This is a genomic window from Vibrio sp. QJM3NY_15, assembly GCF_057785995.1.
Map to the genome: position 1 here is coordinate 2306861 of NZ_CM173517.1, position 57671 is coordinate 2364531.

General features: G+C 43.4%; 52 protein-coding genes (2 of these 52 running past the window's edge). 20 read left to right on the forward strand and 32 right to left on the reverse strand.

Annotated elements, in window-relative coordinates; all coding sequences use genetic code 11:
- On the forward strand, positions 1-97 hold the end of the coding sequence (trpB, locus tag AC3CKG_RS10290) for a tryptophan synthase subunit beta (RefSeq protein WP_009848758.1). It extends 1094 nt beyond the left edge of the window; the window shows 97 of its 1191 coding nt (coding positions 1095-1191); the start codon falls outside the window, past its left edge; the stop codon is at positions 95-97.
- The gene (trpA, locus tag AC3CKG_RS10295) at positions 97-903 is read left to right on the forward strand and encodes a tryptophan synthase subunit alpha (RefSeq protein ID WP_017080965.1); all 807 of its coding nucleotides are present in this window, start codon (positions 97-99) and stop codon (positions 901-903) included. Before trpB ends, trpA begins: the two co-directional genes overlap by 1 nt.
- An 88-nt stretch (positions 904-991) precedes the next feature.
- Here trpA and AC3CKG_RS10300 read toward each other — a convergent pair whose 3' ends face one another.
- A complete protein-coding gene (locus AC3CKG_RS10300; RefSeq protein ID WP_102295746.1) occupies positions 992-1789 on the reverse strand; it encodes a slipin family protein in 798 nt (265 codons plus the stop codon).
- An 82-nt stretch (positions 1790-1871) separates the two neighbouring features.
- Entirely contained in the window at positions 1872-3278 is a 1407-nt protein-coding gene (locus AC3CKG_RS10305) for an NfeD family protein (RefSeq protein WP_488528306.1), read from the reverse strand.
- Between the two features lie 410 nt (positions 3279-3688).
- Between AC3CKG_RS10305 and AC3CKG_RS10310 the strand changes: the two genes are divergently transcribed.
- Positions 3689-5008, forward strand: coding sequence for a dicarboxylate/amino acid:cation symporter (locus AC3CKG_RS10310; RefSeq protein ID WP_318532804.1), 1320 nt, complete (start codon positions 3689-3691; stop codon positions 5006-5008).
- A 103-nt stretch (positions 5009-5111) separates the two neighbouring features.
- Here the strand turns inward: AC3CKG_RS10310 and AC3CKG_RS10315 are convergent, their stop codons facing one another.
- The 5 genes from AC3CKG_RS10315 to hisC form a co-directional block, all read right to left on the reverse strand.
- Positions 5112-6419, reverse strand: coding sequence for a TRAP transporter large permease (locus tag AC3CKG_RS10315; RefSeq protein WP_488528307.1), 1308 nt, complete (start codon positions 6417-6419; stop codon positions 5112-5114).
- Positions 6420-6441: 22 nt separating this feature from the next.
- Positions 6442-6921 (reverse strand): TRAP transporter small permease, encoded by a 480-nt coding sequence (locus tag AC3CKG_RS10320; protein WP_048613908.1) that lies wholly within the window; start codon positions 6919-6921, stop codon positions 6442-6444.
- A 67-nt stretch (positions 6922-6988) separates the two neighbouring features.
- Positions 6989-7948 carry a TRAP transporter substrate-binding protein gene (locus AC3CKG_RS10325; RefSeq protein ID WP_065103306.1) on the reverse strand — a complete coding sequence of 320 codons (960 nt, stop codon included), beginning with the start codon at positions 7946-7948 and terminating at the stop codon, positions 6989-6991.
- A 590-nt stretch (positions 7949-8538) separates the two neighbouring features.
- Positions 8539-9312 (reverse strand): ABC transporter substrate-binding protein, encoded by a 774-nt coding sequence (locus AC3CKG_RS10330; RefSeq protein WP_102326610.1) that lies wholly within the window; start codon positions 9310-9312, stop codon positions 8539-8541.
- A 10-nt stretch (positions 9313-9322) separates the two neighbouring features.
- A complete protein-coding gene (hisC, locus tag AC3CKG_RS10335) occupies positions 9323-10465 on the reverse strand; it encodes a histidinol-phosphate transaminase (RefSeq protein ID WP_488528308.1) in 1143 nt (380 codons plus the stop codon).
- A gap of 180 nt (positions 10466-10645) precedes the next feature.
- Here hisC and AC3CKG_RS10340 point away from each other — a divergent pair, with 180 nt between their 5' ends.
- The 6 genes from AC3CKG_RS10340 to AC3CKG_RS10365 all read left to right on the forward strand — a co-directional run bounded on the left by AC3CKG_RS10340 (position 10646) and on the right by AC3CKG_RS10365 (position 14228).
- A complete protein-coding gene (locus AC3CKG_RS10340) occupies positions 10646-11533 on the forward strand; it encodes a LysR substrate-binding domain-containing protein (RefSeq protein WP_488528309.1) in 888 nt (295 codons plus the stop codon).
- A gap of 289 nt (positions 11534-11822) precedes the next feature.
- Positions 11823-12071, forward strand: a complete 249-nt coding sequence (locus tag AC3CKG_RS10345) for a hypothetical protein (RefSeq protein WP_017105193.1) — start codon at positions 11823-11825, stop codon at positions 12069-12071.
- A 110-nt stretch (positions 12072-12181) separates the two neighbouring features.
- Positions 12182-12748, forward strand: coding sequence for a septation protein A (locus AC3CKG_RS10350; RefSeq protein ID WP_488528310.1), 567 nt, complete (start codon positions 12182-12184; stop codon positions 12746-12748).
- 194 nt (positions 12749-12942) lie between these two features.
- Positions 12943-13341 carry an acyl-CoA thioester hydrolase YciA gene (gene yciA / locus AC3CKG_RS10355; RefSeq protein WP_017061510.1) on the forward strand — a complete coding sequence of 133 codons (399 nt, stop codon included), beginning with the start codon at positions 12943-12945 and terminating at the stop codon, positions 13339-13341.
- A 193-nt stretch (positions 13342-13534) separates the two neighbouring features.
- Complete coding sequence (locus tag AC3CKG_RS10360) at positions 13535-13831, forward strand: YciI family protein (RefSeq protein WP_004741234.1); 297 nt, start codon at positions 13535-13537, stop codon at positions 13829-13831.
- A 1-nt stretch (position 13832) separates the two neighbouring features.
- Positions 13833-14228 (forward strand): GspS/AspS pilotin family protein, encoded by a 396-nt coding sequence (locus tag AC3CKG_RS10365; protein WP_017105190.1) that lies wholly within the window; start codon positions 13833-13835, stop codon positions 14226-14228.
- 106 nt (positions 14229-14334) lie between these two features.
- Here AC3CKG_RS10365 and metE read toward each other — a convergent pair whose 3' ends face one another.
- Positions 14335-16683 carry a 5-methyltetrahydropteroyltriglutamate--homocysteine S-methyltransferase gene (gene metE, locus AC3CKG_RS10370; RefSeq protein WP_488528311.1) on the reverse strand — a complete coding sequence of 783 codons (2349 nt, stop codon included), beginning with the start codon at positions 16681-16683 and terminating at the stop codon, positions 14335-14337.
- Positions 16684-16962: 279 nt separating this feature from the next.
- On the opposite strand from metE, the gene AC3CKG_RS10375 reads away from it, so the two are divergent.
- A complete protein-coding gene (locus tag AC3CKG_RS10375; RefSeq protein WP_488528312.1) occupies positions 16963-17874 on the forward strand; it encodes a LysR substrate-binding domain-containing protein in 912 nt (303 codons plus the stop codon).
- Positions 17875-18030: 156 nt separating this feature from the next.
- Here the strand turns inward: AC3CKG_RS10375 and AC3CKG_RS10380 are convergent, their stop codons facing one another.
- Positions 18031-18231 carry a DUF4250 domain-containing protein gene (locus AC3CKG_RS10380; RefSeq protein WP_017105187.1) on the reverse strand — a complete coding sequence of 67 codons (201 nt, stop codon included), beginning with the start codon at positions 18229-18231 and terminating at the stop codon, positions 18031-18033.
- A 132-nt stretch (positions 18232-18363) separates the two neighbouring features.
- The gene (locus tag AC3CKG_RS10385) at positions 18364-19044 is read right to left on the reverse strand and encodes a hypothetical protein (protein WP_076648213.1); all 681 of its coding nucleotides are present in this window, start codon (positions 19042-19044) and stop codon (positions 18364-18366) included.
- A 331-nt stretch (positions 19045-19375) separates the two neighbouring features.
- On the opposite strand from AC3CKG_RS10385, the gene AC3CKG_RS10390 reads away from it, so the two are divergent.
- The gene (locus AC3CKG_RS10390; RefSeq protein WP_065111092.1) at positions 19376-21682 is read left to right on the forward strand and encodes a YgiQ family radical SAM protein; all 2307 of its coding nucleotides are present in this window, start codon (positions 19376-19378) and stop codon (positions 21680-21682) included.
- Between the two features lie 125 nt (positions 21683-21807).
- Here the strand turns inward: AC3CKG_RS10390 and AC3CKG_RS10395 are convergent, their stop codons facing one another.
- Genes AC3CKG_RS10395 through AC3CKG_RS10405 form a run of 3 tightly spaced genes read right to left on the reverse strand, consistent with a single transcriptional unit; the run spans position 21808 to position 24762 of the window.
- Entirely contained in the window at positions 21808-22272 is a 465-nt protein-coding gene (locus tag AC3CKG_RS10395; RefSeq protein WP_065111091.1) for a GtrA family protein, read from the reverse strand.
- Entirely contained in the window at positions 22259-23746 is a 1488-nt protein-coding gene (locus AC3CKG_RS10400) for an ArnT family glycosyltransferase (protein WP_488528313.1), read from the reverse strand. Before AC3CKG_RS10400 ends, AC3CKG_RS10395 begins: the two co-directional genes overlap by 14 nt.
- Complete coding sequence (locus AC3CKG_RS10405; RefSeq protein ID WP_488528314.1) at positions 23743-24762, reverse strand: glycosyltransferase family 2 protein; 1020 nt, start codon at positions 24760-24762, stop codon at positions 23743-23745. The genes AC3CKG_RS10400 and AC3CKG_RS10405 overlap by 4 nt, the downstream gene beginning before the upstream one ends.
- 125 nt (positions 24763-24887) lie before the next feature.
- Between AC3CKG_RS10405 and AC3CKG_RS10410 the strand changes: the two genes are divergently transcribed.
- From AC3CKG_RS10410 to AC3CKG_RS10425, 4 genes are all read left to right on the forward strand, one after another.
- Entirely contained in the window at positions 24888-25565 is a 678-nt protein-coding gene (locus tag AC3CKG_RS10410) for a response regulator transcription factor (RefSeq protein ID WP_102550760.1), read from the forward strand.
- The gene (locus tag AC3CKG_RS10415; RefSeq protein WP_122054030.1) at positions 25562-26860 is read left to right on the forward strand and encodes a sensor histidine kinase; all 1299 of its coding nucleotides are present in this window, start codon (positions 25562-25564) and stop codon (positions 26858-26860) included. Before AC3CKG_RS10410 ends, AC3CKG_RS10415 begins: the two co-directional genes overlap by 4 nt.
- Before the next feature lie 127 nt (positions 26861-26987).
- Positions 26988-27917 carry a 1-aminocyclopropane-1-carboxylate deaminase/D-cysteine desulfhydrase gene (locus tag AC3CKG_RS10420; RefSeq protein WP_488528315.1) on the forward strand — a complete coding sequence of 310 codons (930 nt, stop codon included), beginning with the start codon at positions 26988-26990 and terminating at the stop codon, positions 27915-27917.
- 219 nt (positions 27918-28136) lie between these two features.
- A complete protein-coding gene (locus tag AC3CKG_RS10425; RefSeq protein ID WP_065103294.1) occupies positions 28137-28874 on the forward strand; it encodes a dienelactone hydrolase family protein in 738 nt (245 codons plus the stop codon).
- A gap of 78 nt (positions 28875-28952) precedes the next feature.
- Here AC3CKG_RS10425 and AC3CKG_RS10430 read toward each other — a convergent pair whose 3' ends face one another.
- The 13 genes from AC3CKG_RS10430 to AC3CKG_RS10490 form a co-directional block, all read right to left on the reverse strand.
- Positions 28953-30206: a D-amino acid dehydrogenase gene (locus AC3CKG_RS10430; RefSeq protein WP_488528316.1), complete on the reverse strand. Its 1254-nt coding sequence runs from the start codon at positions 30204-30206 to the stop codon at positions 28953-28955.
- A gap of 129 nt (positions 30207-30335) precedes the next feature.
- The gene (locus AC3CKG_RS10435) at positions 30336-31268 is read right to left on the reverse strand and encodes a LysR substrate-binding domain-containing protein (protein WP_372161076.1); all 933 of its coding nucleotides are present in this window, start codon (positions 31266-31268) and stop codon (positions 30336-30338) included.
- A 244-nt stretch (positions 31269-31512) separates the two neighbouring features.
- Positions 31513-32490: a DHH family phosphoesterase gene (locus AC3CKG_RS10440; RefSeq protein WP_488528317.1), complete on the reverse strand. Its 978-nt coding sequence runs from the start codon at positions 32488-32490 to the stop codon at positions 31513-31515.
- A 58-nt stretch (positions 32491-32548) separates the two neighbouring features.
- Positions 32549-33355 (reverse strand): ETEC_3214 domain-containing protein, encoded by an 807-nt coding sequence (locus AC3CKG_RS10445; RefSeq protein WP_488528318.1) that lies wholly within the window; start codon positions 33353-33355, stop codon positions 32549-32551.
- Between the two features lie 2 nt (positions 33356-33357).
- Positions 33358-33528, reverse strand: a complete 171-nt coding sequence (locus AC3CKG_RS10450; RefSeq protein ID WP_196770068.1) for a hypothetical protein — start codon at positions 33526-33528, stop codon at positions 33358-33360.
- Between the two features lie 90 nt (positions 33529-33618).
- Positions 33619-35133 (reverse strand): transglycosylase SLT domain-containing protein, encoded by a 1515-nt coding sequence (locus tag AC3CKG_RS10455; RefSeq protein WP_488528319.1) that lies wholly within the window; start codon positions 35131-35133, stop codon positions 33619-33621.
- 80 nt (positions 35134-35213) lie between these two features.
- Positions 35214-35825: a hypothetical protein gene (locus tag AC3CKG_RS10460; RefSeq protein ID WP_488528320.1), complete on the reverse strand. Its 612-nt coding sequence runs from the start codon at positions 35823-35825 to the stop codon at positions 35214-35216.
- Between the two features lie 3 nt (positions 35826-35828).
- Positions 35829-36833 (reverse strand): hypothetical protein, encoded by a 1005-nt coding sequence (locus AC3CKG_RS10465; RefSeq protein WP_065111078.1) that lies wholly within the window; start codon positions 36831-36833, stop codon positions 35829-35831.
- A 54-nt stretch (positions 36834-36887) separates the two neighbouring features.
- Entirely contained in the window at positions 36888-37871 is a 984-nt protein-coding gene (locus tag AC3CKG_RS10470; RefSeq protein ID WP_280620137.1) for an LPP20 family lipoprotein, read from the reverse strand.
- A gap of 671 nt (positions 37872-38542) precedes the next feature.
- The gene (locus tag AC3CKG_RS10475; RefSeq protein WP_488528321.1) at positions 38543-39328 is read right to left on the reverse strand and encodes an HAD-IIB family hydrolase; all 786 of its coding nucleotides are present in this window, start codon (positions 39326-39328) and stop codon (positions 38543-38545) included.
- Positions 39329-39363: 35 nt separating this feature from the next.
- Positions 39364-40647, reverse strand: coding sequence for a TRAP transporter large permease (locus AC3CKG_RS10480; RefSeq protein WP_065103290.1), 1284 nt, complete (start codon positions 40645-40647; stop codon positions 39364-39366).
- Positions 40648-40656: 9 nt separating this feature from the next.
- Positions 40657-41121: a TRAP transporter small permease gene (locus tag AC3CKG_RS10485; RefSeq protein WP_065103289.1), complete on the reverse strand. Its 465-nt coding sequence runs from the start codon at positions 41119-41121 to the stop codon at positions 40657-40659.
- Between the two features lie 108 nt (positions 41122-41229).
- Positions 41230-42243 (reverse strand): C4-dicarboxylate TRAP transporter substrate-binding protein, encoded by a 1014-nt coding sequence (locus AC3CKG_RS10490; RefSeq protein WP_488528322.1) that lies wholly within the window; start codon positions 42241-42243, stop codon positions 41230-41232.
- Positions 42244-42516: 273 nt separating this feature from the next.
- On the opposite strand from AC3CKG_RS10490, the gene AC3CKG_RS10495 reads away from it, so the two are divergent.
- On the forward strand, positions 42517-43221 hold the full coding sequence (locus tag AC3CKG_RS10495) for a glycerophosphodiester phosphodiesterase family protein (RefSeq protein WP_488528323.1): 705 nt from the start codon (positions 42517-42519) through the stop codon (positions 43219-43221).
- Between the two features lie 9 nt (positions 43222-43230).
- Positions 43231-43974 carry a DeoR/GlpR family DNA-binding transcription regulator gene (locus AC3CKG_RS10500; RefSeq protein WP_102339428.1) on the forward strand — a complete coding sequence of 248 codons (744 nt, stop codon included), beginning with the start codon at positions 43231-43233 and terminating at the stop codon, positions 43972-43974.
- An 80-nt stretch (positions 43975-44054) separates the two neighbouring features.
- Here AC3CKG_RS10500 and AC3CKG_RS10505 read toward each other — a convergent pair whose 3' ends face one another.
- From AC3CKG_RS10505 to AC3CKG_RS10530, 6 genes are read right to left on the reverse strand one after another with little or no spacing between them, the layout of a single operon-like run.
- The gene (locus tag AC3CKG_RS10505; protein WP_488528324.1) at positions 44055-47828 is read right to left on the reverse strand and encodes a cellulose synthase subunit BcsC-related outer membrane protein; all 3774 of its coding nucleotides are present in this window, start codon (positions 47826-47828) and stop codon (positions 44055-44057) included.
- Positions 47819-48928, reverse strand: coding sequence for a cellulose synthase complex periplasmic endoglucanase BcsZ (bcsZ, locus tag AC3CKG_RS10510; RefSeq protein ID WP_488528325.1), 1110 nt, complete (start codon positions 48926-48928; stop codon positions 47819-47821). The genes AC3CKG_RS10505 and bcsZ overlap by 10 nt, the downstream gene beginning before the upstream one ends.
- Complete coding sequence (gene bcsB, locus AC3CKG_RS10515) at positions 48925-51219, reverse strand: cellulose biosynthesis cyclic di-GMP-binding regulatory protein BcsB (protein ID WP_102308637.1); 2295 nt, start codon at positions 51217-51219, stop codon at positions 48925-48927. The genes bcsZ and bcsB overlap by 4 nt, the downstream gene beginning before the upstream one ends.
- Entirely contained in the window at positions 51209-53842 is a 2634-nt protein-coding gene (bcsA, locus tag AC3CKG_RS10520) for a UDP-forming cellulose synthase catalytic subunit (protein WP_488528326.1), read from the reverse strand. The genes bcsB and bcsA overlap by 11 nt, the downstream gene beginning before the upstream one ends.
- Positions 53843-53845: 3 nt before the next feature.
- Complete coding sequence (bcsQ, locus tag AC3CKG_RS10525; RefSeq protein ID WP_081276267.1) at positions 53846-54628, reverse strand: cellulose biosynthesis protein BcsQ; 783 nt, start codon at positions 54626-54628, stop codon at positions 53846-53848.
- On the reverse strand, positions 54625-54822 hold the full coding sequence (locus AC3CKG_RS10530; RefSeq protein WP_065103283.1) for a hypothetical protein: 198 nt from the start codon (positions 54820-54822) through the stop codon (positions 54625-54627). Before AC3CKG_RS10530 ends, bcsQ begins: the two co-directional genes overlap by 4 nt.
- A gap of 477 nt (positions 54823-55299) precedes the next feature.
- On the opposite strand from AC3CKG_RS10530, the gene bcsE reads away from it, so the two are divergent.
- The 3 genes in view from bcsE to bcsG are tightly spaced (each overlapping or abutting the next) and all read left to right on the forward strand, a layout consistent with a single transcriptional unit that may run on beyond the window.
- The gene (gene bcsE, locus AC3CKG_RS10535; RefSeq protein WP_065111068.1) at positions 55300-56883 is read left to right on the forward strand and encodes a cellulose biosynthesis protein BcsE; all 1584 of its coding nucleotides are present in this window, start codon (positions 55300-55302) and stop codon (positions 56881-56883) included.
- Positions 56880-57056, forward strand: coding sequence for a hypothetical protein (locus AC3CKG_RS10540; RefSeq protein ID WP_196769585.1), 177 nt, complete (start codon positions 56880-56882; stop codon positions 57054-57056). The genes bcsE and AC3CKG_RS10540 overlap by 4 nt, the downstream gene beginning before the upstream one ends.
- A protein-coding gene (bcsG, locus tag AC3CKG_RS10545) for a cellulose biosynthesis protein BcsG (RefSeq protein ID WP_488528327.1) crosses the window boundary here: on the forward strand, positions 57056-57671 show its 5' end (the start). Its footprint extends 1013 nt past the window's final position; only the first 616 of its 1629 coding nucleotides appear in the window; it begins with the start codon at positions 57056-57058; the stop codon falls past the right edge of the window. The genes AC3CKG_RS10540 and bcsG overlap by 1 nt, the downstream gene beginning before the upstream one ends.

Genomic DNA, 57671 nt, shown 5'->3' on the forward strand with positions numbered 1-57671 from the left:
TGAGAAAGAACAGCTATTAGTCGTTAACTTATCTGGTCGCGGTGACAAAGACATTTTCTCTGTACACGACATTCTTAAAGAGAAAGGAGCATTATAATGGATCGCTATCAATCACTCTTCACTCGCTTAGCTGAAAAGAATCAGGGTGCATTTGTACCATTCGTAACGGTTGGCGATCCTAACCCTGAGCAATCACTTAAGATCATGGAAACCTTGGTTGAAGCGGGTGCAGATGCACTTGAGCTTGGTATTCCATTCTCTGATCCGCTTGCAGATGGCCCAACAATCCAAGGTGCGAACATTCGTGCTTTAGATTCTAAAGTAACGCCAGATGTGTGTTTTGATCTTATTGGTCAAATTCGCGCTAAATACCCAGAGCTACCAATCGGCCTACTGATGTACGCAAACTTGGTTTACGCACGTGGTATAGAAAACTTTTACGAACGCTGCGCAAAAGCAGGTATCGATTCAGTATTGATTGCTGATGTACCAACCAATGAAAGCGGCGAGTTTGTTGCTGCAGCTAAGAAGTTTGGAGTTCACCCAATCTTTATTGCTCCGCCAACAGCAAGCGATGAAACACTTCAATCAGTTTCTGAGCTAGGTGGCGGTTACACATACCTACTTTCTCGCTCAGGCGTAACGGGTGCAGAAACAAAAGCAAACATGCCTGTGACAGCCCTACTTGATCGTTTGAACAAATTTGATGCGCCACCAGCACTGCTTGGTTTCGGTATCTCTGCTCCTGAACAAGTGAAAGAAGCGATTGTAGCGGGCGCTGCAGGTGCTATCTCTGGCTCAGCGGTTGTGAAAATCATTGAAAACAACGTTGAACAACCAGAAGCAATGCTTAAAGCACTTGCGGAGTTTGTTACGCCAATGAAAGCGGCTACGCAGAAATAATCGACGGTCATTAAATAGAACCAGCGATTCAAATACTAAAAGGCTCCACAACTGTGGAGCCTTTTTTATTACTCGTCATTCACGCTAACTACTCTTCAGCTTTCATCGCTTTCTTAATCGCTGCCTCATTGAGCGTCGCTTTGATTGGGTCGGTTATCTTCTCCACTAGGTCGATGGGCATTGGAAAGATAATGGTGGAGGTTCTTTCGTTAGCCACCTCGGTTAACGTTTGCATATATCGCAATTGAATGGCGTTGGGCGCTTGATTCAGCACTTCGGCCGCTTCCCGTAACTTTGAAGATGCTTCAAGCTCACCGGTTGCATGTATTACCTTAGCTCGACGAGAACGCTCGGCTTCCGCTTGTTTAGCAAGGGCTCGCACCATACTGTCATCCAGATCAACATGCTTGATCTCGACATTGGCAATCTTGATCCCCCAGTTATCGGTGTGTTGATCCAGTATCGCTTGTAAGTCTCTATTGAGCTCTTCTCGCTCAGACAACAGCTCGTCCAACTCATGTTGCCCAAGCACCGAACGCAGCGTTGTTTGTGAAAGTTGGCTGGTCGCTTCAAGGTAATTCTCAACGTTGTTGATCGCCATCTTCGGATCCAGCACTCGGAAATAGACCACGGCATTCACCTTGACCGACACGTTATCGCGTGTGATCAAATCTTGTGTTGGAACATCCAAAACGATAGTTCGTAGATCCACTCGCACAATTTGTTGGATAAAAGGAATGATGATAATCAAGCCAGGCCCTTTCACACCGTAAAAGCGCCCGAGGAAAAACACCACTGCACGCTCGTACTCGCGCAGCACTCTGAACATGCTGGCTATCAACAAGATAACGAGCACGATGACAATACCTATAGTGTGTATAAACATAACCGCCCCCTAATGGTAACGATGGCTAAGCAATTAATAATTCAATAACGTTTGTACTAGCATTCCACGCTAACAGTCCGCGCTAACTAGATTTAAATGATGTCTCATCGGGCAACGCCTCAACATCCAACAACAACCCAGTCAGTTTGGTCACTCTAACAAGCTGCCCCGCTTGCAATTCACTCGCGCATTTGGCTTGCCAGATCTCACCTTCAACTAATACTCGACCCGCACCGGGGAAGCCGCTTACCACTTTGCCAGTGTCGCCGACAACCGCTTCCATCCCCGTAGTCACTGGTTTGTTTCTCACTCGGACTAGCATTGATATTGTTACGACGATAAAGGCAACAGAGAACAAACTGATCCCAATGATTAGTGGCAATGCAATTTGATAACCCGGCACTTCGGTATCCATCAGCATGATCGAGCCCAATGTAAATGCGGCGACGCCACCCAAACCGAAGATACCAAAGCTCGGGCTAAAGGCCTCTGCGACCATTAAGGCAATTCCCAATAGGATTAAAGCAAGGCCCGCGTAACTCACCGGCAGCATTTGTAAGGAGTACATAGCTAATAACAGACAGATACCGCCCAAAACACCCGGTAGCCCGACGCCAGGGTTATAGAACTCAAGCAACAAACCATAGATACCAATCAGCATCAGAATGTAAGCGACATTTGGATTAGTAATCACCGAAAGCAAACTAAAGCGCCAGTCTTGTTCTCGCTCGACAAAAGCAACATCACTAAGTTGGACTTCCTGACTGACACCGTTGATGGTGACGGTGCGCCCGTTACTCAGTTCAACCAATTGCTGAAGGTCGCTGGCAATAAAATCAATCACGTTAAGAGTCAGTGCATTCTCAGAATCCAAACTTGCTGCCTCTCGCACTGCTTTTTCTGCCCATTCTTCATTACGGTTGTGTAACTTGGCTAAACTGACTATGTAAGCCGCTGCATCATTGATAACTTTCTTTTCCATCGCTGTGGTGGCTTTTACTTGGTCTGAGTTCTCTTGTTTCGTTTCGTCTTGCTCACTCGCAGCCGTGTTGTCGTCTTTATTGGCATCGTCTTGAGGAGATAACGGATTAACAGGCGCTTTGCCACCGCCAAGAGACACAGGGGTTGCTGCACCTAGATTAGTTCCGGGCGCCATGGAAGCAACGTGGCTGGCAAGTAAAATATAGGTTCCGGCGCTCGCTGCTCGTGAACCCGCAGGCCCAACCCAAGTAGCGACTGGAATCGGTGAGTTGGTGATGGATCGAATAATGTCACGCATCGACGAATCTAACCCGCCAGGCGTGTTCATTTTCAAAATAATGAGCTTTGCTTGCTCATCGTGAGCTTGTTCTATTTCTCTAGTGAGGTAATCACTGGTCGCCGGACCTATCCCTCCGTTCACCTCAATCACCCAGACATCATCGGCCTGAGCAAACACTGAGCTGAACAACAGAAGAAACGCAAACAAGTACTTTAATATAAAAGTCATAGCCCCTCTCCTTACAACTGAGATGCTAGATAGACGTTTTATTTAAAGCGCAGAGGTAACATCTTGGTAATAAATAGATACCTTAAGCATAGTTCAGGCTAAATTTCACACAACACGTACCTGTGGATTCACCTCAACATAAACGTTCAAAAAACACTCACAAATGAAATCAAAATGTTAATGGAACGTTTTCAACACCAACGCTTGCAAACCATTCACAAAATCTCCAGTGAAAAAGCTTTTATAAATTCAACAAATAGCATCGCTATAAAAAACCAAAGCAAACGATTGCTTTGTTGTGCAAAATCAACAAATGACATTAGACCACCTGTTTTTCAGAGACTTTCACCTCTGCTCATATTGATAAATGTAAAGGATACGTGTAAAACTCGTCGCGAAATATTAATCCAATGGTACATCGTACATTGGTGAGTAGTTCTGGGATTTTTATATTTAGTAGCACAGAGGTTATGGAAGTGTTAAAAGAAAAGAGTTTACTAAGTAACATCGGCATTCAAGTCGTTATTGCAATGATCATCGGTACTGTAGTCGGTGCGATGATGGGTGACAGCGCAACTATGTTCGCTCCACTGGGTGCTATCTTCATCAATTTGATCAAGATGCTGGTTATTCCTCTAGTCGCGGTTGCCCTAATTTCAGGTGCAGCAGGTCTAGGTAATAGCTCATCGGCTGGTAAAGTCGGTGTAACAACACTGGGTTACTTTGCACTAACGTCTGCACTTGCTGTAGCACTAGCGCTTGTAATGGGTGAAGTGTTCGAACCCGGTCGTGGTATCGATGTTTCTGGCGTTGAAGGCATGTTCTCTTCAGAATACGCTGCGAAAGGCGAACTTCCAACGTTCTGGGCAACCATCACTGGCATGATCCCTACCAACGTTTTCCAATCACTGAATGAAGCAAACATTCTGCAAATTCTCGTTTTCTGCTTATTCTTTGGTATTGCGATTTCTAAACAAGCAAAAGAGAAACGTGACCCTATCATCAACGGTGTAAATGCTATCGTTGACGCTATGGTATGGATGATCAACAAAGTTATGATCATTGCACCACTTGGCGTATTCGGCCTAATGGCTGAAGCAGTAGGTACGTTTGGTTTTGGCGCGCTTATGGTCGTGTTCAAGCTGTTCATTGTTTACATCGCTGCGATTCTTATCTTCGGCTTTGTTGCTTACCCACTGATGATTCAAATCTTCACTAAGACTTCAGCTAAGAAGTTCCTAGTGGCAATGAAGAAGCCTCAAGCGGTTGCACTATCAACAGCATCGTCAATGGCGACACTACCAGTAACAATGGAAACGGTAGAGAAAGAACTTGGCGTTCGCAACTCTACGGCTTCATTCGTTCTGCCTCTAGGCGCGACGATCAACATGTCTGGTAACGCAATTTACTACGGCCTAGTTGCTATCTTCTTTGCACAGCTGTTCAACATCGACCTTTCTATGGGTGCTTACGTTGCTATCATCGTAACCTCTACGCTAGGCGCAGTTGGTCAAGCGGGTGTTCCAGGTCCTTCTTTCCTAGTGGTTGCGGTTCTTCTAGCAGCTGGTATCCCTATCGAAGGTCTACCTCTGTTGTTCGCTCTAGACCGTATCTTCGACATGATTCGTACTGCTCTTAACATCACTGGTGATGCAGCATGTGCAGTAATCGTTGATTCTCTAATCAAAGACGAAGAACAAGAAGCTGAGCTACAAAAACAGCAAGCGTAATATTAAGCTTCAGTTTTGATTGATAAATAAAAACCGCCTTCATGAGGCGGTTTTTTATTAGGCAATAGTCAATATTGATTCGGTAAATCTTACTCTTGTAAGACTAATTGATTAATCCGAACGCACGAGGCAGAGCCAAACTAATTTCAGGAATAAAAGTAATGGCCAACAATGTGACGATCAATACGGCACAAAACGGCATGATACTTCTTATAACACTCTCTATCTTGGAACCACTGACACTACAACCTACAAATAGCGCCGTGCCAACGGGTGGCGTTGCAATACCAATACATAAGTTGAAGATAATCATCATCGCAAAGTGAATTGGATGCATGCCTAAATGCTCAGCAATCGGCATAAAGATAGGGGTAAAGATCAATACGGCTGGCGTAAGATCCATAAACATACCCACAATCAGTAGAATCAGGTTCATCAGAATAAATATGATAATTGGATTATCTGAAATAGAGAGCATCCAATCGCTGATCATGGTTGGTAGACCGGTAAACGCCATTGCCCATGACATGATGGTTGAAGCACCAATCAAGAACAACATAATGCCAGTGACCTGAACCGTTTCTCTACAAATTATCGGGAAGTGTGCCCACTTGAGGGTTCGGTAACAGAGTGACAGTATAAAAGAGTATAGAACCGCTATACATGCCCCTTCGGTTGCAGTGAAAATACCACCAATAATACCGCCAATAACAACAACAATAAGCCCTAAGCTTGGCGTTGCTTGCCAAACAATATTCAGTACATCTTTTGCTGTGAAGCCGTCATTCGCACTTGTTTTGTAGCCTCTCTTTTTAGCGATGAAATAGGCGACGACCATACAACTTAAACCCATTAAAATACCTGGGACATAACCTGCGATAAACAAAGCCGCTACGGATGTTCCACCCGAAACAACTGAAAACACGATCAATGAATTACTTGGCGGTATTAGTAAGCCTGCAGGGCAAGATGCAACGTTTACTGCTGTTGCTAAGTTTTTATCATAGCCATCTTTTTCTAATTCAGGGCCTAAGGTTTTACCAACCGCAGCTGCTGCTGCAACAGCTGATCCTGAAACGGCGCCAAACATCATATTGGCGAAGATGTTCACGTGAAAAAGTGAGCCTGGGATCCAACCAACCAAGAGCTTTGCAAGGTTGATGAGTCGACTCGCGATACCACCCACATTCATTATGTTACCAGCGAGGATAAAGAAAGGGATGGCTAATAAACTGAAACTATCAATACCGGTAATGATTTTTTGACCCGCAGTAATACTGGCGACTTCAAAAGGTAAGATGAAATACATGATCGTTAAAGATGACATGGCAATTGCAATCGCAATGGGCATGCTAATCGCGATCATGAATAAGAATAGGCCTAGCAGCCAAACACCAATGGACAAATCCATAATATAGAGTCCTTTTTAAAACTTACTTTTTGTTGGGTTCACAAAAAAGATCAAACGTATTCATGACCAAATAGATGAGGATAATAACGGCTGAAATCGGCAATATTGAATAAACCGTCGACATCGGTAATTGCAGTGCGGGAGAGAGTTGTTGTGTGGTTCTTCCCATTAAGGCGATGCCACCTTGAAGCATTGCTAGAAATACAAATGCGCCAGAAATCACATTGATAAGTAGGTGTAATGCTATGTGTGCTTTACCCTTAAGATAACCATCCAATAACGTTATAGCTAAGTGTCCTTTGATACCGAATAAGTAGCTTGCTCCTAATAAGCCAAGCCATACCATTGCATAACGAGCAAGTTCATCAGTCCAGTTACTTGGGTCATTCAAAACATAGCGACTAAAAACCTGCCAAGTGACAGTAACGACAAGTAACATTAATGCAAAAGAAGATACAAAAAGAATCAACCTATCAAGTAGGTTTCTGAAAGTTGCTAACATGATGTGATACCTCAAAAAATTTTGCCTTAGCAAAGCCAAGGCAAAATTATATTTTCACTAAGACTGATTAAAGAACTTCAATTTTTTCAATGAATGAAGCTAATTTAGGGTCTTTTTTCGCTTCATCAATCATAGGTTTAACAGCGGCACGGAAAGGGGCTTTATCAACTTCAACAAACGTTACGCCTTCTTTCATTCCTTTCTCTTTGTTCATGTCGTCTGTTGCGTCCCAGATTTTGATCTGCTCTTCAAGAGACTCAGCTGCTGCTTCTTTTAAGATTTTTTGCTCGTTAGCCGTTAATGAAGCCCATTTGTATTCTGAAATAATGATCACGTCAGGTGTCATCATGTGCTGATCCATAGAGTAAAATTTGGCAACTTCACTGTGTTTCATTTCAACTAAGCTAGAAATATTATTTTCAGCTCCGTCAATTACGCCTTGTTGCAGTGCCGTGTATACCTCATTGAAAGGTACAGGTGTTGCTTTACCACCTAATAGGTTAACCATTTCCATCATGGTTGGAGAACCAGGGACTCGAACTTTCATGCCCGCTAGATCAGCTGGTGAGTTGATGGCTTTTTTAGCGTAGAAGCTGCGTGTGCCTGAATCATAGAATGTAAGACCAATGAAGCCTTTACCTTCGCTTGAAAGCAACATCTCTTGTGCAGCTTCACTTCGCATGAACGTTCTCATATGTTGAACATCACGGAATAAGAAAGGCAGTGCATTAACCTTAAACGTTGGTTCAAAAGATTCGGCTAGCCCACCATTGATTTTGGCCATATCAATCGCGCCAGTAACAACTTGTTCCGCTTGGTCACGTTCAGAGCCTAATTGACCGTTTGGAAAGATCTTAATCGTAAGGTCACCATTCGATTTTTCTTTAACTTTATCAGCCATGATCACCATGCCTTGGTGAGCTGCGCTTTCTAATGACATTGCATGCCCTAAGGTCAAAGTTTTTGCTTGAGCGCCAAATGCCATAAGAATTGAAGCCGCTGCAATCGTCAGTAGGTGTTTTTTCATGTTCTTCTCCAGAATCCATTTTGTAAGAGGTACAGTTTTTATATGCAACGCTATAGCTAAGTTTGAAATCTAACGTTCAATTGCATACCGCTCATAGCAGTAACGTTTCATTACAATATTCTTACCCTATGAATTTTGTATTACAATAATATGTGTATATTTTGTGAGCTAAGGTTTATCTATTGGCTTGTGAACCGAATTGATTGTGATACCAATCATATTTGGCATCAATTGGACCATTAAGTAGTCTAACTTCGGATTTTTGGGAATTTCGATCACTTCCAACTACTTTTAGAACAATCTGTTGGCAAAAAATACACTTGCATATTTGTGTTATTTTAAAACCTTGAAACCATTTGTAGAGCACGAGCAAAGAAGGTCTTATCGATTGAAAAGCGAGTCGTCAACTGTGATTTCTGAGGTGGTAGAGATAAGGTTTTAGGCTAAACGTATGGAACAAACATGGATAAGCAGGGATAAAGGCAATAGAGAGAAACTTGATAGGACGAATTGTTTGTAACAAAAATCCGAGAGCCTCACAGCCCTCGGATTTTTGTTTTTGGTATTCTAGTTTTTAGGCGTTAGACGAATTACAAATCAGCGCCATAGATATCAAACGTGAAGTACTTAGCGGCGATCTTGTCGTAGGTACCGTTGGCTCTGATCTCTTCAATCGCGGCATTGAATTGTTTAGCCAGTTTTGAATCCTGCTTTCTTAACGCTAGTGCCGTGCCCTCGCCAATGTAGGCTTTGTCGGTTACTGCTTTGCCTTTGAATTCAAAGCCCTCACCTTCTTTCTTGTCTAAGAAAGCCAATGACAGTTGATCTGAGTTACCGAAGGTTAGATCTAGACGACCGTTTTGCAGATCCAGATACACTTCATCTTGCCCGGTATAACGCTTAATGTTTGCCACATCGCCAAACTTGTCTGTTACGTAGCGATCATGAATCGTACCTTGCTGAACACCGATAGTTTTGCCCGCTAAGCCAGCCTCATCTACGCTGAACTCCGCGTTTTTAGCAGCAACAAATACGGCTGGTGTTTGGTAGTACTTATCGGTGAACAAAATCTTGCGCTTACGCTCTTCGGTAATACGCATCGACGCCATGATCACGTCTGACTTTCTTGCCAATAAGCTTGGAATTAACGAATCCCAACTTTGTGAAACCCAAGTACAATCGAGTTTGGCTTGCTCACACAAGGCATCAGCTATCTCAATATCAAACCCGACAGGCACACCGTCACTATTTTTGTAGTTGAATGGCGGATACGTAAAGTCTGACGCTAAACGGATTTCTTTCGCCTGTACTGTTGTACCAAGTAAAGCGGCCGCACAAGCGAGTCCTAGTATTATCTTTTTCATCATTGCCATCCTAGATATGATCTTTATCGAGTTGAGATTGAGTTTCTTTATGTTGAGATTGTTGAATTTGTTTGTCTTGCTGATTCTTTCTTATTTCGGTTTGGTAGCGTGAAAGTGACGCTATCACTTCCGCCATGCTCTCTGGGCTACCAATGCTGATTCGAACGCAGTTACGTAAAGCCGGTTCGTGGTTTTGGTTCCTTGTTACAATGCCATCCTTCGTCAATACGCTAAACAGTTCATGCTCCGATTTTTGACGTAACAAAATGAAGTTGGTCGATGACGGATAAACGTGTTCAATAAAGTCGAACTGCATTAACTCCGCAGCAAACTGATTACGAATCTCTACCAGTTTAGTGGTCGCCTCTTTCATCACCGCAACACGCTCATCAGACAAAGCTTCTAACACAATCTGAGAAGAACAATCTGGCATTGGGTATGGGGGAATCAGCTTAGATACGTATTGCATCACGTTAGGGCTCGCCAAAATAAAGCCACAACGTACGGCTGCGAGTCCAAACGCTTTGGATAAAGTACGGATAACGACGAGATGTGGATAACGCTCAATAAGGCTCACGGCCGATGTCTGAGGTTCAAATTCAATATACGCTTCATCGACCACGACTAGCGATTTGCCCACGGTTCCTTCCAGTACCTCAATAAGGTCAGCTTTTGGAATTACGTTGCCCGTTGGGTTGTTTGGTGAACAAAGAAAGACAAGATTAACCAGTTCAGACTTCTGCACGATATCGGCGACATTAAGATTAAAGTCTTCTTGTAATGGTGAGTCTAATGTCTCGATAGCGAGTGCATCGGCGCAAAACTCGTACATTGCGTAAGTCGGAGAACAAATAAGGATATTGTCTTGTGCTGGTTTGCAAAAGGTTCTGATCAGTAAATCAATCGCTTCATCTGCACCACGAACAGCAACAGTCGCGGCATCAGTGCCACAGTAATCTTGATAAGCCTTGGCAATGTCTTGCGGTAAGAAATCAGGGTAACGATTGTAACCTTGCTCATCTTCGAACAAAGCATTTTCCAGTTCATTGGCATTTAGCCAGACACGTCCATCGCCGCCAATTCTTCTTGCTGATTGATAAGGTATTAATTTTTTTACAGCTTGAGGCACTAAGCTATCAATAAAAGATGTCAAGAAGCTATCCCTTTCATGTAATTACGATTCCTTCATCACTGCCTTTATATTCAAAATATGTGACTTATACACATATTGAATCACAAATGATGATTAAGTATTTACATTCAAACAGAACACTATTGATAAATGAATCGAAATAATCACATAATAGCCATGATAAAAAGTCATAGGTAAAGCATGAATAAAACTCTCCCTTCAACAAAAACACTGCTCGCGTTCTTGTCGACGGCAAGGCACCTCAACTTTACACGTGCTGCACATGAGCTCAATGTCACGCAAGGTGCGGTAAGCCGTCAGGTGCTGTCGTTTGAAGAAAGTCTCGGGTGCGATCTTTTCTACCGACATGCTCGCGGGTTGTCCTTAACACCTAAGGGAGAAGAGCTGGTTCCGCTGATTCAAGATACCATCCAACAACTGCAATCGGCGTTAAATCAAGTTGCCAGCTCTCCATCGAAGATCAAGCTCAACGCACCAAGTTGTATCACCTCTTGGCTATTGCCTAAGTTGATGTCATTTCAGCAAGCCTTTCCTGAAATTGATGTAGAGTTGACCTCAACCATTAAGCACGTTTTCGAACCAAGCTTTGATCCTTTTGATGCCGTCATTACCTATGGCAAGAAGCCAAACCAACAATCGATTGTTAGCCAACTCTTGTTCAACGAGCAACTGGCGCCCGTCTGCCAAGCACAAAGTATTAAACCCAGTCACCTTGCCAGTGGTACCTCTTCTCTAATCAAGCCACATAAACTTGCTCAATACACATGGCTACACGCCAATAACGAACAGAGTGACTGGCGACTTTGGTTAGAACATATTGGAAGTCATGACCTTTCAAGCAAGAAAAACCAGCAATTCGCGACACTCGATCAAGCGATGAACGCCGCGATACAAGGTTTTGGGATTGCGATTGGTGACATCACTCTCGCCAAGCAAGACATCGATTTAGGGAGATTGGTCAAGGTTAGTGAAGGAAGTGTATTTTCTGGCAACGGTTATTTTTTACTGCAACCTAAAAACCGTCAAAACCCTTCCCTATCAACACTGGTTGACTGGCTTGTTGATTAACGGCCTATCAAAGTTACCAAGTCAGAACCATCAAAGCTTGAGTAGCTCGTCATAATGAGAATTTTACGATTCTCAAAATAAAACTATTTCCCGGTAGCTACGTATTGGTGTTTAGAGATTAGAACGGACGTTTATTTAACTAGTTGAAAAGAAAATTAATTCAACTTTTTACGTCAGAAATTCTATCCCAATGGATAAAATGGCATTCGAATTGCTTTGTCATAGATAACCCAACCAATATACAGCAGGTTGCATCAATAACATTGCAGCTTGTCACGGAGGATAGGCTATGACCTTACAAAGACATACATATTACGGCTTGATTCACCACGGAATTAAAACCTTATTAATGGATAGAATTGGCCACTTCACAGAACGCGAATATCACGAGTATCTTGATCTGACGACCGGGAAATCAACGTGTTTTGCGATGAGTGAGCAAGAGCTTGAAAACACTTTAGACACGTTGAAGAGTGAGGGCTACCTTGAAGATATCAAGAAACTGATCCCACGCTACCAAACATCGTCGATGCGGTGACAAGGAGTTCAAACAAAATAGTTCTGCAGCCAATTGTCTTGGGCTATTTAGCATCGAGGCAATTTTGGTTAGACTGTCTGCAACTCAACTAACTGGATACTCAGTGCCACATGAAGCAAATTCTTGATTTCATTCCTCTCATTATTTTCTTTGCGCTTTACAAGATGTACGACATCTACACGGCTACCGGTGCATTGATTGTTGCTTCCGCAGTACAAATCGTTTTGACGTACATCATCTACAAGAAAGTAGAGAAAATGCAGATCATCACATTTCTGATGGTTGCCGTATTTGGTGGCATGACCATCTTCTTGCACGACGACAATTTCATTAAGTGGAAAGTGACCATAGTTTATGCATTGTTCGCTATCGGCCTGACCGTCAGTCACCTAATGGGCAAGTCAGCGATTAAAGGCATGCTGGGTAAAGAGATCTCTCTTCCGGAAGCGGTGTGGGGCAAGATCAGCTGGGCTTGGACTTTGTTCTTTACTCTATGTGCCATTCTCAACGTTTACGTTGCTTTCAGCCTACCCTTAGATGTTTGGGTAAACTTCAAAGTGTTTGGCTTACTGATCGCTACTTTTGCATTTACCTTGCTAACAGGTGTCTACATCTATAAGCATTTGCCAAAAGATCAGCAGAAAGAGTTAACGGATAAAAATACCGACGAGAAGTAACCCTAAGGGATGAGTCCCCATCCCCTTTTTGATACAATCATTATCAATATGCGATTTAACAGTGGCCAATGATACTCGTGATCATTGGCCACTGATTGTTTGTGTTCGGTGAATACGTTAAAGAACGACCACCGCGAGTCCCGCAAACACATCTATTTAAATTTAAAACAATCAATACCATTAAGAGTACAACAATGACTATTCAATCAACTTTGAACCCGATTGGTTCTTTACTTCTTCGCACTTTGGCGATGCCCTCTGATACCAATGCAGCAGGTCAAATATTCGGTGGTTGGATAATGTCTCAACTGGATCTGGCTGGCGGAATATTGGCTAAAGAGATCTCAAACGGAAAAATAGTCACCGTGTCAGTATCAAGCATCGAATTCAAACAGCCAGTGTCGGTTGGCGATGTAGTCTGTGTCTATGGCGACTGCACCAAGATTGGTCGTAGCTCGATGAATATCGACCTAGAAGTATGGGTTAAGCCGGTACTTGATCACGGCATCGGTGACCGCTACAAGGTGTGTGGCGCGACATTCAACTACGTTGCAGTAGACGAAAGCGGTAAACCTCGCCCAATCAACAAATAGTCCTTCGGCGACCTTATCTCTCTCAAAGGTCTTTAGTCATTTCGATTAAAAATGCTAAAGACCTTCTCACTCTGCCGCACCATTTCACAATTTCTTATCATTAGCTCTTCCAATACCCATTAGTTCGCGTAAATTAGCCAGATAACTAATTTAATCGCTCTAATTCAGTGAAGTAACATAAGGATATCTCAACATGTGGTACGTGATTTTTTCTCAAGACGTCGAAAATTCATTAGAAAAACGCCTAAGTGTTCGCCCACAACATCTAGAACGCCTACAAACACTTCACGATGAAGGTCGACTTCTAACAGCAGGTCCAATGCCAGCTATCGATTCAGATAACCCTGGTGAAGCGGGTTTCACAGGTTCTACTGTGATCGCTGAGTTCAACTCTTTAGAAGACGCACAAGCATGGGCTGACGCAGACCCGTACATTGATGCTGGCGTCTACCAAAACGTCATTGTAAAACCATTCAAGAAAGTATTTTAACGTGAAAAAATGGATTATTGGCTCACTGGCAGCGGTTCTGCTTGCAGGCTGTGCTTCAAGCGAGCAAGACAAACAAAGACAGCTTGAAATGATGGCACAACACCGTGCTGGCGTTTTATCTGCTGGCCTGCCGATTGAGTATGGCCCACTGTCAGTCATGCGTGTACTTGCGAAAAACACCGTGATTGAGATCATGATGATCTACAACCAAGATGCAAAAGGTGCTAAGCCTTTAAACCAAGTTGTAGATATGAGTGTGAATAGCTACTGCACCAACTCAGAAGTAAGAGCAAACCTAGACATGGGCTTGGCTTACAACATCAAGATTCGCAACACTCGCGGACAATTGATGGTTGAGAAGCTGATCAGCAAAGATACTTGCCAGAGCAGCAGCTAGATTCGATATTCGAACAAGCATTAAACAAAAAGGCCTCGCATTTGCGAGGCCTTTTTTGTAGTTCATCGTGGATTAGCGGGTAAGCAAACCCTAGTATTAGTTATGCTCAAGCTTCTGCGGCTTCCCACTCTTTACGCAGTGTCTTAGTCGCCGAAACTAAGTTAGTTAGTGCTGCTTCTGTCTCTGCCCAGTTGCGTGTCTTTAATCCACAATCTGGGTTTGCCCACAAACGTTCTGCTGGGATTTTTTCTGCCGCTTTCTTAAGTAAATCCACAATCCACTCTTCTGAAGGAATGTTCGGCGAGTGAATATCGTAAACACCGGGGCCAATCGCATTCGGGTAGTTGAACTCTTCAAACGCTTTCAGTAGTTCCATGTTCGAACGAGAAGTCTCAATGGTAATCACATCGGCATCTAGCGCAGCCACTGAATCAATGATCTCGTTGAACTCGCTGTAACACATGTGTGTGTGGATCTGAGTCTCTGGCTTGGCACTCGCTGCTGAAATCTTAAAAGCATCCACTGCCCACTCTAAGTATTCGGCATGGTCGCGCTTTTTCAGCGGCAAACCTTCGCGAATAGCAGGCTCATCAATTTGAATAATGTTAATGCCTGCGTCTTGCAAATCCGACACCTCATCGCGCAGCGCAAACGCCAATTGATTGGTGATCTCTTTACGCGAGATATCTTCACGTGGGAATGTCCAACACAAGATAGTGACAGGCCCAGTAAGCATGCCTTTCATCTGCTTTGAAGTCAGAGATTGAGCATAGGTAGACCATTCCACCGTCATCGGTTTTTCACGCTCAATATCCGCCACCACAATTGCTGGTTTCACGCAGCGAGAGCCGTAACTTTGTACCCAACCAAACTTAGTCGTTTGGAAGCCGGCTAGGTTTTCTGCGAAATATTCCACCATGTCATTACGCTCAGCTTCACCATGCACAAGCACATCTAAATCAAGGGCTTCTTGACGTTTGACCGCATCCGCAATGTGACCTTTTAGTGCGTTGGTGTATTCCGCTTCACTCAATTGACCAGTGCGGTAAGCACTACGCTGAACTCGGATCTCACCTGTTTGTGGGAATGAACCGATCGTTGTGGTTGGTAACAGTGGTAAGCCAAGAACTTCAGACTGATGCGCCGCACGTTCTGCATAAGGCGCACTTCGATCTGCTAACGCTTTAGTAATGGTATTAAGGCGCTCTTGTACCTGAGGCTTATTCACATGAGTCGCACTCTTACGAGCAACAATTGGTTGGCTGTACGTCTCACACGCTAAAATGGCATTATGATCGCCATCTAACGCAGCCCCCAATAAACTCACCTCGGTGACTTTCTGTTTTGCGAAGGCAAACCAACTATTCACTTCTTCGCTGAGCGAATCTTCTAACTCTAAATCCACTGGGCTGTGCAGCAGCGAACATGAACTTGCCACCCACAGTTTGTCTCCTAGCTTCTCTTTCACTGGCTGTAGCAGCTCCAGCTGTGTGGCCAAATCAGCACGCCACACATTGCGACCGTTAATCGCCCCTGCAGAAAGTACCCAATCTTCCGGTAACTTGTTTACCACTTCATCAAGTTGCTGCGGTGCTGCAGCCAAGTCGATGTGTAAGCCGTTGACAGGCAGTTCTACGATTTTATCTAGCGTGTCAGTCACCGAATCAAAGTAAGTGGTAAGCAGCAGTTTCACATCGCCTTGAATCACTTGATAAGCCAACTTGAATGAATCAGCCCACTTAGTCTCAAGTTCCAGAGATAGAATGGGCTCATCGATTTGAACCCACTCAACACCCAGCTTGGCAAGTTTAGCCAAAATCGCTTGATAGGCAGTAAGAAGGCGAGGCAATAGAGTTAAGCGATCAAAGCCCTCTTCCACTTCTTTGCCTAAGTACAGATATGACAGTGGGCCGAGAAGTACAGGCTTAACTTTGTGTCCTGCTTTTATCGCTTCGTTCACTTCGTCAAACAGTTGTGGCCAGCTCACCTCAAAGGTGTCGCCTTTACTGAACTCAGGAACAATGTAGTGGTAATTGGTATTGAACCACTTAGTCATGTCGGAAGCAGCCGAACTGTCTTTAGTGCCATCATTCGACGTATGCGTACCACCGCAGCAAGTAGATTGAACTTGAGATTGACCACGACCAACGCGGAACAAGGTATCTAAATCAGGGAAAGCTTTTTCATCTTCAGAACCACCAGCATGGCGTTTTGGCACGTGGCCTAGAAGTAATGTCGTTGTCAGAACATGGTCGTACCATGCGAAGTCACCCGCAGTTGCAAAGCTAAGATTCGCGTCAGCTTGTACATTCCAGTTACGATTTCTTAATTCGCTGCCGAGTTGCTTGAGCTCAGATTGATCGATTTCACCGCGCCAGTATTTCTCGAGCGTGAATTTGAGTTCTCTTTTCTCGCCGATACGTGGGTAGCCAAGAATATGCGTTGTTGTCGTCATGAGTCTTTTCCTTATTCGATAATTTTAATTTCCGGTCAGACTGCCTTTGATGATTTCACTTTCCCACAAAGGCGTCTGGATGGCTAAACTATCTCCTTAATCCGATCTATGGACAACGTCCAAATATTCATCTTGTTTATTAATAATATTCATCTTGAATCATCCAAAGATGAACAGTTTAAATCCATCTGGACATCTAGACGTTTACAAAAGATCAAAAACACCGTAGGGTGATTATTAAGAAATATTGAATTGGCTTAGGGAATATGAGGAATACTCATGATAGAGCTTAAACACCTTCGAACATTGACCACCTTGAGAGACAGCGGATCGTTAACAGCCACTGCGACCTCTCTTCACCTGACTCAGTCGGCGCTTTCTCATCAATTGAAAGACCTTGAAGCGCGTATTGGCGGTCAGCTTTTCCTGCGTAAAACTAGGCCAGTGAAATTCACCTCTGAAGGTGAAATCTTGCTTAAGCTCGCGGATGAGATACAACCAAAGATTGCTAAAGCAGAGAATGAGTTGGCGAGCCTGAAAGAGGATGTGAATGGTCGGTTGCACATGGCGATCGAATGTCACTCATGCTTCCAATGGCTAATGCCCGCTTTGAAAGAGTACCAAGTTGCTTGGCCAAGCGTGACGCTAGATTTCTCGTCAGGGTTCGGCTTTGAACCTTTACCGGCTTTGATGGCTGGGGAATTGGATTTGGTGATCACCTCAGACATTCAGCCGCGTTCAGAGGTCCATTACGAACCGCTCTTTGATTTTGAGATGCGTTTAATCACCGCTATTAACTCCCCTCTGGCGGAAAAACCAAGCATCGATCCGCAAGATCTTAGCGATATCACGATGCTCTCTTATCCAGTTCAAAAGCAGCGTCTTGATGTTGTGAAGCACTTTTTGCAACCGGCAGGCGTAGAGCCGAAGAAATGGAAACAAGCAGACAACACATTAATGTTGGTGCAAATGGTATCAGCAGGTCTAGGGGTTGCAGCCTTACCTAATTGGGCGATCAGTGAGTTTTCAAGACAAGGGTTAATCGCTAGTAAACCATTGGGCAACGGACTTTCAAGACGATTGTTTGCTGCGGTAAGAAACTCTGAGAAAGACAAACGTTATCTGCAGGCTTTCTTTAGTACGGCAAGACAGCAGAGTAAGAGTCACCTAGATGGGATTGAGGTCGTTTAAGTGATTCATTACTGGGTGAGTTCAAGCCTGTGTGAAGCATAATAAGTAAACGCCAGAAACAAAAAAAGTCACAGATTATCTGTGACTTTTTTATTACCAATACCGACAACAGGCAATGAGTGTTAATTCACGATAGAAGAAACTCTCATTGTGAGCTTATCTTGAGTAAGACTTGAACTGATTCGTCAGTGGGTCGTATTGATAGCCAAGCATATCGAGCTTACCGACGACACTTTCTATATCCATTTCATACATGCTGACCAGCTCTTCAAAACTATCGCATTCCAAACGAAGCTTTTCGTTGACGATCCCGAGCAAGATAATGCTATCGAAACCTTTGACGTTGCTTAAATCCATCCTGAACTCCTAACGAACACACGATTAGAATTAAGTTTAGAACGCTTACCAGCCGCGTGCTTAAAAACAGATCACACTTCTTTCGCTAGCACGGAATTTATCGACTAAAAGTTTCACGAGCTCGACAACCTCTTACAACGCCCAAACCGGTGTTAAGCCAATCACTGACGCTAATAACATCAGCAATGCTATCGTTAACTGCAACTTCTCAGGTGTTTTGACAAACAGCAAATGCCAACACCAAACAACGATAGAAGAGATAAGCAAAGCAAAGCTAAACAACAAGGTTGAAATAACAGGTTCTAGTTGCGCTTCAGACAGTGAATAAACATTAATCACGGTCGCCAACACCACCAGCATGCCACTTAATACGCCCACAACAGGCAGAACGCGGTGAAATGCTTGTAAGCGCGTTCTTGCGATAGTCAGCAGTAAATGTCCGAAAGAAGCACCCAGTAAAGCCACCAGCAACACAGTCGCAATAATACCGACGGGTTTTACCTGTTCGCTTGCTTGAATAGCAACGTATGACAACGCCAAACCACACGCAAGATACATCACCCAGATAGGGCCTGAATCACGTGTCTTCTTAGTTTGAACTTGAGAATAGAAATAGAAGATAGCGAATACGATCAGAAACGCTTCAATTCTTAATGAAGCAACAGCAAGCCAAAGCACGCCAATCGCAGGTAACATCTTGTGAATACGGCCACGTTGACCAGGGCAAATATCACCCTTCACTAAGATTAAAGTTAAGATCAGTTGGGCTCCTAATAGCATGGGAGCAAATTGTACTAATAATGATTCGACCATTGTGGAGATACTTATTCAGACTTATTTTCGCGAATAATATCAAAAACTGCCCCGAACACTAATCAAAATCACAAATTAGCGACACGACTCAACGCTTCTACTATGCTGTTTTATGGTGTGGCGAGTGGACGTTAGCGACTGAATCCAGAAAGACACCAGAACTAACAGGGGCATGTTCTACTGGCTAGTCTAGCCTCATGCCGCTATAATTCCCGCCTCAAAAATCAGAGGTTGAAATATGTACAGCGATATCACTCCTATTCATGAACACAAAAAATACTGGGCCGAGTGCTACGGAACAGCACCCTTTTTGCCTACCAGTAGAAAGGAGATGGATGCTCTTGGATGGGATAGCTGTGACATTATTATTGTAACTGGTGACGCTTATGTCGATCACCCGAGCTTTGGTATGGCTATCATTGGCCGTTTGCTTGAAGCTCAAGGTTTCCGCGTGGGCATCATTGCTCAACCAAAGTGGGACAGTAAAGATGCGTTCATGGAACTAGGTAGACCTAACCTATTCTTCGGCATCACTGCGGGTAACATGGATTCCATGATCAACCGCTACACCTCTGATCGCAAACTTCGTCACGACGATGCCTACACACCAAACAATGAAGGTGGTAAGCGTCCTGACCGTGCAACTCTGATTTATTCTCAACGTTGTCGTGAAGCCTACAAAGGCACGCCAATCGTTCTTGGTGGTATTGAAGCAAGCTTACGTCGCGTTGCGCACTACGACTACTGGTCTGATAAAGTTCGTCGCTCTGTCTTGTTTGATGCGAAAGCAGACATTCTTCTTTTCGGTAACGCTGAACGAGCACTGGTTGAAGTCGCACACCGAATTGCCGACGGCGAAGATATGTCAACGCTGACAAATATTCGCGGTACTGCAATCAACCTGCCTGCAGCGCCTGAAGGTTACAAAATTATCGATTCTTCTCGTATCGAAAAACCGAACAAAGCCTACGTTCCGGTTAACCCGTACGAAGTAGAAACGCAATGTGATACCAAGAAAGATGAAAAAGAAGAAGTAAAAGCACAGCCAATTACGATTCGTCCTTCTCGTCACGATGCAAAAACAACCGCGGTTCGTATCCCTGGTTTCGAAAAGCTCAATAACGACCGTATTCTTTACGCTCACGCTAGCCGCATTCTACATCTAGAGACCAACCCGTATTCAGGTCGTGCTCTTATTCAACGCCACGGTGACCGCGAGCTATGGGTAAACCAAGCGCCAATTCCTCTTGCAACTGAAGAGATGGATTATGTGTTTGGCCTTGCTTACAAGCGTGTTCCTCACCCTATGTATGGCAAAGCAAAGATTCCTGCATACGACATGATTAAAACTTCGGTTAACATCATGCGTGGTTGTTTTGGTGGTTGTTCTTTCTGTTCAATCACAGAGCACGAAGGTCGTATCATTCAAAACCGTTCGAAAGAATCTATCTTGGATGAAATCGAAGACATTAAAGATAAAGTACCTGGCTTTACCGGTACCATTTCTGACTTGGGTGGCCCAACAGCGAACATGTATCGCTTAGGTTGTTCTGATCCTAAAGCTGAAATTAATTGTCGTCGCCCATCATGTGTGTTCCCTAAAATCTGTGAAAAACTGAACACAGACCACCAACACACCATTGACCTTTACCGCTCAGCGAGAAAGGTTCCGGGCATCAAAAAAGTGATGATCGCATCAGGCGTTCGTTATGATCTTGCGATTGAGTCTCCAGAATACGTTCGTGAGCTTGTAACTCACCACGTTGGTGGTTACTTGAAGATTGCTCCAGAGCATACTGAAAAAGGCCCTCTGGATCTGATGATGAAACCGGGCATGGGCACTTACGATCGTTTCAAAGAGATGTTCGAGAAGTACAGTGCTGAAGCGGGTAAGAAACAGTACCTAATTCCTTACTTCATCTCTGCTCACCCGGGCACGGAAGATGAAGATATGCTTAACCTTGCGTTGTGGCTGAAAAAGCATAACTACGAATGTGACCAAGTACAGAACTTCTACCCATCGCCAATGTGTAATGCGACGTCGATGTACTATTCAGAGACCAACCCTCTGAAACGCGTGAAATACAAAAAACGTGAAGATGTTCCTGTGCCGAAAGGTGATCGTCAACGTCGTCTGCATAAAGCACTGCTTCGTTATCACGATCCAGAAAACTGGAAGATCATCCGCGAAGCACTGATCAGCATGGGCAAAAAGCACCTAATTGGTGACAAAGCGAACTGCTTAGTCCCTGAAGAAGATTTTGAAGCTCAGACACCGGCACAGCGTCGTAAGTCTGGTCGTCACGGCTCACAACGTTTTGCGACTAAGCACAGCAAAGCTCAACCGGGTCTTGGTGGCGAAAGCCCACGTAACCATTCTAAGCCAGGTGGCAATAAGCCTAAACCGGGTGGTAAGAAGCCAACAGGTAGCCAAAGCAACGGCAATCAGGGCAACGGAAAGCAGAACGGTAATGGTAATAAACCAGCAACTGGCTTCATCAAAAAAGCCCCTGCTAGCCAGCAATCGCAAGGCAATGGCGGCGGAAATGGCAAGCCAAACCGCAGTAAAGCGGGCAATGGTCAAGGTGGTAAACCTGCAAGTAACGGCAAGAATCGCCAACGCGCAACACAGCGTTAATATAGCGACTTCATTTACTTGATTATCATAAAAATAAAAAGCGCAGCTATTTAGCTGCGCTTTTTTGTACCTGTTACAAATGAACTACCCAAAAGTTTCACTTGGTTATGTGAATACAAGGGATTCTAACGGGTAAAGACCCAATATTGACTAAACAGATAGTTAGTAACCATGCCTACCAAAATACCAACCGCCATGGCAATAAATACTGCCCCAGTAAACGCAGGTAGTAATTCAGTCATCAGTTTAAAACATAGTAAATTAGGTACTGCCGATATCGACGCTGAGAACATGAACTTTTGCCACTGAATCAATTTTTGAGACCAATTACCCTGCCCTTTGAACCCAAAGGTCAGCACACGATTACCAAACCACGTTGTCGTTGCGGCTGCAATGAAGGAGACAATTCTCGCAGTCATTAAGGGCAACCCAATAACGTAATGCAGCAATGCAAACACTAAGCAATCAACAACAAACCCGCCAACACCAACCACTGCGAACCGAACCATCTTGTGATGGGACTGAAGCCTTTGGCTTTGTGTCTGAAGCTTGTTATTGATCATTCGCAGCCCTGAGTTAACGCTGAACATCACTTTCACTTCGAATGTGACTCAACGACAAATTTGGTTTGATGTTTTGGCTATGACAACTGAATAAAGCGCGCTTTACTTTAACCGTCGGCTCCAAAATACACGTTAACGCGTTGTCTTTAATCTTGGTTTCGACTTCCGCTCTTTTACCAATCAAATAGAACTTGTCGATGCCATCGAGTTGCTCGATATCAAGTAGCTTCTTCGCTTGACCATGGCTATAAAATTGCCCAGAGAACGGTCGCTTCCCTACATAAAAACTCGGTGATGAATCAGTGATCTGTTCGAAGATGATACGGTCACTTTTCTCATTCGCCTTACCTAAGTTCAGGTAAACCATCGCGATCATCAATAAGACGGGTAGAACTAAAGCCACGCTTGAGAACCACTTCTTATCTTTTTCCACTACGAGTATAGCAACCAACAAACCAAGGGCAGGAATACCCGGTAACACGTAAGCTGGGAGAATATTGCCCGCCATCGTGAAAAGGATCAGAGGCGAAATAAGCCAACACACAAGGAATGAAAACAAGCCGCGATTTTCAGTATTAATTTCTGCAATTTTCTTACGTCGAGCAAATGCCAATATAGGCAATACAATCGACCAAGGGGCCGCAGCTTGAATCCAGAATATCCAGATCATGCCTCGCGCTTGATCATGGGCAGAGCCGTAAAGATCCCCCTCCCAGCCACTCACAACAAATCGCTTAAAGTGTTCGCCAACGATGAAGTAGTCAATGAAACCCGGCGTTGCCATTTCCGCCATGATGTACCACGGTAAGGCAATCGCCAACATCACGCCTAAGCCCGACAACAATGGAAAGCGTTGCCAAAGCACTTTGAAAGCGCCAAAGAAGCCGTGTTGTAAGACTAGCCAAGGAAATACTGCGATGCCCATAATGACAATCGCTACAGGCCCTTTTGCAAGCAAGCCTAGTGCTAAACCAATGAAACTAACATAGCCCCAAGATCGATTAGTCTTCGCGCTACCTTCTCCCTTCCAATCCTCTCCTCCTTTCCAACATAGGTAGAAACCTAACATGGCAATAGTCATCGCTAAGGTTAATGCGATGTCTGTCATCACAGCACCCGCCGCGATTGAGAAAATACCGCATGTCGCCAATACAACGGATGCGACTAAAGCACTTTGCCCTGTTCGTTTCGCCATGTAAGCCGTCAACAAAATCGTTGCGACACCCGCTAACCAATGCGGTGCGCGAACCGCAAATTCACTCAAGCCGAACAACTCAATACCCGCAGCGCTCATCCATGTGAACAACGGTGGCTTACCCCAAAAAGGAATACCGTAATCAAACTGAGGTGTTAACCAATTGCCAGTTTCCACCATCAGACGTGCCATTTCGCCATAGCGCGCTTCTGTGGTGTCCATTAATGGATAAGTTGCCAGAGATAAAAGCCTTAGAACCAATGCAAAAGCCAACAAGTACCATAAGTGCGTTCGGTTCAGGCTCATGCTGATTCCTCTAATTTAAAATGTGTTTTTAATGCTGGTGTATCGACCACCGATTGGATCAGATACAAAGGACGATTCTTGGTTTCAATGAAAATACGACCTATGTACTCTCCCATTAAACCAATACTCAGAAGTTGAATTCCGCCAAGGGCAAGTTGAACGACCATCATTGATGGGTAACCCGTGATCGGCTCACCAAACATCATGGTTTTGAACACGATGACCATCCCATACACAAAAGCAGTCAGCGCGACTAAACCTCCCAATGCGGTAGCGATGCGCAGCGGACGAATCGAGAACGAGGTAATCCCATCCATCGCCAAACCAATTAACTTGAGGTAGTTCCACTTGGTCTCGCCACAGAAGCGAGCATCACGCTTAAATTGGATCGTCGCTTGTCGGAAACCCGGCCATGAAAAAATGCCTTTCATGTAACGGTTACGTTCTGGAAGTTGATTAATATGATCGACGACTTCACGGCTCAACAGTCGAAAGTCGCCCACGTTCTCAGGCACATCAATCTTCGCAGCCACGTTCATGACTTTGTAAAAGCTCGCCGCTGAAAACTTCTTAAACCACGTTTCACCATCACGCTGGCTGCGCTGCATGTTCACAACGTCATAGCCTTCGCGCCATTTCGCGATCATTTGCGGTATCAACTCCGGAGGATCTTGTAAATCAGCATCTAATAGGATTACGGCTTGTCCACGACAATGCTCAAGGCCAGCGCTCATCGCTGACTCTTTACCAAAGTTGCGGCTTAAACCAATGACCGAGATTGAGCTATTGATTGAAGTGAATGAACTCACCAAGCCCAAGCTGTTGTCTTTGCTGCCATCGTCGACATAAACAATCTCACTTGTGATCGGTAAGCTATCGAGAACCTTAGTGAGGCGAGAATGGAACTCTTCCAACACCTCTTGTTCATCGTAAAAAGGCACAATGATAGATAGAGATACCGCAGGATTGATTTGCGATGTAGATATCTTAGGGCGGCTAATATGAAGTTCAGACATAATACGTTCTTCTATTTTTTAATCTGAAGCCAATCTACCCTCCCATAAGTGAAAGTTATGTTATTGACATATTTTTCACGCTCACTCAGGATAATGTTACTGTCTATTTCTGTATGAGAATCAAAATGAAACGAGTTCTATTAGTCGAAGATAACCGTGAAATTGCAGGTGTCTTGTTTGATTATTTTGAGTGTATTGGCATGGATCTCGATTACGCAGATAACGGTGAGCTTGGCTTGCAACTCGCGATGGATAACTCGTTTGATATCATCATATTGGATCTGATGCTGCCAAGAATGGACGGCCTAACGGTTTGCAACAAGCTAAGAGACCAAGGTAATACAACTCCGATCCTTATGCTTACCGCATTGGATAGCCGTGAAGACATGTTGAAGGGCTTTGAACACGGTGCCGATGATTACCTCACCAAGCCTTTTGATTTGGATATTCTAGAAGCAAGAATGAACGCGCTGGTTCGTCGTTACCGCGGAAAAGTAGCCTCTTCTAAGCTGCAGTTCGGCGAGCTCACCATCGACCAAAAAATCCGTAAAGCTTACCGACAAGACAAGCTTCTTGCGCTCAACCCAACCACTTACACCATACTTGAGATGCTTTGCCAAAGCGCACCTGAAGTAGTCACTCGCGAAAATATCTCGTACAAATTATGGGAAGAAGACGAGCCCAACAACGATGTGTTACGCAGTCACATCTATCAATTGCGTAATCAGCTCGACAAACCTTTCGACACCCAAATGTTGATTACTGTTCCTAAAGTAGGATTCCGTTTGGAGTCATCGAATTGATTTCAAATGTTCTCTCCAGCACCAAAACCCTAACTGGCCGCTTAGCGGTTTTCTTTGGGTTAATGGCCGTGATTGTATCTGCATTCGTCTATGTGGTGTTTATTGCCGCACTGTATTTGTCTGAAGATCGTGTTGGGGAAAAGCGCATTCTTATCGATCGCAACTACGCGGTTGGCTTATTCCAATCTGGAGAAAGTGGTGAGATTCGCATTGATGACCTCACAGTGGCATACAACGACCTGGCTTACATTCCAAAGAAATACACTAAATATATAAAAGGAAAAGATAGCTTTCTGGGCGAAGTTGGCGATGAACCCGAATCACGCATGGTGTATGTCGGTGAGTATTCTGATGAAGGAGAAACCCACCCAATTGTTCTGTTGTCTGAAATCGATCGCGTCGAGTTTGATATCTATGAATTGGTGTATGCGACGACATTTATGTTAACCCTTCTCTCAATTCTGATATTCAGCTTTGGGGCACTACTCTATAGACTCTCCAAGCGTTTGATTGAACCATTCAACTCGCTCTCCGCCCAACTTGAATCGAATAAGCTCAACCTAAACGAAGAGTTTGGTGTGAGTGACGATGCGGCGGTGGAATTTCGTCAACTGACCGATCAACTCAATCAATATCGCCGAGAAATCAACTCCCTGCTCAAGCGCGAACAAGCCTTTGCTCGCTACTCAAGTCATGAACTGAGAACCCCGCTGACGGTCGCTCGCGGGGCAAATAAATTACTACTTCGCAGCGAAACAACCGAGTTTCAATCTCGCCAAGTTGAACGTATTGATGACGCCATTGTTCAAATGTCAGAAATGGTCGATGCCCTGCTTGGTCTCGTTCGTTACGAAAGAAACAGTGACGATGCACCGCTGCGCTTGTTCACCCAGCAAGAATTAGAGACTATCGTTTCGAAAAACTCGTTGCAGGCAAAAGAGAAAGAAGTCGAAATAGCCTTACAGATTCAATCAGAACCAACCATCCAAGCCACCAGTACCATCATGAATATGTTGGTCGGAAACTTATTGAGAAATGCGATTGCTGCGACCAATAGCGGCACCGTAACTATCACTCTTTCCCAAGACACTCTTGTGATTGAAGACCAAGGTGAAGGCCTTCAGGAACAATACAACCCAAATGGTCATGGGCTAGGCTTGTTGATTGTCGATGACTTGTGTCAGCGCTTCCATTGGGACTTTGAATTGTTCAATCGTAGCTGTGGTGGCTGCACCGCGAAAATCGCCTTTCAAACTGATTCACCCTTGTCCATATCAGAGCAAGTAAACTCGTAGCACTAAGTTCAATATCCGACGAAAACTTGATTTAGTTGGTTTACAGCACTCGCTCGCTACTAGATACTCGTTGGCCCTATTTGATTTTAAAATGCTGGCTCTTTAGTCAGCATTTTGTCTAAGTGCGATGAAACTAAATAATAGCCCTGTAACTCAACATCAATACAACGACCACACCTTTTTCTTAAAGCGTGACGACCAGCTTCACTCCCACTTTTGCGGCAACAAAGCCCGAAAATTCATGAAGCTGTTGGAAGATGAGCAACCAGAAATCACCACTTTGATCAGCTATGGTTCTGCTCAGGCGAACTCTCTGTTCTCACTCTCCGCACTCGCAAAGATCAAAGGCTGGACGCTTGAGTTTTACATCGACCATCTTCCTCAATGGCTGCAAGAACGCCCTACCGGTAATTACCGTGGTGCGATTGACCTTGGGGCTAAGGTTATTTCAACCAAAGAGATGGGCTCTGAACTTCATCCACAAGAATATATCGAACAAGTAAGACAACCAGACTCACACTGCATTGTTTTGCCAGAAGGTGGTCGCTCTCAGCTTTCTGAATATGGCGTAAAACAACTGGCGATGGAAATACTCAGCTGGACGCGCTTCGAAAACAAACACGATTTCGTAGTTGCACTGCCCGCTGGTACTGGTAGCACAGCGCTGTATCTTCATAAACATTTGAAGCTGCACAACATCCCGGTTTTAACCTGTGCATGTGTTGGTGGCAGTGATTACTTAACGCAGCAGTTCAATGAGCTTGGCGAGACCGATCACCCGCAGATATTACCGCTCAAAGCTAAGCACCACTTTGGTAAGTTGTATCAGCAGGATTACCAAACTTGGTTAGATCTAAAAGAGCAAACCGACGTTGAGTTCGACCTGCTCTATGACCCATTGATGTGGCAATGCTTAGGACAATGGCAAGAAGACAACCCGACCAAAACCATCATCTACATCCATCAAGGTGGCATCTTAGGCAACGAGTCGATGTTGCCGCGCTATCAGCGTAAATATCCAGATATGTGCAGTAGCACGACCAACGCTTCCTGGTAATTGTTCTTCTAACTTCTAACTTCAGCTATTTGAATTTCCGTTTTCTGAAAACAACGGCAAACAGCCATCACACTTAATACGTGATGGTTGTTTAATGTATTTCTCCTTCAGTCTTTATCTCCACCGTTACACTTCAAATTAAAGACGGAAATCTGGCGAGAATCATCGCGTTATCTATACTTTCGATTTAAACGTCACTGTCATCGAAAGGAATAACGCATGCGAACACTCACTACGCTAGGCTTGTTTTCAGTTTTACTGCCCTTCTCTGCAATTTCGGGAGAAAACGTCACTTATCAAGTCGACGGTATGGACTACGAAGGTTATTGGAGTGAAGCCAGTGATCAGGCTCCTTTGGTGCTGCTAGTACATGATTGGGACGGCTTAACGGATTACGAAAAGAAACGTTCTGAGATGCTCAATGAACTGGGTTACAACGTGTTCGCCATCGACCTATTTGGCAAAGGTATCCGCCCAACCGAAGTGAAAGATAAAAAACAACACACAGGTGAGTTGTATAAAGACAGAGAAAAAATGCGAGCGCTGCTCAATGCAGGAGCCATGGAGGCCAAACGACTTGGCGGCAACTTAGATAACAACGTGATGATGGGATACTGCTTTGGCGGAGCCGCTGTTTTAGAAGCCGCGCGTGCGGGCATTCCTTCGAAAGCTTATGTCACTTTCCATGGCGGTTTATCAACACCGAAAGGCCAAGATTACTCTCAGACCAAAGCTCCTGTGGTCGTGTTTCATGGCACTGCAGATTCGATGATTTCAATGGAAGATTTTGGAAGCCTAGCAGCCCAACTCGAATCGACCAAAGTCCCACATGAAATGATCACTTATAGTGGAGCACCACACGCCTTCACAGTATTCGGGTCTAATAACTATCAACATGAAGCTGACCAAAAATCCTGGGATCGCTTTACTCATGTGTTAGAAACCACCACTAGATAAGCAGCAACACTAAAACTAAATCAGCCTATGCTTAGTGATAAACATGGGCTAATTCGTATGACCAAGTATTTTGATGAGCTACAGGTAGCGATGAATACTCAAGTCATCGGTTTTGATGTCACTAGCCGAACCGCTAACCACGCTTGCCAAGATCTTTCCTGAGCCACACGCCATCGTCCAACCCAAGGTTCCGTGCCCCGTATTAGTAAACAGATTCTTAATCGGTGTTTTACCGATGATAGGCGTACCATCCGGCGTCATTGGCCTTAACCCAGTCCAGTATTCAGCCTTAGAAAAGTCACCCGCTTGTGGGAAAAGATCTTTTATCACCATATCAATCGTGGCTTTGCGTTTTTCAGGAATGAGATAATCAAAACCAGCAAGCTCTGCCGTTCCTGCAATACGAATACGATCATCAAATCGCGTCATCGCCACTTTGTAGGTTTCATCCATCACGGTAGAAGTCGGTGATTTATCAGCATTCACAATAGGCAATGTCAGTGAATACCCTTTGACTGGATAAACCGGGACAGACAAGTCGACTTGTTTCAACAGATCTCGAGAATAACTGCCTGATGCAACTACGTAAGCGTCCGCTTTGAATACACCTTGAGTCGTTGTAATACTCTCGATGTTTTGATTCTGATGATTCAAACTTACCACTTCAGTATCAAACACGAACCTAACACCGAGTTGCTTGGCTTTCTCAGTCAAGGTTAAACAGAATTGATGGCAATCACCAGTTTCATCGTGTGGTAAATACAGACCACCCACCAGCTTATCTTTAACGTCTGCTAAGCCCGGTTCGATGGATAAGCACTGCTCAACATCAAACAACGAATGCTCAATACCGCTCTCTTTAAGCAGCTTCATATCTTGTTGAATGAAATCCAATTGTTTCTCACTTCGAAACACTTGCAACGTCCCTTTCTGTCTGCCCTCATAAGCCAGTTCTTCAATGGTTCTTAGCTCAGTCAGGCAATCTCTGCTGTAGTTTGCGATTCTCAACATTCGAGATTTATTCTGTGCGTATTTGGCTTCATTGCAGTTAGCGAGCATCTTAGTCGCCCAAGAAACCAATTCAGGGGAAAGTGACGGTTTCACTTTTAGTGGCGCATGCTCTTGGGTTAACCATTTCATCGCTTTAAAAGGGATTCCGGGGGCTGCCCATGGGGAAGAGTAACCGTAAGAGATTTGGCCAGCATTCGCAAAACTGGTTTCCTTACCACTGCTATCTTGACGGTCGAAAACCGTCACCGAGTGGCCCTCTTTCGCCAAATACCATGCGCTAGTCAACCCAATAACACCACTGCCAATAACGATAACTTCCATTGCATCCGCCTTTTATGTCACGCAACATTCTTGTAACTTTCGGACACTTTATTGGGCGGACATTGACTTAACAATACAGTTAGCGTTGATAAAAAGTCATCACTGCATAATGAAAAGAAATACGCGGGATTACAAAATGATAGCGTGAGCATCACTACGTAAAAAAGACGTGTTCTCCATCAAGAAATCAAGGAAGGTTTCGGCTTGAAGACTCAGTTCTCTGCCTTTCAAAGATTGCACCTTAACGGTCGCTTTAGATAACACCTCAATCTCCGTTGGCACAACTTCTATACGGCCCGATTCTATCTCTTCGAGAACCGTCAGCTTAGGCATAAAAGTGACGCCAAGTCCCGCAACAACAAAGTTAGTCAGCGCAGTCACCGAGTTGGTTTGTAATTTAGGTTGGAGATTAAAATGCGACATTTGCTCGGCGTGTTTCACTAATCGTCCCATGCCAGTCGATGTATCGATCAAAGCCAGCGACACATCTTTGATTTCTTGCAGCGTCACAGGTGTCTCTTTCATTGTTAGAAAGTGCCCTTTCGGAGCGATAAGTTCTAATGGGTGACTGCGTTCCACATGCGTTTGTAGTTTTGGATGCGGTGCTGCTGCGTAAGTAATGGCAAAATCGATCTGCTGATCTTCAAGCATCTTAACGGCATCAAGAGCACCGGCTATTTCTATCGACAAGTTGATGTCTGGATAGCGGGTCATAAAGGTCTGCATCGGCTCAGACACTAAATTAGTTATAAACCCTTCACCTATCGCAATACTGACGCTACCACCGGTCAGATTTTTAAGCTTGGTCAATTGAGTTAATACTGCCGCCTCACCTCTTATAATGGTGCGATAGTGGTTCAACAACTCGTTTCCCGCTTCCGTTAAATAGGACTGACGGTTATTGCGCTCCCACACTTTCATCTCAACTTGATCTTCAAGTTGAGACAACATACGACTCACTGCGGCCGGATCAACATTCAGCATCTTCGAGGCTTTACGTAACGAACCGTATTTCGACAAAGCATTAAGGTATTCCAGCGCGCGGATATTAAAGTGGTGCATTCAACTTCCTTGTGATTCCTGTGACACTCAGAGCAAGCGTCTCATAAATTCAGTATTAACCTATATTCGAATTTGACGAGATAGGGCTTGCGCTCATCAACTTGTGCACCGAGTCACTTCAAGACAATGGTTGGTTGGCTATTTAGGTGTTTTATTTGTTCCTAATAAGACAAGGGCGATAACTTTCGTTATCGCCTTTTGAGTTGATGCTTCCTATCGGGCACAAGTATCTTCAATGATGGACTTAGGTATCAAGCACAAGGCTCGGTCGAATCAAATTATAGATACAATCTAGTTCATCACTTTTTTGAAACTGACGGTTGATAATACCACCAGCCATATGAGGATGACCGCCACCAAAGCCAATTCCTTTGTCGTTCAGTACCTTTCGAATAATCTTCGCCACATTGTTTTTTGAACACTCGGAACGAAGAGAAATAAAAGTTTTTTCACTATTTCTAGCCATTAGAACGACGATATCAAGCTCATCGACGCCAAGTAGAAAATCACCTAACACACCGAGCATATTTTTAGGACACCCTTCGGGAAGGACAGCAAACGCGGCATTTTTTTCACGGCGCATACTTGAAAGCATTGCGTTAAAGAGTTGTAGTTCATGGAACTCCACTTGGTTTCGACAAATCCTATTAACCATCTCATTATCGGCTCTGGCTTGAAGATACAACAATGCCCTCAGGTCTGCTGCTCCCACTGCTCGCGTAAAATTTGCGGTATCAAAACTCAGACCAACCAATAAAGCTGTGGCAACACGCTTTGGCATAGGTAAACTGAAGTAGCTGTAATACTCAACCATCATAGTTGCGGTCGAGCCATAATCAGGGCGAACATCTGCATACCACACAAAGCCCGGCGTTTTCACTTGGTGATGGTCAATTACACCGACTTCTAAACCTGGGAGATCAGTAATATTCTTTTCGCCAATGCAGCCATCAACCACAATGATTTTATCATTAGGTTGTAGTTTTAACTCTTTGGGCTCACAAACTGGAATCTCCAGCCAGTCAATTAGATTCCTGAGTGAGACTCTATCTATATAACCGTGAAACGTAATAAATGTGCTCAGGCCTTTCTTTCTTAATAAATATGCCAGTGCGTATGCGGAAGAGATTGCATCATGATCAGGGAAGTCATGAGCTTGAATAATGATTCTGTTATCACCCTTAAGCCGATCTAGAAAGCTTTCGAACTTTAAATTTGCCATATTCCAACTGTTAATAAAGTTCTAGCTTCGCAAAAAGCTAGAACTGACGTGTTAATGGTTAAGTCTTATGAATTAAACGATATTCTGTGTTAGACAAAATAGCTTCTTCTAAAGCACCGACACCTAGAGTACTGTAACCATAGAAGTTCGGGATCGTGCTCATACGCAAAGCTCCTACGTTTTCCGCGACATTCTCATCCATGGTCAATGAATCCACGACTTCAGCAAGTAACGCCTTACTCTCCTTTGTCATTGGCGAGACAAATTCACTGACACCACTGATTGAAGAATATAAGTAGCCAAATTCACCACCGTTATTTTCTTCAATGTAGTAATTGCCAGTTCTTGCAAACGATGCTCGGATTTCATTAACACTCTCAATGGCACTAAAAGAGTGAGAGAAGAAATCCGAACCACCTGCGTGCTCTAGAGTTTCTGGAGCAAAACCTTCATTAGGGAATACGAGATAAGCAACAATGGCGTTGTCCCGCGTGATAGCCGAAAGAATGAAGTTGTCGTCTTGATAATACTTGATCACATCGTTCGTTGTTGCGCGCTTTATATAGACAGGTGCACCAAATGTTTGATCCAAAGTTTCAGCGGATGAACGAATATAAATCTTATCCAGCTTTCTATGTGATGGAATATCCGTCATTTGAGAAAGACCGAAATCAAACATTTTTTCTAATGCATCGAAGCTGTCATTAAAGCCGCCCAAAGCAATAGAAATAACCGAGACTAAACCAATGGTGCGCGCTATCCCGCCTTTCTTTTGCTCTTCTAACAGTGACTCTTGCGTATCCTGAAGTTCTTGCAGTTCTTCTTGTATATCTTTTTGAAGATCTGTGCTGTGTTCTTGAGACATTATTAACCTTTAATCTCGTCGATCTTATCCATTAAAGCATCTGTGCCGTCTTCGGCTTTTTCTTGCACTCGCTCAAACGCATCAGTATCCATGATGCTTTCAATTTCATCGCTGTAGTTAAGACCAAGGTAAATACCAATACCGATAAACGCTAACGCGAAAATTTTAAACATAGTTACTCTCTACTCTTCCACTAATAGAAAAGTACATGCCTACAACATGTACTTTATTTTGCTCTACTTATCTCATATATGACTTAATTATCACTTATACAATGCAATACGACTGTTTACTTTCTTTAAGTAGTTCTTGGTTTCATCGTATGGCAGGTTAGCAACCAGTTGGTCATAGACTTCTTGTGGCGTCAGTTCATTAATCACCTTAGAAGCTTTACCAATACTGGTAGAGCGATCTTTATTAAATGCTCTCGCCACGTTGCCCGCGCCGGTGTTATATGCCGCAATCACACAGTACAAACGACTTTCGTCATTTTTGATCCTACGTAGATATTTGCTGTTCAAGATATCTAGATAAGCCGTTCCGGTTTCTACGTTAATCACAGGTTGATACAAATCAGCCACTTTCATCGGCGCATCAATATTGCGAACTTGTTTGTTCACATCATGCCCGGCGCTGGTTGGTACCACTTGCATCAAACCAAATGCTGGAACGTGCGATTTCGCATCAGGACGGAAAGCCGATTCCGAGTGCATAATCGCCATGATCAATGCCGCATCAATCTCCCAGTTTTTACTCTCTTTCTCAGCTAAAGCGCTGTATTTGCTTGCGCGCGCTTTTAAGCTGTTTTCAGGAAGTTTAACTTTGTAGGTCACCACCTTTTTCGGCTTCACTGGCGTAGCAGCCACTTCCACTGCAGGCACAGGTTTTACGGCAGGCTCAAGTTTCACAGCGTTAATTTCAGGTACTTTTTCAGCTGCGTTCTCTATGGTCTTTTCAACCACTTTCGAAGGCTGCTTTGGTTCTGCGACTGGCTCTAATTTAGCGACTTCCTTAGGGGATTCTACTTTTTCAACCTGTTCAACCTGAGGCTCTGGTCTTGTCACTTCAATTCCGTATTTAGCACGCATTTCGTCGTACAGCTTAGTCTGTGCTGCAATACGCTGTTGCGCTTTGCTTATGAGTGCCAGTTTTTTGTTGTGAGCACGCTGATAAATAAATGAATCTGGAATGCCAGTGTTTGATTGAATAAGACGCTCAGCTTGAACATCAAGCTCATTCATTTGACTTTGCGTTTGGTCGATTACAAAGTCTTTTTCTTGTTGCTCTTTTTCCAACGAGTACAACACAGCATGGTCTGCCGCTTTCAAGTCGGCCAGTTCAACACTTTGACCTTCCACTTCAACAGGAATCTCTTTTACAAGCACTTTGATCTCTTCAGGTGTGCTGTCTTCATCAACCAAAACAGATACCGTTGCGGTATTACTTTCATAGTCGACGGCAGTCTTCACTTGATCGTCTTGCGAATACTCGACATGTTTGGTTTGAGATGAAACCTCACCTTCACCCCAATTCTTGATCAAATCGCTACGGCGCTGATCAAGATTATTTGTGTATTCGTCGCGCCATTCTTCGTATTCATCTAAGTAAGCATTTACATAAACGTGGAACTCTTTGACCTTGTCTTCTTGAGACTGACTGGCTTTAACAATTGCGTTGTCTAGCTGCTGCTTTTGGTCTTCTGATACAGCCAGAGCTTGACTACTGACTGCGGCTGAGATGACCACAGCCAATACCGTCTTATTGATCATTTTGTGCATAGTTCACTCCAAGAGTGTAGAGAAACAAAAGGCCACTCAATTGGCGGCCTTTTTCATATTTACTCATCGCAATTAAGCGGTTACTTTTTCAATGCTTCGAACGCTGCAGCAAGGTCTGCAGCCGCTTTGTCGTTGTTGAATTGGTTCCACAGTGCAGAATCTTCACCAGCAACTTCGTCGATAACTTTGTTCATGTTTGCGTCGTATGCAGCTTGGTCCATACCGACTAGAACATACAGGCCACCCGTTGGGCTTGCTTGGCTCACGATGACACGACTGTTGGTTAGTGTTTTGTTGACAACCGACTTAGTGATGTTTTCGAATGTCTCTTTAACATCTTCAGTTACAACAGTTACCCCCCCAGCAGCTGAAGTTGACGTTACGCCCTCTGTCGCCGCTTGGAACAAGTTGCTCACATCAGTTTCAAATTCAGCAGCAAGGTTTACACGTGCATCATTAACGGCGATCTTGCGCATCACAGTCATACCCGCTGCGCTTTTCTTGGCATAGCCCTTAGCAGCAGTAGCGATATCAGTAGGAATCACATCGCAGATCCAGCCCGGTGCTGATACAGTAGGTGCATCAGGGAAAGTACAAGGCGCAAAGTTTTGCGCTTCCTTAACTGTCGTATTGTTGCTCTGACAACCAGATAAAATCGTCACTAGTGATGTTGCAATAAGTAGTTTTTTCATAAATTAGATGCTATTCCTAAGGTTTTTTTCGTGGCATTCTAAATCGGTAAAATCGCATTGAATGCTTGATGCATCTACCTTACCCATCGTGCCCTTTTTCACTTTTAGTGAGAGCTCTTCATCGATCACGATCCAAGAGTGTTTGTCAGTTACGGCGTTAATCTCGTTATTTACAACGTAGCCTTCACCGATTGGGTAAATTTCTGTGTCACCTTCAAGAGATTTCATAGCGTTCGAGAACACAATATCTGCACCCGGTTTAATTTTTTGTTGTTTACCCATCGCAACACGTACTTGAGTCCCAGCTGCACATTGGCGCATCTCTAGAACCGGTGCACTTGCCGCCAACATCTTGCTCAGGTCAGTCGAATGATCTACTGCTTCTGCCGCTGCTTTCGCTGCCATTGAGCCGTAACCGGATTCACTTACCGGACAACGAGAATTGCTCGTTTCTGACGATGAATAAAAATCACCTTCAAGCTTAATGCGCTTCATCACTTCCATGCTTGGCAGAGCAACAACTTTTGCAATCGCCTCTACGTCAAAATCATAGCTACATGAAGCTGGAACAACCTTGGTCTCGCCTTCATCATTCTCGTAAGTACGACGCTCGCTGAAAGAGGTACTCAAGTCAGCACGAGTGATCTCTGTGATAACCGCGTAATCAGCGATTGGTACACCTTTACTGCTTAGACGGCCACTTTGTTCAGCCAGTTTGATCTCGCTTTTCACTTTGTTGGCAATTTTACGATCAACAAGATTTGCACCCGTTGCATCGATCTGTGTTTCTAGCGCATTTCGCATTGCTGCCTGCATCTTTTTCGATGCAGAGTTCTTGAACTCAAGGTCAACAGGTAGGACAACAACTTTAGTGTCGTCTGAAGAAGGCAACTGAATGTCAGCGGCTTCGATTTCTACGCGTGTATCAGGCGTACATACTTCACTTACCGACGCACAACCAGACAAAGTTGTAAGCACAGCACCAGCCACCAGTGTTTTCTTTAACATTTATTCGCTCCGAATATATTCGTTTTATTTTATTTTTATAGAATCTGGAGTTTGCTATTTGATTAAACCTAGCGCTGTCCAAATCCCTTGTTCTTTTACTTGCTCATCGAAATGGCGAGCAGCCCCTTCGTCAGCATATTTGTAGTTAGTGACAGAGTTACCCGTAGAAATAATTTCACTGCGAGATACTGTTTTCGAATTCATGTTGACCACTTTGATACTCGAAACCAATGTAGAAATAAATGCGTCACCCACTTTATTTCTTCGGCGCTCTGAATCCACCTTCAGAATATGTGTTTGGTTCTTTCTCTTAGATGTCGATGTGGCAATATAAAATTCAGAAAGCTGATTGCCTAATAACTGGACTGCCTTGCTCGATTCTCGATCAGATGAAAGGCGAATATTGATTTGGCTACTTACTATTTCGTACGTAACCACGAATTTCTCGATTGAACTAACGTCAGCTTGATAGTTAGGTCTTAAGGGCGCGAGCATAGCAATACGTACTGACGCGTCGTGCTGCATCTGATATACGGTGCGGTTATCCAGCCACCAAAGTAGTTTATCTTCATGCTTTAGAGCTGCGATTTCTCTCTGTGCTTTTCGGTTAATACCTTCAATTTCACGTATTAACTGCTGAGTCACTAAATTCTTCTTTATTTTAACTTCGACAAATGCCCCGAGATCGTTCTCTTCCATCTGTAAGTATTCAATACCATTTAAAGTCAGTGACTCTGTTTTAGTATTCACTTTATTGTCGACTAAGCTGTTCGAGAAGTCAGAACCGTTTGTTTCTCGCACGGTATCGCGCATGTAAAAACTGGATTCGACTTGAGTCCACAATTTCTCGTTTATGTTGTTTACAGCGATTTTTTTTGCGTGAGATAACGTGCGTGCTTGAGCAACGGCATAAATATAATCATCGTTATCAAATTTAGGTTTTGAATACCATTCTGGTTTAGTTGACTGACATCCAGAAATTATAAAAACCGAAATTAAGATGATAAAAAAATGAGCAACATTTCTGTTCAAAGACATTTACAACCGATATCTGAAAATTTGGCGCAATCTTATATACACATTTTAAAACATTCAAATATCTCAATTAATATCTTTGATTTGTTTTTAATCGAAATATGTTTAATTTTTATTATTTTTTTGATCGTTATTCGATCAATTATCGATGATTTAATAGTTTTAATAATACAAGACTCTGTTTATAAAGAGTTTTGTCTCACTTATGAAACAGAGAGAAATTAATTATTTTTTTAATATAAAACGTGAGGAAGATCTTAAAAAAACCTCTTCCGAGATTAAAAAATGCACATGTTTTTTATTGTTTTTATGATGTTGATTCAATAAAAAATTAAATATCGCTCAATTAGCACCCACACCAAAAGGGTAATTTTAACTCAAGAGGTTATTAATTTACCTACAACCATAAAACACTAGGTTAATAAAAAACCAAAATACCATTTATAATAATTATAAAATAAACAACTTAACGGTTAATTACATAAATAGGACGAGTATTTATATGAGATTGAGTCACTTAAGGAAGGTGATGAATAAGACGGGGAACTCCCCCTCGGAGAAGAGGAAAGCCTATTTTTAGGACAAGTTTAAGGCATTTATTAATTATAAGAAATGGACCTCATCAATGAGGTCCATTAAGGGAAAGCATCAAGTCGATAGTCAATCTCGATGATTTATTTTAAAGCAAGTAGCTTATCGACAAACTCCGAAAAACCATATCCGCCGGGTTTCTTCATAACAACAACCGGATGATGCGATAACTTCGTCCAATAGTGTTCAATGTTCGCTACACCAACACTGAAAGGCAAAATTTCAAACATGTATTGGTCGTTCATCGAATCACCAACATAGCAACTACGCTCTATTATCTCTTGATCAGATAGCCCCTTCTCTTTGAGAAAGGCGGTCGATGTCGCTTTCTTAGAGTGCTCACCATACCAAGCATTAATGTGAATAGAGCTTGCTGTGGCATGTGCACCTAAAGCGTGAATCTTAGAGACAATCTCTTCAATAATGCCATCATCGACTTTTGGACGGTTTTGACCGATGTCGATCGCCACCTCACACAAACGGTAAGACTGATCCAGCGTTAAACTGAGCTCTGGATAATCGCTTAAAATAGCTAATACTTGCTCTTTCAGCTTACTCTGATTGGCACTGACTTCTGGCAAAGGGATATCAGAGCGCAATGTCAGATAACCGTTTTTCTTTTCCATTATAAACGCGCCGTTCTCACCGAGAACCGCATCGACAGGCCATAGCTGAGCAATATGATCACACCATCCAGCACAAGCCCCCGTCACAGCCACGACCTTTTTCCCCGCATCTTTTAACGCTTTCAACGCCACCAATGTTTCTGGAGGCAACTGACCTTGCCAAGTTAAGGTATCGTCGACATCCGTCAGTACCCAATCAATGCTTTTCCAATTTTGGTCTAAATCATTCGTTACCGAATTCATTTCTACACCCTCAAATCTAAACTAACTTATTAGTGTTAAAGTAAATTCGGTAAAAACATCACTAAACTTTCAGAGAAAGTCAGCAACATCAACACCGACAATAAAGCGAGTAGCAAAGGCACTACTTCTTTTACAAAGTCGACCATACGAACCTTCAAGATGGAACATACAGTAAACATCATCGAACCGAACGGTGGCGTCACACCACCAATCATAATATTAACGATCACGATAATGCCGAAGTGCACCGGGTTTACGCCTAGGTTAAGCACAGCCGGAAGCAACAATGGCGTTAAAATGATCATCGCGGCACCACCTTCGATGAACATCCCTACAACGAGCAACAACACGTTAATCAACAGCAACAAGAGTAACTTGTTATCAGTAAGTTCTATCAAAGCAGACGCAACATTGTGCGGGATTTGCTCTAGGGTCATGTAGTAACCGAAGACCATCGCTCCAATAATAATGAACATCACACTACTGGTGCCCTGCACCGTTTCACGCATGATTAACGGGATATGTCGCAGGCCAAGCTGACGATAAACAAAAATGCCAATAATCGCACAAAGCAATACTGCGATTGCACCCGCTTCTGTCGGTGTAAACAAACCAAAACGCATACCAAGAATAATGCCGAAAGGAATCAGTAACGCGGGAATCGCTTTTAGAAAGTAATGAAAACGCTCTTTCGCAGACGCAGGCTCGGAACGAGAAGGCTTATAACGACGCTTACGTGCGATAAACGCGATTGTCACCATCAGCGATAACGCCATCAAAAAGGCAGGAACATAACCCGCGATAAACATCTGATGAACGGAAACATTAGCTAACAAGGCAAAGATGATTAAGTTAATACCCGGTGGGATAACAGGACTGATACTTGATGACGCAGCCGTCACTGCAGCTGTAAATGGCAGATCATAACCGCGCTTAGTCATTTCAGGCGCAAGGATCTTTGATTGCATCGCGGCATCGGCATTCGCAGAGCCAGAAATACCACCCATTAACGTACTCAACGCGACATTCACCTGCGCAAGACCGCCCGTTTTATGGCCAATCATCGAGTCTGCAAAAGCCAATAAGCTTTTACTGATTCCCGCATAGTTCATCACCGAACCAACCATGATAAAGAACGGAATGGCCAACAATGGAAACGACTCTGTCGAGCTAATAAAGCGCTGCATTACCAAGCTGACGGGAATTGAGTCATTGATAAATAAAAAGTACACCATTGCTGACGCGATCAATGAAAACGCAATGGGTATATTCAATAGAAACAGAACAAAAAGAATGAGGATTGGAAGATAGCTTTCCATGAATCGTACCTACTTAAAAGAGCGCTTTAGAGAAGCAACATCGCTGACGATGAATCGAACCGTGTGGATTGCCATCAATGAGAAGCAAAGTAACAACACACCATTGATAGCAAAATATGACATGCCCATCACTGGTGTTACCTTGTTAGATAGCATCAAGTATTGATAACTCAGAACGGCCATCAAGATGTTCAGAGCCAGTAGGAAAACAGAAACACATAATCTAAACGGGATTTTGGCTTTTTCAGGCAGCATGGCAACCACCACATCAACACCCATGTGAAGCTTATGCTTATAGCAGGAACTAATGCCTAAATAGACAGCCCATATGAAGCAAATAACCGAGAGTTCTTCACTCCAAGGGACAACAAATCCAAAGCCATAACGTAAAACGACGTTAATGATGACCACTAAAACGGTAATCGAAATAGCAATAGAGGCGAGGATTTCTTCAATATTTTTCAATAAAAACAAAAGACTTCTCCAGTAAAGCACCCAACATCACGTCGGTTACTTCAGGAATAAAACGGCCTGAAGGAAATCAGGCCGTCTTAATTAACAAATTAATCTAAATTCGCACAATTACTGTGCAGCTCGAATCTCTTCCAACTCTTTCATGATCGTTGCGTGTATACCTTCGCTCCATGTTGGGAACTGGTTGTACACGTCAGCCGTCAACTCATTGAACTCATCAGAGTTAACTTCATTAAACGTAACGCCTAGCTCTTCAAGTTTTTGAGTGTATTCAACATCAAGCTTAACCAGCTCTGCAGTATTAGATTCTGCGCCCGCTTCTAGCTCTTCATTGATGATTTGCTGTTGCTCTGGCGTAAACTTGTCCCAAAGAGTCGGTGAAATGTAGATACCAACCGTGCCTAGGAAGTGTTTAGTCAAAGACATATTCTTCGCTACTTCATAGATTTTGGTTGAGTACATAGTCAGGATTGAACCTTCAAGGCCGTCAACAACACCTTGTTGAACGCCTGCATAGGTTTCTGGGAATGGCAGAGAAGCTGGAGCCGCGCCCATTGCTGAAAGCGTGCTGATAAACAACTGACTTTGTGGAACACGGATACGCATCCCTTTCATGTCTTCAGAGTTCACAATCTCTTTATTAGTGATCATGTGACGGAACCCAAACATGTAGTCTGCATTCAGTACTTTAATGCCTTTCTCTTCAGCTTTAGCCTTCAAGCCCGCGACAAATTCCGTATCCATCATCGCTAAATATTCATCATACGTGTTGTACAACATTGGGCCTGCCAGTGCAGCGAAGTCTGGTACGTAATCGCCTAGGTAGGTTAAATCCTCAACAGCAATCCAGTTTGCGCCGTTAACCACTTGTTCCAAGTTATCTTTGTAAACCGGTAATTGACCACCAGGAAAAACTTTAATGTTTACCGAACCTTCAGTTCTTTCGCGTATTTTGTCGGTCGCTTTGATAAGTTCTTGTGTTAACAACTCATTTTGAGTGAACACAAGGCTCATGTTGATATTGATCGGCTCATCTTTAGCTTCAGAACCAGCCTTGTCAGCTTCACCACAACCAACAAGCAGCGTTGCCGCCATAATTACTGTACCTAATAGCTTTTTCATTTTTTATCACCTTTTCGTGGCTATCGTTTTCTAAATATAGAGGGTGTTATTAAGTTTTCGTAGAGTATGTAAGTGAATTATTACATTCATATGAACATTTACCTTAGCCACTTGAACATATTGAGTATAAGGTCTCACTATTGTATAAACTCTAACCGACTTCCTTTAACTAGTTCTCAGTTAAAATCGGTTGATATAGTCAATCGATAATAAATCTGTAATAAAACAAAGCTAATGTCCCCTAAATTTTCAAATGAACATCGAGAATGCATTATGATTACAGGCCACCGCGGTGCCGCTTCTTTAGCACCAGAAAACACGCTAGTCAGTATTGAACAAGCAGCGAAAGCAGGCGCAAATTGGGTTGAAATTGATACCCAGCTCAGTGCCGACGGTATCCCTATGGTTTTTCATGATAGAACGGTAGACCGCTGTACTAATGGGACTGGGAATATTGCAGATTTAGATTTAACCGCTCTCAAAACGTTAGATGCTGGCAGTTGGTTTGGTAGTGAGTTCGCGGGAACAACTATTCCGACGTTAAGTGAAGCGCTAGACAAGTGCCTAGAGCTCGAACTAACTCTGAACCTTGAGATCAAGATATATGACGATAAGGCGATAAAACCTTTAGTTGACCAAGTTATTGCACTGATAAAGCAAAAGGACTTCCCTAGTGAAAAACTGCTCATCTCAAGCTTCAAAAAGGATGCACTAAGTCAGTGCCAAGAGTTAATGCCCGAAGTTAGACGAGGGTTTATCTGCGAAGTATGGAATGATTTCAGCCTTGAATCACTTAAATCACTCGACCTTTACAGCATTCATATTGACCACCGAATTCTTGATGAGAAAACGGCGAAAGCGATCAAAGATTCAGGTGCGGTTCTTAAAATATGGACGCTAAACGACCCACAACTGACGAGTAAATACCTCAACCTGGGTGTTGATAACATCATTACCGACGTACCAAATAAATTTTAGTGAGCTTCTATGGAACTGAACCACCGCCAAAAACAAATACTCGCGACGCTTAAAGCGAATCAAGACGTACAGATTGATCATTTAGCCGAGCTATTTGCCGTAACCACTCAAACCATTCGTCGTGACGTCAACCACTTATGCGAGCAAGGTTTAGCACGAAGAGTGCATGGAGGCGTGAGCTTACCGACAACACTGACCAACACCAGCTATCGATTCCGCGCTGGCGTTGAATCAGAAATGAAAGACAGTATCGCGAAGGCTGTTGCAGACGCGATACCTGAAGGTTCAACGGTAATGATGGGCATTGGTACGACCGTCACTCGTATCGCACAGTATTTATTGGCGAAGCCAGCATTGCGAGTGATCACCAATAACCTGCAAGTCGCTCGAATCCTCGAAGCAAACGAGCAGATTGAAGTGTACTTAGCGGGCGGTTTATTTCGAAGAGAGCATCAAGACATGGTGGGAAGTAGCGTGGTCCACTTCTTTTCCGATTTTGAAGCCGACATTGGCATTTGTGGTTGTGGCTCTGTAACAGAAAGCCATTTCGCCATGGAACATGAGCAAGTTGAAGCCGACCTATCCAAATCGATCATAAAGAACAGCCGTGAAAGCTGGCTTGTCGCGGATGCCAGTAAATGGGGCCGTTTTGCTGCACTAAAAGTTGCGTCACTGGAGCAATTTGACTGCATATATACCAATAATAATCAGCTGCCTTCAGAACTAACAATAAGGCTGATAGAAGGAACTTAATATGAGGCCTTTATTCGTAAAGTATTCTATTCGAAATCAAGGCGACTCATTAAAGTCACCTTGATTTCTAGCCATTGATTCTAATAAAAATCACTATACAGAATCGGTGTCGCCGGTGGGAATTCAATAGGCTGCCAACGATCATTGAATGTATATTTGGCATAGAGCATAAAATGGTTTGGTGTGTAAAACTCCGAGCGCTGTAAATCCAGTAATGCACCTAAATACCAACGCTTACTCACGCGTTTTTCAACAGCCGCTTGAAAAGATGAACCAAAACCCCCACCCGATTCAGACGTACCATTTAGGCTCAGATAAGGTGCGTCTTCTTGCGTCCATGAATTGGAAATAGAGCCACTTAATAAATACGACCAAGTGTTATCGTATCGACCGTAGTAATTGACGGGTAACGAAATCGACAGATAACTTTGCGGGCTGTAATAGCCACCATGGCCAAGGGAATACTCACCAAGGTTTTTATCATACCCAAGATAAATCAGGTTTGTTCCGATACTCAAACGCTCGTGATCAGTAGAGATCAACTTGTAATAAGCGCCACCAAGAACGCCAAGTCGATTGTTATCCTCGACATTTTCACCCGTTAGCGTGTGATATTGAAGGCTGCTCCAAAAACCATAAGGCCCCCCAATATCCCAACTGGTATTAAACTTGACTCCCGTTCTTACAACCCCACCCCACTTAGTTCCTTCTATGTCGGAAGTACCAGAAGGAACTGACATTCCCGCGTAAGAGAGTGTACTGCTCGTTTCTGGACGACGAGAGGCAACTGCAGTCCAGCCAAACTGTCCTAAGTCACCATCAACACTGACACCCCCAACCCAAGTCGTGTGGTCAAAACCTACTGGTGTGGTACCGATATCAGCACTCCAGTTTTTAGCTTGCCAACCAACACCCAAAGCTAAACCCGATGAGCTATCTTGGAACTGTTCGCCTGATGAATTCGATGATTTTTCATAATATTCGAGCTCTCCGGAATCTATTGATACATAGTCAGCTCTAAGTAACAAATGACCGTCCCACTCTTCAATTGGCAATCTAGCTTCAATCGGGACTTGATTCGATTGATTTTGACCATCACGAGCACTGTAATCCCAACCAAAAAGTATGTGGCCATCGCTACGGTCATGTAATGTATCTAAATCCGACTTCACATTGCGTGTTAACCAATAATCATCACTATTATTGTACAACTCTCGCAACGTAGGAGTCGTCGTTTCTGCAGGGCTTTGTCGTTCTGCTTTCTCAATTCGGTCACTGTTCAGTGCTTGATAGGCTCTCTCTTCAGCTAATAGCCACTGTTCATTTTCCATCGCAATTGCCATACCGTCTCGGTATTCGAGCACACCCGCATCTGCCTTGCTATCTAGTAATGCGTTGAGCTGATTCGCGTCATCTACGTGTCCTTGCTGATTAAATATACTCGCCGTGGTCATCAATTGTGATGCCGTTAAGAAGTCAGCCTTTTGCTTTAAGATGGGATGATATTGGTTATAGACCTCTGTATCTCCATTTAATGCGCTTACACGTAACATTCCAATTTGAGCTTGGGTTTTGTAAGGTTCAGATTCTGACAATACCCTACTGTAAAGCTCTAAAGACCGATCTAAGCTTTCATTTTCTAGCATTAAGTCAGCCTCAGCCAAAATACGGCGTGTTCTTAGTTCATCAAACTGCAAAAACTCTGACGCACTAAAATCTTGAGCTTCAAAACTAGGGGCTAGTTCGTCAAACCAATCATCAAAATCTTCAAATTTAATTAAACTTACCATCAGCCCACCATAAGCCAGTTGCTCATCGGTAGAAATAAATGAAGAAGGTTCGATGCTACGGTAGATTCTCTCAGCTTCTGGTGATTCACCAACGTCAATCCAAGCCCCGGCAATGCGAGACAAAGGCTGAACCTGACCTTGATACTGTACTTCTAATCCCTTCAACAGATCCGAGACTGCTAAAGGGGATTCTTGATAGCGCGTTTCAATACCTTGGAGCTTAGAGTCTAGTTTTAACCGGGTAAGGGTTCTCTGCATTGAGCTGGTTACTTGTTGCTTTGGGATACTTTCCAGTTCAGCTATAGCTCGATTAACTCTAAAACTCTGTGCAAGATAAAGTGCATAAGCAAACTTCATTTCAGGATCAGAGGCATCTTTTGCCCAATCTTCCATCAACTGATCCGCACGAGGCTTATTTCCCATAGAACGAACAACGCCAGCGATGTCCAATCTAAGCCAAGGAGAACTAGGGTTTAATTGGATAAGAGCTTCGACTGACTCAACCATAGCTTTATCATCATTGTTAGCAATTGCGTTTCTTAAGCGAATAAGAATGATCTCAGAATCGATACTACTAATCTTATCTTCAACAACTTGCTGCTGAGCTGATGAGTAGCTATTTGCGACTTCTCGAGATCCATCCCAATCCCCTTGATTGATCTTAACGTCAAGTCGCCCCCGCAATGCTGAACCATTCAATTTATCTAGTGCTAAAGCCTGGGAATATGCTTTATCTGCCGACGAATATTTTTTCTGCTCGAGATAGAGAGCACCGAGTGCAACAAATGCATATGGCTGTGTTTTATCAAGTACTAACGCCTTACGGTAGAGACTTTCCGCTTTGCCTCGTTCGCCTTTTGCTAACTGGCGATCACCTTGATCTAAATATGCCCAATACTGAGATGTTTCAACCAGCGTAGCCCATTTGGATGAGGTATCTGGATTTTTGTCCAATTGTTGAGCTTGCTTAAAATACTCTAGTGCTTTTTCTTGTTGTCCCTTGCGCAGGTAAACCTTACCCATCCCCCCTAAAATCTCTGGATCTTTAGGACGAGTAGTGAGCGCATAGCGCAACTGAGCTTCAGCTTGATTTGTTTTGCCTAATTCGAGGACTTCTAATCCCTTCAGCTTTGCAAGGTAAGTAGGATCTTTACGTAATTTCTGTTCTAGTTTCCATCGTTCCTTCGCCGTTTGATTTGCTTTTTGAATCTCTAAATCTGAAGGATAGTAACTCGCCAGAATTGCGTATTGCTCGGTCACTGATTTTGATATGGGCAGTTGTTCTAAGGCTCTTAACCAAGAAGTAGCCGCGCTCGTTCCCACGACAGGTGCCAACGCTAGTTGTCGATAAGTATCCAAAATCCAAGGGTCGCTCGGATTGTCTTTGCGTATATGATTGGCCAATGCAAGCTGAAATTGAGGAACTCCTGGGTAGTCAGCATTCAGACGTTCAAGTCCAATCTTCACTTGACGCCAGTTACCATCTAAGTTGGCTTGCAGTTGCAGGTATTCAAGTTCAAGAGCAGCTGAAGGCATACCGTTAGGGAAAATGATTTGGTAAGCTTTAATAGCTTCTGTGTAGCGGCCAGATTTAGCCAATAACTTAGCTCGCTGATAATCGCCTCTTTTTTCACCTTGAATGGCCATTATTGAAGACAAAGAGCGTGCTTGTGAGGAATCTGGGGCGATATCTTTTAAGCGCTGATAACTTTGCTCAGCCAGTTCCGGCTGCTTACGCTTCAAGAACATCGTTGCTTGATAATAAAGCCCTGATAGGTTGGCTCTTTCAATAGCAAACAACCTCTGTAGAGTACTTTCTACAATATCGTCGCGACCGATAGCATCAGCAAGCTTTAGTTGGTTGACTAGCCATTCCACAGAATCAACTCTAGCAAGTGAAGAAGAAAACTGAACAAGTTGCACAGGTTGATAAACAAGATCGAGCTGAGCCTTGGATAGAGGCGCTGAATTCACGCCTATCGCCTTAGCCGTACCGACAGAAAAAAGACCACTCACCACAATAGCAAGGGGTACTAGCCAATAAGAACCTACTCTTACTGACATTGCTTACTCCATGCTGGTTGCAACTCTCCATGTTCGCCAAATCTAAAACGCTCATTGTGCCAACCAAGACCAAACAAGCTCAAGACGTTGTCATAGTAATGGTTGTTTTTACCAGTCACTACTTCATTTTTAGCCCGAGTAGCCTGTGCTACAAGTAGTTCTGAATTGTCCATCGAAGCAAGTAATGGTAATGCGGCGGCTGAAAACCCTGCGCTTCCTTTTTGAGAATACTTGCCGGTTACTGTATCAACCTCACGTGGTGGTGCTCCCAACCGTTTAATCGCTGAAGCAAATGGCTGCATTCTATTAACAAGTTGTGCTTTATGTTGATTCTGTTCATTGAGCATACCCGCCCACAAATAAGTGCGAATTGCGTTATAACTCCCAACAGAGCCCGTGACTTTATCTTCGGTAAATTGTTTTTCGTTTAAAGTTACCCAGTCAGGGCTAAAACCTTTCGCCAATGTTTGATCAAGCATTAGAGCACTTGATTGGTACATTGAATCCCACGAGTATTGTGGGTAGAGTTCCTGCATACGGTCAATCAGCTGTAAAGGAACATAGCTAGGGTTCAAACGATAGCCATCATCACCGAGATCAAATCCCTTAGGCGCTGGAAGTAAAATAGTGCCAACATCAGCAAGTTGAACCGACTCTTCTCTCAATATACGAGCTGCTAATAAATGCCCTAAAGATTGATAGTAATAGTTATCCCACAAGCGCCCCGCCTCACCCAACGCATAAGCAATCCACAAGTCAGAATCTGATGCAGGGTTTGCATCGAGTATGCCAAATTGACCATCGACTCTCTCTCCCCACAGCCAAGCGGGTAACCTTGCAGTTAAGTCGCCACCCGCTAAATTTGTTTGAGTCCAGTTCAATACTTGCTCAAACGCTTTTTGGTCATTAGCAACCAACGCAAAAAATAGAGCATAAGACTGACCTTCAGATGTGGTAATTAAACGCTCATCACTACCATCAATTACTCGACCACTATCAATATATGTCGATTTAAAATTGCTCCATTGAGCCCACTCACACGTAGCGGCCATAAGCTGAGGAGATAGTAATAGCGATAGCAATAAGATTAACTTTTTCATTGTTCATCCCCCTCAGTTTTCTCTAGACGCTTGGCTGCGACCTGACGCAATACTCTCCACAGCACTATAGTTACAATAACCATCATCAACGCGGCAAAGCAGGCAATAAGAATCGGGTGACTAGAAAAGTGATACCAAATTAACTGCCAAACAGGCAACTCACCAACATAGTAGTGAGCACCGACATTGTAACTCGCGACTTCATCATTCCTGAGCGTAATTAAGGAGCCAAACATATGTTGTACTTTACCGGAATCACTTAAAGCACTATCTATTGACGCAAAATCAGATGGGTGCGCTGCCATGATCGATACCAAACTACGATTACTTGTAAATGGAGACTCCATTCCATAAATCGCTGCAAATGATCCATTAGCCTCAACTGAAACATAATCTGTTGCGTCTTGTTTAGCATTGGAAGGGTTCATCCAGTTCATCCCAAGCTGTTGCTCATTTTTACTTGGTAATCGAATTTGACGCTGTCCGGCTTCAATAACAAGATTAAGTTGCTCTGGGTCATAGCCAGCCTCTTGAAGCTCGCTAGCAACGCCAATACTTAATATGTCTTTGTCTGCCAAAGATTCACTATCCCATTGATCGGTCACCATTACCTGAACACCCGGATAACCAGAGTCGCTGCCTAATGATCCCATAACATTGAGAAAAGTTTGCAGTGCTTCTATCGGCGCATGCTTCGGTAGAATTACCGCAGTTTCGGACAAATCAGCCATCCTTGTGTAAGGGAAGCCAGATGTCGCAAATGCACGCATATTAGGCATCTCGATGTAGTGAGGGAAGCCACTAAAATCGATAGTTGAATCACCATCAACGACTGCGTACTGCTTACTAGGTTGAGTAACTTGGCATTGTCCATCCGTCACAGAAGCAAAGCCAAATTCAAAGTCGATTTGGTTCTTACTACCCACTTTAAATGCTGGAATTCTTACTCGGTCGTCCGAACTCAAAAAACTGTCATCCAGCAAGGGAACTCGAACACGGTTAGAGTCACCACCTTGTCCTTCAGTCGTTAAGTTGAATGCCTGAATAAACTGATCATTAATACTTAGCGTCAAACGAGATCCTGAGTGATCGTCGGTTGGTGGAGAATAGCGATAATTTAAGTCCATCGGTATACCACGACTCTGCCAAGTGAAGAGGTCCGGCGGCAAACGCAGGCTGACACTAATCGGCGGAGGTGTACGCCCTTCAACTTGGAGCGCACTTTTTTGCTCCACGAGCTCAGATAGAGCCACGGGACGGTCGGTACTCACCCAGTTAGGCGAATCATAAGGCACTCGTGATTTTATCTGTTTAACTTCATTAATCTTCGCGATTGGTCCAGTCAATATTTGGTTGCCTAACGCCAAGCCTTGAACTGCCGTATTCAGGTCATCACTATCACGTCCAACAACTAAAAGAAGTTTCACGTAAGGATTCGTCGGATGAGTAATAACTTGTAAGTAAGGGCCGTCGGTGTCGGGAAAGTCCCGCAAGAAATCAGGTTTATTATCATTAGTGATAAACACGACTGCATTACGGTTTGGCAAGGTATCCAGACTCAAAGGGAATTGTGCTCCTCGCCAACTCGCTAATGCACCAAAATACGAGCTGAGTACACCAGCTGCTTTGATATCATCAAGGTTGTATTGATCGCCAATAACCACAGGTAAATCTAATTGACTGAAATCACGAACATCAAAAAACGGTGCTGGTAATAAGCTCAAATCACTCTTGATCAAAGTTTTCTGAACAAACATTTCAATTCGGCTACTTTGACTTATCTCAGCCCAAATACTCGAATCATTTGGATTTGCACAATCTGTTTTTGTATTGCCAATCAACTCAAAGCGTATTTGGTTATAATTGCTGAAATAACGTGTATCTAATGGCATCGACAAACTCAACTTTTGCCCTTGCTGCCCTTCAACGATAGAAGTCACACCCATCAGTTCATTGTTCAAATACACTTTTACGTGTGAAACCAATGAGAGAAGTGCTGGGGATGGAGTGATATCAAAGTACAAAGTCGCCTTTGAAACGACTTCATCAAGTCGAGAACCGAACCCGACGTAGGCACTTGCCTCACTTCCTTGAATCGCAATCGAGCCTGTATAGCCAAGTTGACTAAATGGAATGACGCGTTTAACTACTGCGGCATTTTTATTATCTACCTGTAACGCCTCAGCAGACATTTCTGACTGATATTGTTTAATAGTTTGTGCGGCAACGTTGCCCGACAAACACGCGATGGAGAGTGCAGCTAACGCTGTTATTGTTTTATTATTTAGCATGACTTGGGGTCCTGATTGGGACATAGCGTGGTCTTAGTGACCAAATAAATTCGAAACACTTTAAAAATATATCCACACTATCCCTTATAAATTTAGGGCTGTGCTTCAATAAACGTTTATAGCCGTTAAACCCTACCTGAAGTACGGCTCGCATACTCGATAGCGGCTTATCTGACTGATACCCTTGCTGCCATTTCGCCCATGTATCAGCCCGAGCGAATGTACATTGGACATATTGAATTTGTTGCAGGTGAGACAATTGCTCCAACTGAAGACCAAAGATACCTTTAGAAGCATAGGCAACGGTCATTGGGAAAACGAACTCTTGTCCACCACGTTTGAGTACGACTTCTAAACACTGGCCAAGCAAATGCTCACAGGTTTTGTCCTCAACACCATCAATCTCGACTCTAATCCCACCTAGAGAAAAGTCTTTCATTTCCGCTTGAATTAGGTGCCCTGTATTAAGCTTCACAGCAACCGGCATCGAGACTTCTACTCGATGGTCTTTACGAACTTGTTTTGCCTCAACCGCTACGGCAACCGCAGCACCCAAGATCAAGAGGTTATATAAAGTCCAAACAAGATTCACAACGACCGTACCAACCTCATCATTCGGCCCCCAACCTAAACGGTAGAAACCCACGCCAGCCCCTAGAATATTCAGTGCAACGAGGACGAGGTAAGGCCTAGAGATTACCCAATCGTAGTGAGACTTTTCGACTAAGCCGCCTTTAGCCGTTACGTTAAAAGTACCTTTATGGGGAGCAAACAATGCAACAGTAGTTGGTCTTGCGATATACCAAGCTAGAACTGTCTCGTAGACCTCCCCCCAAAAAGAATAACGATGGTCGCCCTGCATTCGCGAGTTAGTCATGCTGGCATGCACCATATGTGGTAACACATAGAGAATAATAGCTAGCGCCGGAGCGTAAATTACATATGAATGCAGTATCAAAAAGGCCAGAGGTGCAATTAGAAACACTATCCTTGGGATACCGGACAAGAAATGCATCATCGCGTTTAGATAGCATAGTCGTTGTGACAGCTTGAGCCCTTTTCCTTTAAGGGGATTATCTACACGGAATATCTGAGCCATACCTCGAGCCCAACGGATGCGTTGACCAACGTGTGCAGATAAGGTTTCAGTTGCCAAGCCCGCCGAAATGGGCTGCTTTAAATACGCTGAGCGATAGCCAAGACGGTGCATTCTAAGAGAGGTGTGCGCATCTTCTGTCACCGTCTCAACCGCAATACCTCCAACCTCTTCTAACGGTTCACGCCTTAAAACAGCACAAGAACCACAGAAAAAAGTAGCGTCCCATAGGTCGTTGCCATCTTGAATCAAACCATAAAACAAGTTCCCTTCATTCGGCACATTTCGGAAATTCGACAAGTTACGCTCAAATGGGTCAGGAGAAAAGAAATGGTGAGGTGTTTGTATCAACGCAAGCTTAGGGTCTTTAAGGAACATTCCCATCGTCAACTGAAAGAAAGCACGCGTCGGAATATGGTCACAATCGAAGATTGCGACATACTCACCACTAGTGCGCTCTAATGCATAATTGATGTTGCCAGCTTTGGCATGTTCATTAGTAGGACGACGGATATAGTTAACTCCAACACTCTTAGCAAAGTCTCGAAAGCTGTCACGCTTGCCATCATCAAGAATATGGATGTTTAATTTATCTTTTGGCCAGTCAACGCCAAGCGACGCATAAACGGTTGCTTTAACAACGTCCAGGTCTTCGTTATAAGTTGGAATCATCAAATCGATAGTTGGCCAACTTGAATGGTCTTTGGGCATAGAAACGGGCTTTCGACTTAAAGGCCAAATATTCTGAAAGTAGCCTAGTAATAGTACGATCCAAGAATAAGTTTCAGCCAACAACAAAATGCCGCCAAGAATCAAAGCTATCGGGTCATCCCAATTTAGAGTGGACGAATAACGCCACCACAAATAACGACACGAGGCCGTAACAGAAAGAATAATGAGCAACATGGTTGGGAAGCGCCCAGGCATACGGCGAACCATCATGGCCAAAGCCCAGAGCAACAATATAAATACAGTTTGAGCCTGATAACCGAAAGGGACGGTAAAACAGAGCAACGCGATAAAAACGACAAAGAAAAGCAGCGTGTAGTTTAAAAACATCGCTAATTTACTTTCTTTCATTCGCTCGCGAATTTCTGAGCCATTGGTTTGATCCGCTGTTTTCTCTAGCCAAACAACCAATTTAGATATTTGATCCAGCGGTATATAAAAGACTTTCTTAAGCCAAGCCGAGACTTGACTAAAGGCTTTGGTCACTTTCTTAGACACAAGAACACAAGGGGTCTGCTTAAAAAAAACAAGCCACAGCGTTTGAATCATAAACCTAACAGGATCAACTAATCTCGGAGCAGCAAAGTTGATATGAGGGTACAAATGTAAAGGCAGCTTCCATGTAGGTATACCCGCAATAACTGGTTTCAAAAAGACAAAACTCAAAGAAAACCAAACCGACAAAATAAACTCGCCAGCCCTTGTACCACTGCAATTCCAGAATTGCTCATAGGCAACCTTCTGGGATTTAAATTGATCGGTTATCCAACGCTGGAAAATCAAATTCAGGCTACGCATAAGTTAGCCCTGGGATTGCTTAGATGAAAACGTTGAAACGCACCAGAAAGCGAGAGACTGAAAATCTTTAGCAGCCTGACTAATCGGGGAAAAATGCTGAACAGTAGTAAGGTTAGCAACACAGTCTAGTAAGGCAGTATCACGATGGATCAGTACTGGCACTAATATTCGACCATACTCTTTTTTCAAAACCAACATAAAATCACGACCTACTTCAGTTTCTGGTTGATAGTGACTAATGAGAATTCGGAGTTTTCCCATAGCGACTAAGTCATGAAAGAGTGGATGATTTTGAATCCACGATTGAAGTGCGCTATAGCTAAGTGCATCGGCCGTAATTGTAAGAAATACCGCATCTATTGCATCAATAGCGCCGTTGGCCAATAGGTTGTTTAGATCAGAAAGCTGCGAATGGAACAATTGCCACTGTTCACCCTGCTCTTCGCTCGCATTTAACGTGGTTTCAGCTAATGAGTTCAGGAACGGAGCTCTATTCTGTTCGAATTGATGCTGTTGTTTAGAGGATAACTGACCGAAGGGAAGAAACACCGCGCCCTGTGGACTCTGGTAGCCAGCTTCAAACAAGGAAAGATTTTGCAACATTCTTGCTGCCCACCCATCGTGCTCTCCATTAAGGAGGCCTAGATGGAGCCCTAATAAATTCTCAGGTGAAGCATCTATCGCCAGTACCTGCTTATTGATCTTCACTAAAGCCTGAGACAAATTCGCAGTAATAGTCGTAGAACCACAACCACCGCGCAAGCTAACAAAAACGAGACGTTTCATATCGCTTTCGCTTCTAAACCTGTCTGCTTTTTACCAACCCAATGTTCGGTATCATTGACTCGCTTTGATTGAAATATTAACCACTTACTTTTCACTTGTGTATAAGACTCATTCTCTGTCATTTCAATATACTGATGTTCAGTTAAGTTATATGAAGCGTAGATCGAATTAATGTCTTTTGCTGGTTCAGCCACTCGATATTTCCAAAATAAAAGCACAAAAACACAGAGGTAAAGACGTTCCTGTCAATTCCTTAAGTCTGTATCCATTACGCTGATAACAATTTAACGCACGAACCTATGCGCAGAATCTTTGTAGAATTTAAAAAAATGAACCGTGGAATCTTGGTTCGCACTCGTTCCATTTAATAGATGGTCTCTTCTTAGATATTAAAGAATGAGCAACTTAAAGCCAGGTTGTAACTGCTTACTAAATATCTATATTTAAAATCAATAACATGGAAACATTCATTCACAATGGCTATGATATACGATGTGACACATAACTATTTGAAAAATTATAATATATCTATTTTAATTTTCGATCAAACTTGATTAAAATATCTACGTCATTTTATTGTCATAAATTAGTTGCGTAGCTTTAAAGTATAAGTCCCTTCGTTATATGCTACTTACCAACTAACAAATAAGCCATTGAACTTAAGGAACTTTATGCACTCGATTCATGGATTACCAGTGACCACCAGTGAAAGAGAGTATGAATCTGTATACGTCAATTTGTTTACTCATAAGCGACTAGCAATTGATTCCTTATTCAGCTTACTAATAAATCAAGACAACACATCACTTACAATCTTCACAGACAAAGAAACATTCTTGACTGGAATCACTGACGAAGTCATTTCAAAGATCAATAACTTAGCAAACACATCACTAGATCAAATGTATTTTGTTAATACTCATCAGTCAAAAAAAACAATTAACCCTATTTTGCTATCCAGAGATATTCATAAGATAAATATAAAGACAGGTTCTACTTATATTTTATTTATTCATGACTCCTTACTCGCTCATTCTAATGACAATGAAATTAATGAGTTTCTACGAAACATCGAAAAGTTGGCCATTAACAAAAACTTAGCTATCAGTTTGTGTATTTATGGGAACCTTGCAACATCCGTATTAAAACCTAAACTACTCACGAATAACCGACATATAGCTGGGTTAGCGACGATGACACCAATAGACGAGTCGACTTATAATTACCTCGTTGATTTTTGGTCGAACAAACATGGGGTTAAGTCAGATAGCGAATATATCCTAACGAGCTCAAACAGCCATCAATTGGAAGCTACTTTGAATCAGAGCCTAAACTCGACAGGTACTACTGAAGACAGAGCAGACAGCGAACGGATTTATGTAAGTAAAGAAGTTTTAGGTGAGGGAGTTAAGGCGCCCAAAAGCGTGCATTTAGCCAATGACAATCAGACACTATTGAGCATGATTGATAGTCCAAGAGCATCAACCGTGATCTTTAGTTGTGGCGATCAAAGTGAAGTTAGGCAGCTAGCTATTGACTGTTACAGGTTGCGAGCCAAAGCAGGTAATCAGTTAAAAATAGTTATTCGAGAGACCAACCAGTGTCTGCGATATACGGATGAAAAGTTTCTACTGCGGGCGGGAGTCAATTTGATCTGTCCAGTTCAAGTTCCTCACATGCGCTTTATGACTCAGGTCGAGGCCATACAAGGCCAAGTATCGACTCGCTCCTTGCCTAAAAATGTTGAATCACTGCTCAAATATGATCTGAAGTTCGGGAACAAAGGCTATTTACTCAACAAAGAGTTTACCAATTATTGTAGCGATGTTATTGCAATATCATCACGCTCAAGCATTCGATTTGCACTGATCAAGCTTAATCTATTACCCGGAATGACCCCTGAGGAATGTTTGCGACTTTGCCATATTCGCCGAGACGGTGATATTGTCACAGCCTGTAATAATGCCCTGTATGTTCTTTTTAGTGCTATCCGTCATAACGATATCAATGTTGCGCTGAATAACATCTTCGAGTTTCCTATTCGCGATCTGTTCCATACGGTTCAAACCTATGACACTCAACATGATATCGAAGCCGAACTGCAGAACATAATAGAAGATCAAACAGCAATCTCTCCCGAAGTGTCGAAACTAACGACAGAACAGAAAATATTTTCAGATATTTCTCAACCCATTGCTGACATAACTCCCCTATTCGCCATAAAAACAGTCATCGCCTCTAAGGGAAACATATGAACATTAACGATTTCCTGCTTACGGCAAGTATCAGTACCTCTGTCGGGGTGCTAATAGGGTACTTCCTGCGCGATGCTATTGAGCTTGGTAAACGCTTTTATCAACGTCATCTGACTCGTTCACGATATTTCGAACAAGATGTGATTATCACTAAAAATAAGAAGCTTAAATAATGAAACCTCATGTTAAGGATTCCATTTTTGCAAACCTAAGTTTAGGTTGGTGGAATGTCTATTTTATCGCCAAACTAGCCCTTTTCGTTCAAGGGACAATTGACTTCCACCCAGTTGAAAACTTTGCTTTATTGCTGTTTATACTGCTCCCAGTGGCAGTGAAACCAATCAACGCATTTCGCCACCTAATAGCTATAGTGATAGCAGCTTGGCTATTACATTATGACTCTTACCTCCCTCCACTGGATAGGCTTTGGGCACAAGCAGGACAATTGGTACAGTTTGAGATCGGATACCTTATTGAGCTTATGGGAAGATTTGTTTCACTCGAAGCTCTCGTTGGCTTATTCACTCTATGCGCAGGTTATTTCATTCTAAGTAAGTTTTTGCGAGTCTCAGTCTTTGTAGTCATAGCCATGCTTTATGTCAGCTTGCCAGGCAATACCGACTCTTCAGCTCAAGTTGTTGTTAGTTCAAATTTACCACAAGAGAACGATTCTGTGGTGGAGCGTCCAGATCAACCGCAAATTGCTGAAATAAACGATCAGTCCCTCAACAAATTGACAGCCGACTTTTTCGAACAGGAAGCGTCTCGTTCTGTCTCGTTTAGCCCGG

Coding starts and splice junctions, on each gene's coding strand:
- trpA (WP_017080965.1), top strand. CDS start 97: ATGGATCGCTATCAATCACTCTTCACTCGCTTAGCTGAAAAGAATCAG.
- AC3CKG_RS10300 (WP_102295746.1), bottom strand. CDS start 1,789: ATGTTTATACACACTATAGGTATTGTCATCGTGCTCGTTATCTTGTTG.
- AC3CKG_RS10305 (WP_488528306.1), bottom strand. CDS start 3,278: ATGACTTTTATATTAAAGTACTTGTTTGCGTTTCTTCTGTTGTTCAGC.
- AC3CKG_RS10310 (WP_318532804.1), top strand. CDS start 3,689: ATGGTACATCGTACATTGGTGAGTAGTTCTGGGATTTTTATATTTAGT.
- AC3CKG_RS10315 (WP_488528307.1), bottom strand. CDS start 6,419: ATGGATTTGTCCATTGGTGTTTGGCTGCTAGGCCTATTCTTATTCATG.
- AC3CKG_RS10320 (WP_048613908.1), bottom strand. CDS start 6,921: ATGTTAGCAACTTTCAGAAACCTACTTGATAGGTTGATTCTTTTTGTA.
- AC3CKG_RS10325 (WP_065103306.1), bottom strand. CDS start 7,948: ATGAAAAAACACCTACTGACGATTGCAGCGGCTTCAATTCTTATGGCA.
- AC3CKG_RS10330 (WP_102326610.1), bottom strand. CDS start 9,312: ATGAAAAAGATAATACTAGGACTCGCTTGTGCGGCCGCTTTACTTGGT.
- AC3CKG_RS10340 (WP_488528309.1), top strand. CDS start 10,646: ATGAATAAAACTCTCCCTTCAACAAAAACACTGCTCGCGTTCTTGTCG.
- AC3CKG_RS10345 (WP_017105193.1), top strand. CDS start 11,823: ATGACCTTACAAAGACATACATATTACGGCTTGATTCACCACGGAATT.
- AC3CKG_RS10350 (WP_488528310.1), top strand. CDS start 12,182: ATGAAGCAAATTCTTGATTTCATTCCTCTCATTATTTTCTTTGCGCTT.
- yciA (WP_017061510.1), top strand. CDS start 12,943: ATGACTATTCAATCAACTTTGAACCCGATTGGTTCTTTACTTCTTCGC.
- AC3CKG_RS10360 (WP_004741234.1), top strand. CDS start 13,535: ATGTGGTACGTGATTTTTTCTCAAGACGTCGAAAATTCATTAGAAAAA.
- metE (WP_488528311.1), bottom strand. CDS start 16,683: ATGACGACAACAACGCATATTCTTGGCTACCCACGTATCGGCGAGAAA.
- AC3CKG_RS10375 (WP_488528312.1), top strand. CDS start 16,963: ATGATAGAGCTTAAACACCTTCGAACATTGACCACCTTGAGAGACAGC.
- AC3CKG_RS10380 (WP_017105187.1), bottom strand. CDS start 18,231: ATGGATTTAAGCAACGTCAAAGGTTTCGATAGCATTATCTTGCTCGGG.
- AC3CKG_RS10385 (WP_076648213.1), bottom strand. CDS start 19,044: ATGGTCGAATCATTATTAGTACAATTTGCTCCCATGCTATTAGGAGCC.
- AC3CKG_RS10390 (WP_065111092.1), top strand. CDS start 19,376: ATGGATGCTCTTGGATGGGATAGCTGTGACATTATTATTGTAACTGGT.
- AC3CKG_RS10395 (WP_065111091.1), bottom strand. CDS start 22,272: ATGTTCAGCGTTAACTCAGGGCTGCGAATGATCAATAACAAGCTTCAG.
- AC3CKG_RS10400 (WP_488528313.1), bottom strand. CDS start 23,746: ATGAGCCTGAACCGAACGCACTTATGGTACTTGTTGGCTTTTGCATTG.
- AC3CKG_RS10405 (WP_488528314.1), bottom strand. CDS start 24,762: ATGTCTGAACTTCATATTAGCCGCCCTAAGATATCTACATCGCAAATC.
- AC3CKG_RS10410 (WP_102550760.1), top strand. CDS start 24,888: ATGAAACGAGTTCTATTAGTCGAAGATAACCGTGAAATTGCAGGTGTC.
- AC3CKG_RS10420 (WP_488528315.1), top strand. CDS start 26,988: ATGAAACTAAATAATAGCCCTGTAACTCAACATCAATACAACGACCAC.
- AC3CKG_RS10425 (WP_065103294.1), top strand. CDS start 28,137: ATGCGAACACTCACTACGCTAGGCTTGTTTTCAGTTTTACTGCCCTTC.
- AC3CKG_RS10430 (WP_488528316.1), bottom strand. CDS start 30,206: ATGGAAGTTATCGTTATTGGCAGTGGTGTTATTGGGTTGACTAGCGCA.
- AC3CKG_RS10435 (WP_372161076.1), bottom strand. CDS start 31,268: ATGCACCACTTTAATATCCGCGCGCTGGAATACCTTAATGCTTTGTCG.
- AC3CKG_RS10440 (WP_488528317.1), bottom strand. CDS start 32,490: ATGGCAAATTTAAAGTTCGAAAGCTTTCTAGATCGGCTTAAGGGTGAT.
- AC3CKG_RS10445 (WP_488528318.1), bottom strand. CDS start 33,355: ATGTCTCAAGAACACAGCACAGATCTTCAAAAAGATATACAAGAAGAA.
- AC3CKG_RS10450 (WP_196770068.1), bottom strand. CDS start 33,528: ATGTTTAAAATTTTCGCGTTAGCGTTTATCGGTATTGGTATTTACCTT.
- AC3CKG_RS10455 (WP_488528319.1), bottom strand. CDS start 35,133: ATGCACAAAATGATCAATAAGACGGTATTGGCTGTGGTCATCTCAGCC.
- AC3CKG_RS10460 (WP_488528320.1), bottom strand. CDS start 35,825: ATGAAAAAACTACTTATTGCAACATCACTAGTGACGATTTTATCTGGT.
- AC3CKG_RS10465 (WP_065111078.1), bottom strand. CDS start 36,833: ATGTTAAAGAAAACACTGGTGGCTGGTGCTGTGCTTACAACTTTGTCT.
- AC3CKG_RS10470 (WP_280620137.1), bottom strand. CDS start 37,871: ATGTCTTTGAACAGAAATGTTGCTCATTTTTTTATCATCTTAATTTCG.
- AC3CKG_RS10475 (WP_488528321.1), bottom strand. CDS start 39,328: ATGAATTCGGTAACGAATGATTTAGACCAAAATTGGAAAAGCATTGAT.
- AC3CKG_RS10480 (WP_065103290.1), bottom strand. CDS start 40,647: ATGGAAAGCTATCTTCCAATCCTCATTCTTTTTGTTCTGTTTCTATTG.
- AC3CKG_RS10490 (WP_488528322.1), bottom strand. CDS start 42,243: ATGAAAAAGCTATTAGGTACAGTAATTATGGCGGCAACGCTGCTTGTT.
- AC3CKG_RS10495 (WP_488528323.1), top strand. CDS start 42,517: ATGATTACAGGCCACCGCGGTGCCGCTTCTTTAGCACCAGAAAACACG.
- AC3CKG_RS10500 (WP_102339428.1), top strand. CDS start 43,231: ATGGAACTGAACCACCGCCAAAAACAAATACTCGCGACGCTTAAAGCG.
- AC3CKG_RS10505 (WP_488528324.1), bottom strand. CDS start 47,828: ATGTCAGTAAGAGTAGGTTCTTATTGGCTAGTACCCCTTGCTATTGTG.
- bcsZ (WP_488528325.1), bottom strand. CDS start 48,928: ATGAAAAAGTTAATCTTATTGCTATCGCTATTACTATCTCCTCAGCTT.
- bcsB (WP_102308637.1), bottom strand. CDS start 51,219: ATGCTAAATAATAAAACAATAACAGCGTTAGCTGCACTCTCCATCGCG.
- bcsA (WP_488528326.1), bottom strand. CDS start 53,842: ATGCGTAGCCTGAATTTGATTTTCCAGCGTTGGATAACCGATCAATTT.
- bcsQ (WP_081276267.1), bottom strand. CDS start 54,628: ATGAAACGTCTCGTTTTTGTTAGCTTGCGCGGTGGTTGTGGTTCTACG.
- bcsE (WP_065111068.1), top strand. CDS start 55,300: ATGCACTCGATTCATGGATTACCAGTGACCACCAGTGAAAGAGAGTAT.
- AC3CKG_RS10540 (WP_196769585.1), top strand. CDS start 56,880: ATGAACATTAACGATTTCCTGCTTACGGCAAGTATCAGTACCTCTGTC.